Source organism: Paenalcaligenes sp. Me131, assembly GCF_050487225.1.
Lineage (GTDB): Bacteria > Pseudomonadota > Gammaproteobacteria > Burkholderiales > Burkholderiaceae_B > Paenalcaligenes.
In genome coordinates, this window is sequence record NZ_JBKQGY010000001.1 from 978182 (window position 1) to 1035852 (window position 57671).

A 57671-nucleotide genomic window follows, 5' to 3' on the forward strand; every position below is an offset into this window, starting at 1 on the left:
ACGTGCCGGATCAATGCGGTACAACACATCGCCGTGTTTCACATACTGATCATCTGCCACGGGTACCTCAACCACCGTGCCAGACACCTCGGGAGCAATACGCACCACTTGCGCACTTACCCTGCCATCGCGCGTCCACGGTGCCAACACATAGGCTTGCCACAGCGCCATCACCAACCACACGGCTACCGCCACCACACTCAACGTGAGCAACACCTTGCCCACGGGTTTCAATAAAGACATTGCATTAGACATAGAGAATCAACAGAGACACTACACAAAGAGAAATCGCAAACTCAAACAATGCGGGATGCCACACACAACGCAACACGCCCGTACGTACCAACACTGCTCTCACCCCCAAAAAAATAGCTAAGGCGATGCCGGCATACACAAAAAACGGCGGGAAGTAGATTCCCAATACCGCTACCTCACTAAGCATTCACGTGGTCCTTGGTTTCAATACAGAATACAAATCACTATAAATTTCTCGACACATGCAGAACAGTGCATTTATCCAATGCTATGCATGCAGCAAACGCAACCATATTGCTAGGTGCAACGCATAGCCTCAGAACGCCTCAGCCTCTACTGACTCAACGAGGATAAACTAGGCTTCCAATAGCTCCGCAAGATCCAACAACGCCGCGATACCTCGTTGCTGTTCTACGTTCTGTTCTGCTGTCACTATCACGACACGCTGCAAACAATATGCTGCTCGACGCGCATGCCTTGCTGCTAAGCGTGGCTCATCAGCGCGATGCGCCATTCTTTTCAGAGCGGTTTTTATGATGGGCGAAATGGGAGAATCAGTAGCGGCATGTTGCAACCAACGGCGCAGGCGAAACCACTCACGCCCCTTATGCAAGCCTGTTAGCGCTTCCGCTATCGCTTGATCCATTAACTCTGGTTGGGTTTTCAGCATGGCACCTAGCTGGGCAATACGGTGCTGCTGCCGCATTTGCCACAAGGCACCATTCGCCACTTTGCCCTTTAACACTGCCGTACTTTCAGTACGAATACGTGTACGCAACCGCGCTGCATCTCTCGCGACGTTTCTAGGAAATAACAGCTTGAAACCCAACAACGTAAATAAGGTAGCCAGCACCCACGCTAATGACCAGTTCAAGAACAAATCCAAGTGGTAATGCATGGGGTTTTCTACGGCGGCTAAGGTGTTAAAACCCACTAAGTACGCCAACCCCGCCAACCCATACTTGGGCAGACTCGTGGCATAAATACCAGGTAACCAAAATAGGGCCAACACCACCAGCAAAAGGGGTAAGCCATTAACATGCGGCAAGACCACAAACGAGCATAAAAAAGCCATAGGCACAGCCACCACTGTACCTTTCACAAACTCCACGGCACCTGCAGCGGGGTTGCCGGCTGTGGCCAATAATGCGCAATACGGTGCTAAGACCAACAACATCATGTCGCCATGCGGCCAACCGGTAATAAACCAAAACGCCCCCGCCAACACCAAGGTCAACATGGCACGCAAACCATTTTGTACCGCTGCCGTTGTATCGCGGTGAAAACGTACCGCTACCATGCGAGGATGCGACTGGCTGCGCGGTTGATGCAGCGCCGCCATACCCTCTAGCGCGAGCACATAATCATCCAATTGCTCAATCAGACGTTCACCGTTAATCCGCACGTTAACGGCCTCGTTGCCATCAACAAAATTGCTTTGTTCTAGCAATGCCAATAACTGTTCACGCCCCTGTTTCAATAGCTGTAGCGCTGGCTCTACGCCTTGCGGGCCTTGTGCCAACAAACGTGCTGCCTGACTCCACACATTTTCTATCACGGACTGCACGCTACGCCATGCCAGAGTGCCAGCACTATGCTTGTGTAACGTTGGTACGCCCCCAACCAGCGCAGCAAACAACGACACCATTGCCTGACGCACCTTATGCGCACGCTGTGCAAGCTCGGCTGACTCGGCTTTGCCCAACGCCAACAAGTCGTCTACACCATAGACCTCTGAGATCAAGGCACGCCGCTTGGCGGGCACACGTTCTGGTGCCGCCCCCTCGTGGGCGGATGCTACCTGATGCTGAGATGCTAAGGACTCAGCCACATCACTGGCTAACCGTCGCAGTACGCCTTCTAAACGTTGATGAATACCGCGCTGACTGCATAGCGCAGATACTAGCCCCAGGCACGCCACCCCTAACAACACGGTGGAACCTCGCCCCACCACATGATCAAAGGTAAGATGCGGATGCTGCATCGCCCCAAACGTGGCTAATCCAACGGTATAGCCGGCCACCACCGAACCTGAGGCGCGAAAATGGCGCAGTAACGTCATACCCGCGACGCTGACTCCCAGCCATAGCCCAAAACCCAGCAAAAACAACCACGGCATCTGCGCAAAAGCCCCCATAAGCAAGATAGCGACCACCATGCCCACTACTGTGCCCAGCACCCGCCAAACGCCTTTGCCTATCACAGCACCTTGTATGGGGTTAATCACCAGTAATACCGTGGATGCCGCCGAGTACGGCATCTCCAAATCCAGCCAATACGCGACCACCAGCGCTAAGCTTGCCGCCAGAATAGAACGCAGAATGTAGGTGGCTCTGGGGGAGGTAAAACTCACCCCATTCAGCACACCAAAGAAAGCGGTGATGAACTTAGCCACTTGAGACACAAGCCATGCGCCTAAGGATGCCGGTGCTGCTGCAAAACGCACGGTAAAACCTTTATAACGTGAAGATCTGCTTCACTATAGGTTTGCAGCCATGACTCAGAAAAGTGACTTTAGTTGAATACTGAAGTGCGTAGTACGCACGTATCAAGACACCACGTATTCTTAGATTTTGATGGGTGTGTCGTTACCGCATAAAGCTCGTATGGTTCGTCGCAACCACTGGTGCGCTGGGTCGCTCTGTAACCGTGGGTGCCATGCCTGTGTGAACACCACCGTTTCCAATGCCACCGGAATATCAAACAACTTAATACGTAACCCTGCACGTACAGCACTGCGCGCCAAGGACTCAGGTAACAGCAAGAGCAGATCCGAATCCTGCAGCGCAAAAAATGCAGTATAGGGCGTAGGCACTACCAGCGACACATGCCGGCTTAAGCCCAACTCTTCCAGTGCCGTATCGATAGGACCAAAAAATTTACCGCGTCGTGACACGCCAATATGCCCCCAACGTATAAAACGCTCAGGCGTGATGTCGTCCTCAAAAATAGGATGATCCTCACGCGCAATACCAACGAAGGTACTGGTAAACAACGGCTGAACGCGTATTTCGGGCCCTAATTTACGTGAGGCACTAATGAACAAATCGATACGCCCACTGCGTAATGCTTCGTCATCTACATCGTCTTCTTCTGGCGAGAAACGCAACATGGCACGAGGCATATCTACCGCCATTGCTTCTAACAAACGCCCCGAATGAAGCCCCACAAACATATCATTGGCACGCACGTTAAAGCGCCTATCCAGCGTTTTCAAATCGACGTCGGTAGCAGAGGAAAGCAACTGGCTAGCTTGCTTCACTGCTGCACTCACCTGTTCACGCAACTCCAATGCGCGTGGTGTAGGAACTAGCTTGCGTCCTGCCTGCACAAACACGGGATCACCCAACGTGTCACGAATACGGCCTAGCGTACGGCTCATAGCCGGAGGGCTTAAGTTCATACGTCGTGCTGCGCCTATAACGCTGCCTTCCTCTAGCAACGCATCTAACGCGTGCAATAAATTCAAATCAGGGCGTGCCATGCTATTACCTACTAAGTAGTGCAAAAAACTGAACCATTATTATTTATAGATAACACAAAGAGCATCAATGAAGAGGGATGGCGTAGATGTAAATAAGGTTTTTTACCCACCACACACAAACGCCCTCGGTATCAACCGAAGGCGTTTGCTCGCTCGCTGCTAACTTATTCTTTGAATCGCTGGCAAGGCCCCCAGTGCTGCATCAGCACGTAGTACACCACTCCCGCCGGTATCAAACTTGCATACCAAGATATCGTAGAGAAGTACAAGGCAATCACCGCGCCCACTGCCGAAGCAATAAAGCCTGCGTAATTCACCCCTTTATAGGCCCCGTTTTCATCGTAGTATTTTTCCAGATTCAAACGACGTTTACGGATGATGTAATAGTCCACCACCATCACAGCAAATATAGGGCCCAAGAAGGCCGAATACGTTTGTACAAAAACCTGCAAACCAGCCGCAGACTCATCTTTCACCAGCTCCCACGGGAACGTTAAAAAGGCGGCTAAACCCACAATAATGGTGGCGGCTTTAAAGGGAATCTTAAAGACATCCATCAATACATACGTAGGCGGCACCACGTTATTCAAGACGTTAGTGGTCACTTGAGCAAAGGTGATGAAGAGCAGCGTCGCAATCAACAAAGGTTTGTTATCGACGGCGCTAGAAAATACGGCGATAGGATCTGCATGGCCTGTTGCACCTGACACCATCAAACCGATAAGCCCCATGAATAATGTGCAAGGCAAGATAGACATGGCATACAGCGTAGTCAGTGGCCCACGTTTCATACCTGTTTGCAGCTCGCGGGAATAATCGCTGACGTTCAACATCATGGTGCTGTAAATACCCAGGAACAACATTGTCGCCCCCCAGAATTCCAGGCCCCATGTACCCTCAATACCCACTAGATTGGCATTAATTTCGTCACCGTATTTATTGATGACGCTAAAGAACATATAGACCAACGACACCAAAATAAAGACGCTACCTATGTTTTCCAGCCACTTAATCCCTTGAAAACCTAAGGTAGACAAGGCAATCTGCAAGAATTGAAAGACCACAAACCAAAACACAATGCTTTCAAAACCAAACAGTGATGCCGACACGGCATTCAATGCCCCTGCTCCAACCCAACTTTGAAAGCCGTACCACACGATAGCGGGTATAGCGCGCACTAGCCCCGGAAACTTTGTCCCGGAAAAACCGAATGCCCCACGTGCTTGCACCACAAACGGAATGCCGTATTTGTAGCCTGCTGCACCGTTCAACGTTAAGGCAATCCCAATGACAAAACACCCAATGGCAATCGCCAACGTCGCTTGTAAAAGATTAAGTGTTCCTACAATGCTGGACCCCATAGCAAACGTCCCTATGGAGACACATCCCCCAAACCAAGCCAGCAAATACGACCACTTTCCCATGATTCGTACACCCTGCGGGGCTAGCGACTCTTCTCCTGCGGCTTTAGTTTGTGCTTCTTGCTGCTGGGTCGTCTGCCCCGTTTTTTCTATTGATTGAGTCATGTCTCTCTCCTTTTTGATGGTCTTACGCCATGTCTATATCGCTCAAATATGCATACTTGCCTGTAAACTTTTTACGTAATGGAAAATTCAAATCACCAAACTTGCTGGTGTGTACACCTAGACCTACTAATGCCTCAGCCAACTTAACTGCGGCAGTTACTCCTTCAATGACTGGCATTTGCACGGCTTCACTGATGCGGTGCCGTAAGTCCGCCATACCACCGCAGCCCAACACCACCGCACCAATCCCATCCTCGGCCTTAGCCCGCAAACACTCTTCTACGATTAAGCGAAATGCGGCATCGCCTTCCTCCTCTAATGCCAGCACAGGGATCTCGGCAGCACGCACTTTTCTACAGTGCTCTTTAAAGCCGTACTGCTCTAACAAATGCTCGGCAATGATTCCGGTACGGCTTAAGGTAGTCACGATGGAAAAGCGAGTACTCACCATCGCCGCCACGTGGAAAGCCGCTTCAGCAATACCAATAACAGGAGCGCGTGTCATTTCACGTGCCGCCAATAAACCGGGATCACCAAAACACGCAATGATGTAAGCATCCACCCCCTCTTGTTCACCTTTGCGTATTTCTTCCAGCACCCCTACCGCCGCAATCGCCTCGTCGTAATGAGACTCTATGGACACTGGCCCATCGGCGGGATTTGTGGCTGAAATAATCGTGCCTGCACTGGCTACCTCCTTTCCTGCCTCCCCAATTTTGGAAGTCATGGGAGCTGTAGTGTTAGGGTTAATCAAACGAATATGCATGCTTACGTCCTTACAATAAGTGCTAAGAATCTCGCTGACCGACTCGGCTGAGAATAGCTTTCAAATCCAGACTGCCTGTATCGCTACGTTCCAAAATCACACTGCGCTCAATATCGCGTAAATGTGAATCCATCCATTGCTGAGCGGCTTCCATATCCTTCTCACGCAATAACTTCAAAATCTCTTTGTGCTGACTAGGCGGGCAACTGCATGACTGTGAGCCGCCAAAGGTAGCAATCACTAGCGATGTTCTGGCTACCAAGTCTTCCAAAATATCGGCCACCACATCATTGCCAGACAAACGCGCTAACCGTATGTGGAATTGGCCCGATAGAAAAATAGATTGACGCCTATCTTGGATCTGCACGGCTTCGTCTTCTTGATGAGCAATGTCCTCGATCTCTTGCCAGCTTTCTTCTGTGGCATTTTTCAGTACACACGGCAGCGCCCCCACTTCAATCATGCGTCGCGCCGCAAACAGATCTCTGGCTTCTTTGATGCTGGGTTGAGCCACTGAGGCACCGTGATGCATACGTATATCCACCAATTTGTCATGCGCTAACGACTGAAACACCTTGCGTATGCTGGTTCTACTCACCCCATAACTTTCGGCCAATACATCTTCTGGCAGCCTAGTACCTGGCTCTAGATGGTGTTCAACAATGGCCTGATACAGGTGCTCGTAGATAGCTTCATCTTTGCTTTCACGTCGTTTCAAACTTGAGGGTTTGATCACTGACGACACCTTACGTTTGGCGTCACTCATAGCCGTCCTTCATATGCTTTCAGTTATGCAGGTCATTCACACAACCACCTGTACAAACTGATATTTTCATGATTTCCATAACTGCTAGTTTATAGTTGTATACGATGTTGTATACAAAAATATCTTGAGTATTTACCCTAGAAAAAAATAAAATCGTTATATTTCAATGAATTAACAAAAACCCAATAACTCACAAACGTAGAAATAGACGCAAAACCACGAAAATAACCACCATTTCATGTACAACATCAAAAACAATATCAATGCCCTAACGCACAACACCTGATTGAACGAGCTGCTATAGATGCCATTCCTATAGCCGCAAAAAAGCCCGCATTATGCGGGCTCCCTTATCCATAATCGCTGCAATCTACCACCATCACAACTAACTACGATTGCGTTTAACGCACTGCTGGATTGCATCCAAGAGCATTTACGCTCTACCCACCCAACTCGAAAATGATAGTCATTCCCATTTAAAACACATTTGCGCCAGACATATTGAGAAAACCATGCCGTCTGTGTGTCGCAATCAAAAGGATTGACTCATGTTTTTGAACTCTGCTCCTGCGCAACGCTCGGAGCGATATGCTCACACTATACGTAGCCTCTTTTACCTGTTGGTAGGCTTATGTTTTTGCAGTCTAGTCCGAGCCAATGAGCCGCCACCCACAGCCTCACAGGCACCGTGGCCCGTTGTACAAGCCTATATAGATGGCTGGAATGCACACGATATCACTCAAGCCCTTGATGCCACCGCACCAAACCTCCATTACTTCAACACCAGCATAGGTGTGGCCGAACAAGGCCACGAAACCCTACGCAAAGTACTCACTGGATTGGTAGGCCTACTACCGGATTTACAGTGGAAAGTCATTGACGTCCCAACCATTGAAAGTAACACCGTAGCCTTTGAGTGGGAGGTCTCTGGCACAGCGTCCTTATCAGCCCCACATAACGCCACAGTCATTCGACCTATTTCTCTACGTGGCGCCAGTGTTATCAAAGTAGCGCAAGACCGTATCGTCTATATAGCTGACTACTACAACGCCCAAGACATGCAGCAACAACTCGCTCATTAAACCTTTCTCTACAAGGCCGTTCAGGATGTATGTATCCAGCCATCACTCGCGCGTAAAGCCCACCCTCGCGCTTTCTTTACGCCACAAAACCCCAGCTCTTGCCACCTTGGCCATGTTGTTTTCCGCGTCGGTATTAGCACAACAGCAACCCCACACCACAGACGCAGAGCAAAACACCCCCACACTATTACCTGCTGTCACCATCAATGCCAATACGCCCGACACGGTCACAGAAGGGTCTGAGTCTTACACCATCACACGTACTCAGGCTGCCACACGCTTACCACTAGCACTACAAGAAACACCGCAATCGGTCAGTGTCATGACACGGCAACTCATGGATGACCAAGCCTTGAACTCCGTACAAGACGTACTAGAAGCCAGTACGGGCATCTCATCGGCCACGCTAGATAGTGAGCGGGTAAGTTTCTATGCTCGCGGCTTTGCTATAGACAGTTTTCAATACGATGGAATCCCTACCTCCTTTCAAGACGGGACCAGTTTTCTGGACTCCGCGTTCTACGACCGTATAGAGGTAGTTAGAGGGGCTACAGGGCTGCTAACAGGTGCTGGTAACCCTAGCGCCTCTGTCAATTTGGTACGTAAGCGTCCTGGTAAAGAATTGTCTGTATTAGGAACGGTGAATGCAGGTTCGTGGGATAACTACAGGGCGATGGCTGATGTCTCTACTCCCTTAACGGAAAACGGTACGATTCGTGCCAGAGTAGTAGGCGTGTATCAAGATCGAAAATCCTATATGGATTTCTACCAGCAAAAGAAAAAAGCTTTTTATGGTGTACTGGAGGCAGATCTCGGCCCTAATACCACCTTAAGCCTAGGAATAGACTATCAAAGCATTACCCCCACAGGCACGACATGGGGCGGTGTGCCTCTATGGTTTAGTGATGGTTCACGTACTGATTGGTCTCGCTCAGAATCACTTGCTGCGCGTTGGAGCTATTGGGACAACACCCTGAAAAGCCTATTCGCTGATCTAGAGCATCATTTTGAGAATGGTTGGACACTACGCGCCGCCCTCAAACAGCAACGCACCGACTCCGATGCTAGGCTTTTCTCTGGTCTAGGTTATCCAGACAAAACCACCGGCCAAGGCTTGCTGCCTGTGAGCTTAGCCAATTATGGCGACACCCGCCAAAACAGTTTTGATGCTATGGCATCAGGCCCGTTTTCACTCTTTGGACGCCAACACGAACTGGTTGTCGGAGTAATGGGCTCACGTCGCACAGCAAACGACTACAGCACAGGTTTTATCTTTCCCTCTACACCCATTGGCAACATATACGACTGGGATGGCCGCTACCCAGAACCTGACTTTGATAGTGCTGGCTATAACCTGACTCACACCACCACAACCCAAGGCGGACTATACGGCCTTGCCAGGCTATCACTAAGCGACTCACTAAAACTCATCATGGGTGGGCGGTTCAGCTATTACAAAATCAACCAGCGCGCTCCTAATACCGCATTTTCTTATAAGAAAGACAGCAAATTCACACCCTACATTGGCATAGTCTACGACCTCACTGACAGCTATGCCCTCTATGCTAGCCACACACAAATTTTTAACCCGCAGAACTATAAAGATCGCAATAACCATGTATTGCCTCCTACCACAGGGAAAAACACAGAAATAGGGATCAAGGCCGAATATTTAGATGGGCAACTCAATGCCTCTATCGCCTTATTTGAAACACGCTTACAGAACGTCGCCCAAATTGATACTGGTCACATGTTGCCGGATGGTACGCAAGCCTACTATGCAGCGAATGGCACTAAGTCGCGCGGTATAGATGTAGAGCTGCAAGGCGAAGTCACTGAAGGTTGGCATCTGTATGCAGGGCTTTCCCACTTTACAGCCAGTGATGCCAATGGTGAACGCTTAAGCAGCCAATTGCCTCGTACCACCGCTCGTCTGTTCACCAGCTATCGCTTACCTGGGGAATGGAGCAGCCTCACTCTCGGTGGTGGTGTGACATGGCAAAGTCGTTTCTATCAATCAGCCACCGGCCCACAAGGTAGCACTGTCGTAGAGCAGTCATCCTATCCTCTGGCTTCTCTGATGGCTAAGCTTCAGATTAACAAACAGCTTTCTATGGCATTACACATAGACAATCTATTTGATAAAAAATATGCCGCCATGACTGGCTTCTATAACCAAATACTCTATGGCGAACCACGACGCTTTATGTTTAGTTTGAATTATCAAATGTAGACAAAGACTAGATCACTTCCTTTTTGCTCCTGTGTTTAGCAGGAGCTTTTTTTTACCGCCTCACAGCGCTATCCATGTCTGAATCGCTGACGTAGGATGCTGTCACCAACTGCCCCTGATCCGCTAACAGTGGCAAACGCTCATGTAGCACCTCCACAAACGCTTGGGCTGCAGCACTTAAGGGCTGGCGACGTAATTGCAGCACACCCAATAAGCGTCGCAAACTGCTACCCGCTACCGGCCTATATTCCAGCCCTTCGCAAGACGCTGCCTGCAATGTAGATAACGGCAAGACGGCTACTCCTAGCCCTGCCCGCACCATACTGATGGCCGTAGACAAATACGCCACTTCACAGGCGATCTCTATATCCACGGCCTCGGCCTCTAAGGCTCGGTGCACCGATTGCCGTACGCTAGATCCTCTGGAAGTCAGCACGTGCGGGTACTGCGTCAGTTGTTTCCAGCTTGGACAAGCCTCCTGCTGCAATGGATGCTCTGGCGGGAAAAACACCACCATCTGGTCTTCCATTAACGGCGTAAATTGCAGCGTTCTATCCCGGTTTCCCCACGGGCCTAAGCCTATGTCCACGTGCTCTTCTCGCACCAACGTAATGATGCTGTCAGCAGACACGTCATCAATTTGTATATCGATGCCCGGATAACGCTGTCTGTACGTACGCATCACCTCAGGCAACCACGCTGCCGCAATTGACGGTAACGACGCAATGGCTAACCTACCGCTTTTGAGATCAGCAATATCTTGCCCCTGCTGCACCGCCCCATCAAACTCATCCAGAATGCGCTGCATGGCGGGTAATAACCGACGCCCTGACTCGGTTAACGAGACTTGTCGCCTGTCCCTATCAAACAACCGAGTACCTAACTCGTCTTCCAACTGCTTGATTTGCACCGTTAACGCAGGCTGAGACACATGCAACTGATTCGCCGCTTGCGTAAAACTTGCATGCTTTGCCACGGCTAAAAACGCCCGTATATGCCTAAAACCTTGTTTCATTTGAAAAACAAATCACAGAGATAATAAAAATTCAATTTTCTAATAATAGCGCCAATCGTATGCTTGGGATACGTCCGCTTAACGCCTTGCGAGCCAGAAAGCGGTCTTAATCAAGAAGCCTGCTGGTAGTCAGGCCATTATTTTCAGGAGAGACATCCTATGCTCGCTTTACTTGGGCTATTAACTGTACTGGTGCTGCTCGCCGGTATTATGAGTAACCGCCTTTCCCCCTTGGTGGCATTAATTGCTATCCCGGTAGTGGCCGCATTAATTGGTGGTTTCGCCCCGGAAGTGGGCGGCTTCATGGTCAATGGCGTCAAAAACATTGCCCCCGTAGCAGGCATGTTTGTGTTTGCTATTCTGTTTTTTGGCATTCTGACGGATGCTGGCACCTTAGACCCCATCATTAACCGCATCCTGAAAGTCGTCGGCACTAACCCCGTGCGTATTGTGATGGGTACTGCGGTATTGGCCGCCATTGTGCATTTGGATGGCTCGGGCGCCGTCACCTTTATGGTGACTATTCCTGCCCTACTTCCTTTATACGAACGCTTAAACATAGACCGACGCATCTTGGCATGCGTGGTCGCGATGGCTGCTGGTGTAGGAAATATGCTGCCGTGGGGTGGCCCCGTATTGCGCGCTGCCGCCGCGCTGGAAGTACCTGTGATGGACTTGTACCTACCTTTGCTTCCTGTACAGTTAACCGGCTTTGCCTTTGTACTGCTGTGCGCATGGTGGTTGGGTAAACGGGCCGGTGCTTCGGTAGATTTCCAAAGCGTGGCGTCTGGCCATGCCACAGTGATCCCTACCCCTGACAGCAAAGCTATCGCCCCGGAAAATGATGTACGTCGTCCTCATTTATTTTGGATCAATATTGCACTGATCATTGTGGTGATTGGCACCATGATCTCTAGCCTGCTCGCACCAGTTGCGTGTTTTATGCTGGGTACCATCATTGCTTTGTTGATTAACTACCCTAACTCCAAACAACAGCGCGAACGCATTGATGCGCACGCCAAAGCCGCGTTATTAATGGCTAGCGTGCTGTTTGCAGCCGGTGTATTTACCGGCATCATGAACGGCACAGGCATGCTTAATGCTATGGCTACCTTTGCTGCTGACCACATTCCCTCTAGCGCTGCTACTCACCTGCCTTTCTTGTTAGGCTTGGTCTCCACCCCCTTAAGTCTGCTGTTTGACCCTGACTCTTTCTATTTCGGTGTCATGCCTGTGCTGGGTCAAGTGGTGCAAGCGCATGGTGGCTCGGCAATAGAAGTCGCCTACGCTGCAGCAATGGGACAAATGACAGTGGGCTTCCCTATCAGCCCCCTCACACCAGCCACGTTCTTACTGGTAGGTTTGTGCAAAATTGAATTGGGCGCGCATCAACGCTTTACCATTCCCTTCCTCATGGCTACCTCTATTTTGATGACCTTTGTTGCCGTGGCCTTGGGTTTGTTCCCCCTTTAACGTGCGAGAGTATTTGTCATGACTAACGCTCACCCTTCTTTCCTACGCTTGGGCTCTGGTGCCGGTTACTCGGGTGACCGTATCGACCCAGCAGTAGAATTGGCCCGCGATGGGCAGATTGATTATTTGATTTTTGAATGCTTGGCGGAACGTACCATCGCCTTAGCACAGCAAGAGCGCTTGCATCATCCAGACAAAGGCTATGACCCTTTGCTAACCGATCGCATGCAAAGTGTGCTGCCGTTAATGTTTGATGCCGATGGGCAGCGACGCTTTAGAATTATCAGCAACATGGGGGCAGCAAACCCCATTGCTGCCGCTAAACACGTGAGCCACATAGCGACCACACTAGGCTTACATGGCCTACACGTTGCCGCCGTTGTAGGCGACGATGTACTGGAGCAAATACGCAGCAGCAACGACTTGCTGGATAACGGCCAAACCCCAGCACAACTAGGTGACAAGCTGGTATCGGCCAACGCATACTTGGGTGCAGCAGGCATGGTAGAAGCCATAGAAGCTGGCGCTGACATTATCCTGACGGGTCGTGTTGCCGACCCCGCCCTTTTCCTTGCCCCGTTAATCGCGGAATTTAAATGGTCATGGAATGACTGGGAGAAACTGGGTACCGGCACCTTGGTAGGCCATTTACTAGAATGCGCCGGTCAAGTAAGTGGTGGCTACTTTGCAGACCCTGGCGTCAAAGACGTGAGTAACTTGGCAAGACTGGGCTTCCCCATCGCCCAAGTCTCTGCCGACGGTGAGGTACTCATCACCAAAGTCAAAGGCTCAGGCGGTCAAATCACCGTGCAAACCTGCACCGAACAACTGCTATACGAAATTCACGACCCCAGTCGCTACCTCACCCCTGATGTCATCGCCGATTTTTCCAAGGTGCGCTTTACCGAACAAGCGGTAGATGCCATCCACGCTGAAGGTGCGAGCGGCCAAGAAAAATCTGGCTTATTCAAAGTAAGCGTAGGCTACTTAGACGGCTACTTAGGTGAAGGCCAGATTTCCTACGGCGGCCCTAATGCCTTGGCACGTGCCACGCTCGCTAGAGACATCGTGCTAGAACGCATCGCCATGCTGGGGTTAGAGGTAGAAGACTTACGCGCCGATCTTATCGGTATGAACTCACTTTACGGCAATGCGCAACCACCTGCCACAACAGAGCCACAAGAGCTACGCTTACGCATTGCCGGTCGCTGTGCCAACCCCGCCCACGCCAAACAATTGGGCAATGAAGTCGAAGCCCTATACACCAATGGCCCAGCCGGCGGGGGAGGCGCGAGCAAGTCTACTCGTCAAGTGGTCGCTGTGGCCTCGTTATTATGGCCATCCGACCGTATTCCTCACGCCGTACACATGGAGACTGTGGCATGAAACTACACCAACTCGCCCACTCCCGTACGGGCGACAAAGGCGACACCTCTAACATTTCGATCATCGCCTACTCGGCTGACGACTACGGCTATCTATGCCAACAACTTAGCCCCGAACGTGTGCAAACACACTTACAAGGCTTAATGCCCGAAGTACCGCCAGCAGAGTGGCGCATCACACGCTACGAACTGCCACAACTGCAGGCACTAAACTTTGTGATTTCAGGCGTACTACGAGGCGGTGTAACCCGGTCTACCGCTTTGGATGCGCACGGAAAGAGCTTAAGTAGCTTGATGTTGGATCTAGAACTTGAGGCTCGGTAAATAAAAGGTGGCGTAACGCCACCTTTTTTATTGCGCTACCCTACGCACTTCGCTGGCCTTCGCTTAAAAGTTACCGCATATTACTCCTGAAGAACGATGCTATTTTTACCGCTACTATAAAAGGCAGGCCACACGCCTTTAGCGAACAATAACAACGCAGGAGCAACACAGCATGACAGCAGACATTGCGGTAGTTTTAGGTTTAGCTTTCATAGCCATTATTTTGTTTGCCACGGAAAAGCTCAGAATAGATGCAATTGCCTTATTGGTGTTAGGCATTCTGGCCATTCTAGGATTAATCTCCCCTGAACAGGCCGTAGCAGGGTTTAGCAATGCGGCCACCATTACCGTCGCAGCCATGTTCGTACTCGCAGCCGGTCTGCAAAACAGTGGCGCGCTCTCTGGCATTGGTGATTTGTTAAGTAAGGCCAAATCTCCCTTTCAGTTTCTGCTTGTTCTCTTTCTGGTTCTGGCTGTCATTGCCCCTTTCGTAAACAATACCGCCGTAGTTGCCGTCTTTATCCCCATTGTGATGACGGCTACCGCGCGCATAGGCATGTCGGCCTCTAAAGCCCTGATTCCACTCTCGTATGTGTCACAAATGGCGGGGGTATGTACGCTGGTAGGTACCTCAACCAACCTGCTAGTGAACGCCATTGCCCGCGACATGGGACACCCTGGCTTTAGCATGTTTGAATTCACCTCCTTAGGGGTCATTTGTATGGCCGTAGGGTGTGTGTACTTACTAACTATAGGACGCTGGCTATTACCCGACACGCGCGGCAGTGAGCTTGTTGAAGAGTACGAACTGGGCAAATACATCACCGAATTACGCGTCATGCCTGACTCCTCGTTAATAGGACAATCGGTTGGCGACGCCAAACTGGGTGAGGAATACGGTGTGTTTGTACTAGAGCTACTACGCGATGGCCGCAAAGTGTGGGGACCTCGTGAGCAAAAACTGGAACAAGACGACATCTTGCTCGCCCGAGGTGACTGGACACAGCTAGACGAGCTACGTAAACAAACTGGCTTAGAAGTGGACCCTCAGTTCAAACTAGAACAAAAATCCTTTGAACAAGTAGAGCAGGTACTCACCGAGGTGATGATTGCGCCACGCTCCCGCATTAGTGGCGGCACACTGAGCGCCTTAGGCCACGTTGGTTGGTACAAAAACGTAACCGTACTCGGCATTCATAGACGCGGGCAAGTGCTGCGTGAGCAGCTGAAAACCGTACGTTTACGGGTGGGTGACATACTACTGCTACTCATCCCTGAATCTGAAAAATCCGACTTACGCGCCGACAAAAACCTCATCGTCTTGTCTGAGCGTGAAGCTGAGAAAAAAATGGGCTGGCGTGCGCCCTTTGCCTTGCTGACCATGGCGTTAGTTATTGCCCTGCCAGCCCTAGGCTGGGTGCCCATTAGCATTACCTCATTGCTGGGTGCTGTTGCCATGGCACTGGCGGGTTGCTTACAAGCTGATGAGGTGTATGACGCTATAGACTGGCGCATTATCATCCTCATGGCGGGTTTATTACCGTTAGGGATGGCCATGAGCGAAACTGGTGCAGCTGCATTTTTAGTCGAAAATACCGTGGGCTTAGTGCAATCTTACGGGCCATTAACCGTGTTGGCGGTGGTGTACTTAATGGCACTCTTACTCACCGAGTTCATGAGTAACGCGGCGGCGGCCGTGCTGCTTACCCCCCTCGGCATGTCCACCGCACACATGCTGGATGTAGACGCCACCCCTTTCCTTATTGCGGTCACCTTTGCGGCCTCTACCAGCTTTGCTACGCCCGTAGGCTATCAAACCAACACCATGGTGTATGGTGCGGGTGGTTATAAATTCACGGACTTCATTAAGGTAGGCTTACCACTCAACCTGCTGTTCTGGGTGCTAGGCGTCGTGTTTATTCCGATATTTTGGCCTTTTTAGTCCAGTTTTCACTGCAACAAGTGTGTAGCGGGCACCGTCACTCGCTGGCCATTTTCCACTATCACTATTGCTGTCGAGGTTTGTATAGCAATCTGTTTAGCGGACTCTGCCGCACGCTGCAACGCTATGAAAGAGGCTGATAAATCTGGGTTGCTGGCCTCGACTAGGTTGCTCGTACTGATATGCCCTGCTTCCCCCCACTCCAACAGCCTAGGCGGATGGACGGAATTATCATAAAGCACCCAATCATCCACATGATGACGGTATTGCTGCGTTAGATTTTTCATACCCGCCTCAAAGCGCCTGCGTATTACCGCTTCTGGAATATGATGACCACCTTGACGCACGCGTTGCGCAACGCGCTCTACCGCCATATCTGCGTGGGGCAAGCTTAAAAAATACAAACTGACGCGATAGCCTTGCGCTCGCCACTGTGGGATATGGCGAATATAACCCTGACCTGACAACGTAGTTTCTACAGCAAAGCTCTGGTTTTGTTCTACCGCCTGCCTTACCTCGTCAAGCATCAAGCGCCCTGCTTTGATCGCCATCGTCTCTGGCGCAAAAGGTGATAAACCCGCCGCGATTAAGTCCGCATTAATAAAACGTACAACCTTCGCTTCCGCAGGTAAAAAAGCACGGGCAAACGTGGTTTTCCCTGCTCCATTTGGCCCTGCCAAGATAAGGATTTTTTTGTTGCTCGTTGTCATAACTGCATCCACATGACTAGTAGAACAAAATTTATACCATGCCTCTGCACAAGAGGCTCAGCAACGAGCCACCAACACAAAAAAGCCAGAACCCAGGCAATACTGGATTCTGGCTTTAGACCGTAGCATCCCCCACTCATGTCGTTGGGGAAACGTTACTACGCAGACTTCTCTACAACGATTACTTACCCGCCAATTCTTTACGAATAATCTCTGCACCGGCGCTTAGCGCATGCATTTTGCCGCGTGCTACATTGCGTGGCAGTGGAGCCATACCGCAGTTGGTAGACGGGTACAGGTTTTCAGCATCCACAAACTGCAGAGCTTTACGCAAGGTGTTGGCAACGTCTTCTGGCGTTTCAATGTTGTTAGTGGCCACATCAATCGCCCCTACCATCACTTTCTTGCCACGAATCAGTTCAATCAAATCCATTGGCACGTGCGAGTTCTGGCACTCCAGCGACACGATATCAATCTTAGATTGCTGCAGTTTAGGGAAAGACTCTTCGTACTGGCGCCACTCGGAACCCAGCGTTTTCTTCCAATCCGTGTTGGCTTTAATGCCGTAGCCATAACAAATGTGTACGGCTGTTTCACATTTCAGACCTTCGATAGCGCGTTCCAGAGTGGCAATACCCCATTCATTCACTTCATCAAAGAACACGTTAAAAGCAGGCTCATCAAACTGGATGATATCTACACCAGCCGCTTCCAGCTCTTTAGCTTCTTGGTTCAGAATCTTGGCAAATTCCCATGCCAGTTTTTCACGGCTTTTGTAGTGGTTATCGTAAAGCGTGTCGATCATGGTCATAGGACCAGGCAACGCCCATTTGATAGGCTGCTTGGTCAACTGACGCAAAAACTTAGCATCTTCCACAAACACAGGTTTAGTGCGTGATACCGCACTTACCACGGTAGGAACGCTAGCATCGTAACGGTCGCGGATTCTTACGGTTTCGCGTTTCTCGAAATCCACACCAGCCAAGTGCTCAATAAAGGTGGTCACAAAGTGCTGACGTGTTTGCTCACCATCACTAATAATGTCGATGCCCGCATGCTCTTGCTCTTTGAGTGCCAAACGCAGCGCATCTTGTTTACCTTCAACCAGCCCTTCACCCTCTAGTTTCCAAGGGGACCACAGTTTCTCTGGCTCAGCCAGCCAAGACGGTTTAGGCAGGCTGCCTGCGGTAGACGTGGGTAACAGTTTTTTCATAATAGGTGTCGTAATTTTTGTCGTTAATCAAAGAGCGTAATTCGTCGCCCATTGTTCAAGAATGGCTTTATAAGGCTTGATGAACTTTTCTTCAGTGAACTTACCTTGCTCTACTGCCAATTGGCTACGCTCTTCCCTATCGTAGACAATTTGCGTGAAGGAGTGGTCCTGATTCGTCAAGCGCGGCTGGTAAACCTTTCCTGCTACAGAGTTCGCATTGTAAATTTCAGGGCGGTAAATTCGCTGGAAGGTTTCCATCGTACTGATAGTACTAATAAGCTCAAGATTTGTGTAATCGTTCAGCAAATCGCCACTGAAGTAAAAGGCAAACGGTGCTGCACTATTTTTAGGCATAAAGTACCTAACTCGCAAGCCCATTTTCTCAAAGTACTGATCGGTAGAAGAAAACTCATCCTGCCTGTACTCCACACCCAGTATAGGATGTGTGTTTTCAGTGCGGTAGTAAGTCTTGCTACTGGATACGCTTAAGCAAATAACCGGAGGTTTGCTGAAGTTTTCTTTATAGGTATTGGAGTTCACGAAGTACTGGAACAGTTTCCCGTGCAAATCGCCAAAGCCCTCAGGCATGCTAAAACCATTTTTGTTTTTATTGTGCTCTAGCAACACGACGCTGAAGTCATAGTCACGTACGTAAGACGAGAAGTTGTTCCCCACGATCCCTTCAATGCGTTGATTCGTTTTGTGATCAACCACATTGGTTTTCAGTATTTCGATGACAGGGAAAGCAGAACCGTTGCCTTCAACATCCAGATCAACCGAAACAATATCCAACTCAATGGAGTAACGGTCACCAGTTGGGTTATCCCACTCCGCTAAGCTATTGAAACGGTTATTCATCATTGTCAGTGTGTTGAGCAAATTCTGTTTTCTGCTCTCGCCTCTGGCCAAGTTTGCGAAGTTGGTGGTGATGCGCGTATTTTCAGAAGGATGGTAGTTCTCATCAAATCTGAGCGTCTTGATACTAAAGGCAAACTCTTTACTCATTTTCTTCTTAAACCCTAAATTTATTAGCCAAACCCTAATTGGGTTTTATGCTTATCCGGCGATTGAGTTAATGTGATTACTCTCATTGAACGTGTAGGTGTACTCATTTCGTGATGTACAGCCAGAAAACACTAGGCGACTACGCCAAAGTTTTCTGCGAAAACGACTCCTTATTTGTCTATACCCTGCGCGTAACGCTGCAACGGCGACATGCTCTGACTTCACAGGCAAGAACAAGGAGAGACATGCATTGTAGGAAAGCCAACCAATGAAGTAAAATGGCTTTATCTCAACAATCCATGAGTATTTTTCATAGCATGTTAGAACGCATCCATTTAGCCATTGTGCAGCAGGTAGAACAACAAGGTTCCTTAACCGCCGCCGCAGGCGTACTGCATGTGACCCAATCAGCGCTGAGCCACAGCATGCGCAAGCTAGAGCAACAATTGGGGACCGAGATTTGGCGACGCGAGGGGCGCAGCCTACAACTCACACAAGCCGGGCAATACCTACTCGCTGTCGCTAATCGTGTGCTACCACAGTTAGATCTCGCTGAAGAACGCTTGCAGCAGTTTGCACAAGGCGAACGGGGGTCTTTGCGTATAGGTATGGAATGCCACCCTTGCTACCAATGGCTACTCAAGATCGTGGCACCGTACCTCAGTGCGTGGCCCGATGTGGATGTGGACGTAAAACAGAAATTCCAATTTAGTGGCATCGGTGCGCTCTATGGTTATGAGGTAGACCTACTTGTCACCCCCGACCCTATCTACAAACCCGGTTTGACCTTTGAGCCAGTGTTCGATTACGAACAAGTACTGGTGGTTGCCAAAGGGCACGCACTCGCCAACGAGACCTATGTCAAGCCGCACCACATCACCAAAGAGGTGCTAATCACCTATCCCGTAGATGTTGATCGCCTAGATATTTATAACCACTTTTTGCTACCCGCTGGCGTCACCCCTAAGCGTCATAAAACCATCGAAACCACCGACATCATGCTGCAGATGGTGGCAAGTGGGCGTGGTGTTGCCGCCCTGCCGCGCTGGCTGGTGGAAGAGTATGCAGAAAAACTCGCTATAGTACCGGTGCGCTTAGGGGCTAAAGGCATTGCCAAGCATATTTACTTAGGCGCACGAGAGACGGATACCTCCATTGATTATGTACGGGCGTTTATAGAATTAGCGCGTGGGCCCTCCACCACTGCTTCTAACTAGCCTAAACCCATTGATTAATGGTACAAAACTGCCCATCTCACTCTAACCGCACATTACCTAAACTCTGGCCCTCTTATGCACATTAGCACCCAAGAATTTCCTCGCGTCTGGTTCTCAAACATTGCCCCCGCTAACTGGCAACAAGAACTGGAGGCCTTACTCGCTAAAGGCCAACGTTTTGTACTACTCACGCGTGAGTTGCCTGGTGCCGATAAGGAACAGGCCAAAGCTCAAGAAGAATTCGGACAATGGGTAAAAGAGAATCACCGCAATTTTCGTAAAACCTGTGCAGGCTGTGTAGTCGTCGTCAATAACGCGTTACTCGCTTTTTCTATAGGCTTTTTTGTAGCGCCCTTAAGTAAAAAGCTAGGGATTCCCGTGCTGGTCGCACAGGAAGATAATCTGGACGAACAGGTTGCCACTTGTATGGCGGCTAACACGACCATAGAAAACAGCTAAAAAAAAGCACTGATGTTGCAGCACAATGTAGGCGGTATGCCTGCTACGTCTACGGCGCTGCGTACAGGTCTCCGCTTCCTCACGCCCTACTGATCTATTTTTACATATCAAAATAAGATAAATATATGTAATAGCTAATCAAACCATTGTTTTGATCTTCTATGATATATTTAATTAAGGTACTGATATATAAGAACAGATCAATTATGGACTATAACCTCGCCCACTTCGCTGACCGTCTGCGGGAAGCCCGCATCGCTAAAAACGTAAGCCAACGCGAGCTGAGTAAGTTGGCTGGCGTCCCACAGTCACATATCTCCAAAATTGAAAGCAATCAGGTGGACCTACGGCTTTCCAGCTTAATTGCTCTTGCCAATGCGCTAGACCTAGAAGTCGCGCTGATACCGCGCAAAGCCATGCCTGCGGTACAGTCCCTCTCACGACAAGCTGTCCAAGGCGCTGCCTCTCGCGTAGCGACAACGGAAGAGATGCGTAACCTACAAGACACACTACGCACCTTACAAACCACCCTACCCGCTAGGCCTGAACTGGATGCCATACGCAAAGCCTACTCTGCCCTCAAGTCGCTACCACTGGACAACAGCGCCCTGCGGCACATTCGTCAAATCACCCAAACACTAGGGCGCGATACAGAGCAATGGGCAGCCATCACTGCAGCTGCACAGAAAATGACGTTACTACGCAATCGTCTCGCCCAGTCCTCAGCAACACACCATACGCTTGCCGAAGCTCAGCCGGCTTACTCTCTGGATGAGGATGACGACTAATGGCAGACATTTCCACCCTGACGGTCAGGCTTCATAACACAGCCATCGGCACGATTACCCATGTTGGTGGTGAGCGTTCGCTATTTGCCTTCAATGATGCCTATATCAATGACCCGAACAGGGCTACCTTGAGCCTAAGCGTTAAAGACACGTTGGGCCAATTACTCACCGACTTCAAACCGTATCGCAACAAGCTCATGCCCTTCTTTTCCAATCTGCTACCAGAAGGGCATTTGCGACAATATCTAGCCGACACGGCACACGTACACCCAGAGCGAGAGTTCTTCTTGTTATGGGCTCTAGGCCGTGACCTGCCTGGTGCTATTACCATTACAGCCGAAGATGATCAGCCCTGGCCTGAGTTCAGCGCTGCGTTTGACGACAATCAGGAAGCGGCATCAGCACTCAGCAAACATGCTCTGCGGTTCTCATTGGCTGGGGTACAACTCAAGTTCTCTGCGGTCATGAATGCGCAAGGCGGCCTTACCATCCCCACCCGAGGAATAGGCGGGCACTGGATAGCCAAACTGCCGTCTCGGGATTTTAAGCATGTGCCGGAGAACGAATTCTCCATGATGGCACTGGCCAAGATGATAGGTATCGATGTGCCAGCGATAGAGCTAGTTGATCTATCCGCTATTCACAATTTGCCCGAAGGAGTCAGCCAAGTAGGCAACAAGGCTTTCATCATTGAACGCTTTGACCGAACCGACGACGGCCACAAACTGCACATTGAAGACTTTGCGCAGGTGTTTGGCGTGTACCCACAGGCAAAATACGAAAAAGCCAGCTATCGCAATCTAGCCCAAGTGATTGCAGCCGAGTCGGGTGACGACGACATTGCCGAATTTATACGCAGAGCCACCTTTAATGTGCTCATTGGCAACGGAGATATGCACCTCAAAAACTGGTCATTAATCTATAGAGACCAACGCCACGCCGAGCTATCGCCAGCCTACGATTTTGTGTCTACCATCGCCTATATCCCAGACGATAATTCCGCCTTGAAATTCAGTCGTAGCAAGGCCTTCTCGGACTATAACGCCGATGAGCTAGAGCATTTGGCCGCTAAAGCGGCTTTACCACGCCAACTGATCATGGACACAGCCAAGGAAACCGTTGCGCTATTCATGCAACGCTGGGCCACTGAGAAGCATCATCTTCCCATGGATCAAGAGATCATGATTGCCATCGACAAGCACCTGCAAACGCTACCCATCTTGAAGGTGTAAGACGCAATGTTGCTCTATGCTTCTAGCAGCGCTTGATCTTCAAACGCACATAAAAATGGCCTGAGCTCGATGCACTACCGAACTCAGGCCTAGACTCATTAACCTACATTAACCAACCAACTTCTCGTGCACCATGCTGTGTTCTAGCACATTGCCTGCGGCATCCATCACGCGCATGGCATCGGCAGAAATTTCGTCAATCACAACAACAACACCATCTACCAGACCCAGCTCAATCTTCATATCGATCAGCGTTAGGCCTTTGCTAGCCAAGTCGGCTTCAACAATACGGCATACACGACGTGTAATGTCTTTAGCCTGAACCAAGTGCTCGGTGCTTACCAAACCAATTGCTACGATAGCGTCATCGTTGATGAGGGGATCGCCACGCTCATCGTCTTTAACGGTGATTTCTACTAGGTAGTCTAGTTTTTGCTCGGTGTTGCGAATGTACTGTTTGTAGCGACGGATAAAGCTGCCCCACGGTCTAGTACGGCATACAAACTCTAGGCCACCTGCACCGTTCAGATCTTTACCCAACGGCTCAGCACGACGCACTTCCATGGTGCCTTTTTCAAGATCAAGGTCCACCAAGTGTGTGGCGATGTCAGCAGCGTGCAAACGCTTAAAGAAGTAATCAGTCATAGCCAGAGACTTACGACCCTTACCTTCTACCTGACCAATCACGGTGTTGGCACCAGGGTCAATCACACCGTTCTCGCCGGTTACGTCATCCTTGAAAACAAGGAGAACATTATTGTTTGGCAAGAGGTATAAGTCTTTAGTTTTGCCGGAATAGATTTTTTCGTTGCTGCTCATCAATTTACTCGCTGGTGATCCCGCTATCGTGTTACTAGGCAATCTTGCTGCGCCCGTTGCAGTGGCCTGGACTCTGTCACGTACTCTAGATGCCCTATAGTTTAACAAAAATCCATAACAGCATGAGCGTTACGCTTCCCCCTGCTAGCGATTTTTCACAGAAAAATTTTGATCCAATATTCATCAACACCAAAAATTACAGATCTTACTGATTAATCACTACTTTTATCTTTAGATATCAGAGAGCGCTAGACGGTTGATCCCATCAATCGTATGATTACCCCCATTTCATCAGAACCATCCATTTTATTTAAGACTAAACTAAAAACTCAAAATAACAATCAATCATGCATATAAAAAACAAACTATCAATAAGAAAAATAACATTATTAACAAAAATAGTATTCGGTAGTTTGTTATTTTTCCTTATAGCCACACCCAGCCATGCTACCTGCTGGGCTCCAAATTGTTACGGTGCCGTAGGGTTTGATCAGAACACAGGCCAAACATCCTATGCCACTGACTATCCAACAGAACATCAAGCTAAAGAAGTTCTACAAAAGGATTGTCCTAGCTGCACATATCTCACCTTTAATAACGCTTGCGGTGCAATCGTTTTTTCAGAGAAGCACAATTTCAGTTTGAGATTCTACGGATCCTACGAGAGGGATCTAACCGCTCATGCCTTAGGTGAATGCAGAACAAAAATTAACGAGATAGGATTAAACGAATCCAGAAATGATAGACGCAGATCTAGAGTTCGTAGCGGCGTAGAATCAGACTGCAAAATGGCCGTTTTAGCTTGCACATATAGAATGTACTAAATATAAAAACCCATTAAAAATTTTCGATTATTTAAAATGCTTAAAAAACTTAAACCAAAAATATTACTTTTTATACTCCCCATTGCCATAACCGGGTGTGCTACCACTGACTTTACCGATCTGCTGGGTATCTCTAGCACACCACAAAGCTCACCGTTTGAACCCGCTGACTACACTCAGTACGGTAAGCCAATAACGTGCTCTGAGATAGGCAATGCCATATCAAAAGCTTACCAACTTAAAACCAAGGGTAAAAACAAAGAAGAAATCTATTGGGAAATCACCCCTGAAGACAGCTCTTATGTTCAACAGGATGTTTATACCATTATGATTGAAACAGGCATGTCAGCCGATGCGAAGACACACAAATTATTCACGCAGGCTTGCCAACAAAACGTCGAAACTTATCAATCTATATTTGATGAAACATCTAAAGATTTATACACCCGCGTCGATCTACTTTACTCCACTGCCTATGACATTGAGTTAAAAGCTTACCGCGCCAGTTTATCCACGAGTTTTAGAGCCTCCAGATACCACTACGGCCGATCAAAAATGGATATAAAGCGAAATTTCGTCAATGCTGAAAGTCGCGGAGGTCTAGATAATGTAAGTGATGAAATCAATAAATTGGTGTATGAAGAATTAATAGAAATTCTATACAAACCTGAATACATGGACGCTTCAAGTCATCCAAACAAAATCATGCCATCACTAGATAGCGTTAGAATGCAAATGGCACCTGAACTTATATTGAAAGTCGTCAGATAAAAATCAACCATAGGGAGTCCATATTGATATATGAAACCATTTAAATGAAATTTCATATATCAAATTACGTATTGCCTAGTACCTGAACCTTTTCTTCCTGAGCCGCCCTGTGAGACGGCTCAGGCTGCCAACCTCCTCCTAACGCACGATAAAGGCTCACTACCGCCAATAAGCGCTCAGCCTGACGCCGTGCCATAGCATCTTGTGCTGCATACAGGGAACGCTGCGCATCTAGCAATGTAAGCACGGTTTCCGCGCCCTCTTTGTAGCGTGCTTGAGCCAAAGAAAAAGCACGGTTCGCCTGACTCAACACATCGTTTTGCGCATCCCATTGCTGCTGAGTACCCGCAACAGCATCCAACGACATCTGCACATCGGCAAACCCATGAAGAATGGCTTGCCTATACTGCGCCAGCACTTGCTGACGTTGCGCCTGAGCAAGGTCGTGTCCCGCTGCCAAACGCCCAGCGTTAAAAATAGGTGCAAGCAAACCACCCGCCACCGAATAAACTGGATTAGCAAGCACATGTGATAGCTCGTCATCCACACCGCCCACTTTCGCCGAGAGCCTCAAGCTAGGCAGCATCGCCGCACGCGCGACAGCCACATTGCCATCTGCTGCCAATAATCGTGCTTCGGCTGCTTTGATGTCAGGACGTTGCACTAACAGCTCGGACGGCACTCCTACTTCCAGAGTTGGTACGCTCATCGCCATCAGATCTATAGCAGTGGAATCAGGCTTCGTGCTTGTTCCCAACCACAGCGCCAGCAGCGCCTCTGCCTGCGCTGCCTGCTGGCGTAGCAACGCGATGCTCACGCGCTGATTCGCCACCAGCGTTTCTTGTTGTGCCAACGCCAGTGGCGACTCTACCCCCTCCTGTACACGTGCACGTACCAACGCGGACACACGCTGCGCGCTATCCAAATCAGACACGGCAATCGCAAGCTGCTGCCGCAAACTCTGCATCGTTACCCATGCCGTTGCAGTCTCGGCACTCACCGTCAACGCCACCGTCGTAGCATCCAACTCACTGGCTAGTGCGCTAAATACCGCCGACTCGCGTTCGGCCTGTAGACCACCCCACAGATCCACTTCGTAGCTGGCCGTCAAACCCAGTGCAAAATTTGTTCCCACCGTTTCAGCCAGCCCGCCCACACGATCCTGACGGGAGGCGTCTAGGCTAGCAGATACGGTAGGCCAACGTGACGCCCCCACCATACGCGCCATTGCCCACGCCTGTTCTAGCCGTGCCGCAGACGCCGCCATATCTTGATTATTTGCCAATGCTTGTTCTACCACCGCCGATAACTCTGGGCTACCGAATTGCTCCCACCAATGCTGGGAAACCGATGGGCGTATAGGCGCGCTATGTTGAGGCGTCGGCACCCTATGCCATTGTTCCGGTAACGCAGGTAGTGTGTGGTCTGCCGCCGGAGGAACGGCACACCCCACCACCAAGACAGAAGCTGCGATAAGCGGATACCAGAAAAAAAAGGCCTGCATGTTATTCCCCCGCCAATGCCACAACGGGATCTAGCTTCGCCGCCTGACGTGCAGGCATGATGCCAAAGATCACACCTGTTCCCAGCGCGCAGAAAAATGCCACCAACATAGCTCGCACAGAAAAAATCACCGGCACGTTCCACAACATTAATAAAGCACCTATAGCCAGCCCAATGACGACGCCCGCCACACCGCCAGTACAAGACACCACCACTGCCTCGCTCAAAAACTGCAGACGTATGTCACGCTGACGTCCGCCTGTCGCCATACGAATACCAATTTCCCGCGTGCGCTCTTTCACCGACATCAACATGATATTCATCACCCCAAGCCCACCCACTACTAGCGATATACCAGCGATCAAGGCAAGCAGCATCGTTTGCTGTCGCATAACTTCTTTTTTGCCCTGAACCACTGCCGCACTATTACTCACCCGAAAATCATCGGCCCGCCTGGTCTGACGCATCACATGCTCTATGTCTTTCACCGTCTGATCCAATGCATCTAAATCATCCACCACCACAGAAACATAGCTCAACTGAGGCTTACCAAAAATACGCTGACTGGCAGTGGAATACGGCACCAGCACCAAATCGTCGTCATGACTGCTACCACTGACCAAGCCCTTTTCGGCTAGCTCGCCAATCACCCGCAACGGCGTGTTATTCAGCAAAAGGTACTGACCGATGACATCTTGCGGAAGCACATCGGGAAACAATCGCTCTCTCGCCACTTTGCCCAATACCACCACTGGTGCAAGAGCATCATCGTCCTCGGGTGTAAAGAACACCCCATACTGAACGTCCCAATTCAATACCACGGGGGCATCGGCGGTGACGCTCCACACGTCTGTAGCAAAGGTTTCCCCGCCCGCTCGCAGCAACGCCGACTCGGCTAGATAAGGCATCGCAATGCGTACGTTAGCGACCTGCTCCAATACATTCGCATCCCGTTCGTAAAACTCCCCGCGCAAGCCCGTTGTCGCATCCACATCGGGGCCTACGTACATACGGTGTGTTCCCCAGAGAGCAATCTGCTGCAGTAGTTTCTCGTTATTGCCTTGCCCCACAGCAACCAACACGATCACCGAGGCCACGCCGATAATGAAGCTCAACAACGTCAAGAAGGTACGAAAACGACTCACCCAAAGGGCTCGCCATGCGCTAGATAAGGTAGTACCTATATCTTGCAGCCACGATGCAGACAGTGCAGATGCTTCTGTTCCTATACTGCCAAATGGCACACAAGATAAAGAACCGCCAGCAGCCACACTCGCAGTAGTAGGCATCGTAGTTCCCGCTGTGGCCAAACTGGGTTGCTCTTGGCTCGTTGGCTGTACGGCATCCTCAACAATCTCACCATCGCTAATACGCACAATACGATGCGCCTGCGCTGCCACCTTGTCATCGTGAGTGATCAGGATTACGGTATGGCCCGCAGCGGCCAACTCATTGAGCAACACCATGACTTGCGCACCGCTACGGCTGTCTAAAGCCCCCGTGGGTTCATCGGCCAGTATGACCTGACCACCATTCATCAAGGCCCGCGCAATCGATACACGTTGCTGCTGTCCGCCCGAAAGCTGTTGGGGTCTATAGGCGGTTTTATCGCCCAACCCCAGTAAGGTCAGTAGCCCCGTCGCTCGTTCTTCTCGTGCTTGCGCTGGCATGCCGGCATACACAGCAGGCATCTGTACATTGTGCAGTACATCCAACGTAGGAATCAGGTGATAACCTTGGAACACAAAACCAAAGGCCTCACGCCGCAGTCCAGCCAGCTCATCAGCCGACATCTGCGACACATCACGGCCCAGAAAACGGTAGCTACCTGAGGTGGGTTTATCCAAGCAGCCCAAAATATTCATGAGGGTGGATTTGCCTGAACCCGATGCCCCTACAATCGCTACGAACTCTCCGGCCTGTATGGTCAACGAAATCCCGTGTAAAACCTCCACCGCTGGTGAGCCCTCTTTGCCACCATACTGCTTGCGAATGTCAGTCAGTGCTATGAGTGCAACCCTAGCTTCTGTATCACTCACCATCGCAACCTCTTAGCGCCGCTCTCCTCGGTGATACGCATCACCAGCTCATCACCCTCTTCCAAGCCGGAAACAATCTCAGCATACAAGCGGTCTTTCATACCAATGTTGACCAAGCGGGTTTGCAGGTTATCGCCCCCCGTCCACACTTGGGTAGTAAACACACCGTGATCTGCGGTAGGCCGTAGCGCCGCTAAAGGGGCAAGCACTACATTCTGCGCACTGGCTTCAACGAAAAACACACGAGCACTCATCTGCGGCATCAAACTGCCGTCGGCATTGTCCACATCAAACAAGGCGGTATAGCTCACTGCCTTACTGGCAGACGCCCCCTCCGCTGCGTTTTCCCCACTTTTTACAGGCGGCGCAGGCAGCACCTGACGCAGTTCACTTTCCCAACGGCGAGGCTCTCCCTGTGCATCCAGCAAACCTAGTGTCATGAAATACACAGGCATAGTAGGCTTCAACCTGCCCACATCGGCCTCTGAGGCCTCTGTCCAGACGGTCATGCTGGTTAAGTCTGCCAAGCGCAATAGATTGGGGGTTTGATACGTAGCATTGAGCGTCTGGCCTTCGCGTGCTTCTAGCGTAATGATTGTGCCGTCCATGGGGGCATAAATACGGGTATAACCCAACAACGCCTCATTACCTTCTAGCGTGGACTGCGCACCCGCAAGCTGCGCTGTTAAGCTGGCCACACGCGCTTGGGTGATACGTACATGGGCTTGCGCTTCTTGTAGCAACTCAATGCTGGTGGCCTCTTGCCGCTGCAACCGCTGTTGACGAGCCGATTTAAAGGTAGCCAACTCTAGCTCAGCCTCCTGCTCTGCTAACTGGGCACGCAGGCTTTCCAATGTGGCGCGGTTGGCGTTGACCGTCGCCATCTGCACAGTAGGATCAATTTCTAACAATAAATCGCCTTTGGAGACGATATCACCCACTTCCACAGCAATATGCTTAATCTGGCCAGACACTTGCGCGCCCACATCCACGTAACGGTGTGGCTGTATTGTCCCTAAAGCCGTGACAGATAACTCTAAGCTGCCACGACGTACCGGCTCGGTTTCAATAGTCAGCTCGGTGCGCCACAACGTTCGCCAGAACAACAGCAACAACAAGCCCAGGGCAAGCGCCGTCAGCAGGCGACGCGCCATGCGACGAGAAGGTATACCCATTTACATCATGCTCCATCAAATATCGTGTAAAGCTCAGGCAGGTGCTAACGCAGACCATCGCCCGCTTGCCGCGCAGTCGGTCTAACAGAAATACGCAGCACCCACTAAACGGGCGACAGTAACACTGCCGCCCTGTTGGCTACCTCATCACTATTGCGTAGAAGGGTTACTGCCCCACTACGGTCACAGCGCGTTTAGATCTACACGAACTACCTGCTCCAGACCTTCTGGCTGCTTCACACTGACATACAGTCGTTGACCATCAGGCGCCACAGCGATGCTATTGGGGTACACAGGCAGCGCGATATTGTGTTTGATGGCGTAGCTTGTCGCATCAATCACACTTAACGTGCCGCTTTCTCGGCTTGCCACATACACTTCATCACGAATGGGGTTATAGCGAATCCCTACCGGTGTTTCCCCTGTAGGAATGGTGTGCAAGATAGCCCCCGTTTTCATATCAAACACCAACGTGCCTTCGCCATTATTCAACTGGTTAGCAAACAGTCGCTCACCCTTGCTATCCAAGGCGGTGTTGACCAGAAAGCGACGTTTGCCATCGGTAGGCAGCAGTTTTTCAGGAATACGGTTTTCGCCCACTTGCTCCCAACTCTGTGTGTCAAACACGGCATACGCGGCGGTACCACTGACCAGCAACTTATGATTCGCCGCATCCAAGGTCAAACCTGCCGTCGGCGCATCCATACCGTGAAGAATGCGGCTGGTTGAAAAGTTCTTGCCGTCTATCACCCAGATAAAACCACCATCGGTCACACCACTCACGATGATTTCATTGGCGGCTTCGTCCACCACGATCTGACGTGTATGTACGGCCTTGCCTTTAGCATTGTTCACGCCATGACGCAGGGTTCCCTTCACCTCACCCGTAGTGGCATTGATAGCTGTCACCGCACCATCCAACGTATGACCGGCGTAAAGCGTATTGCTGCGTGTGTCCAGTGCCAGCGCAAAGGGTTTTAGTGGCAAGTCGATTTGTCTCTGTACAGCCAGTGTGTTGGGGTCAAGCTGATAAATTGAACCCCCACCGTTACTGACAAACTCAGCGCTGCTCGCCACAAAAACAGCATTAGACACGGGGCTATACACCAACTCGTAAATCCCCTTTGCAATATCTTGTCGCAAGATAGGCCCTGACACCGGCGCAGACACAACCGAAGGCGACGCATTCTGGCTGTCTGACGGTTGCGATGTGCAGCCTAGAACAAACAACGGGAAAAGCGCCACAGGGAGGTAACGCATACCACGCGTTAACAGCGTAAATTTCTTAGACATATAAACCTTTTATTAAACGTAGCTCTGATCTGAACAATCATGAAAAAAGAAGACACCTGTAGTGTGGCAGCAGAGTTACTGCTGCCACACTACGCAGCCCTCACGGGCCATTTGGAGCAACATCGTGGTGCTTAATACTTCCAACGCAGATTCAACATGGCATTACGAGGCGCGCCATAGAAGTTGCTGAAACCTGCTGACCCCACTTGACGTAAATAGGTACGGTTGAACACGTTATTGACCAGCAGATCCACATTCCAGTGTGAATTGATCTGATACCCTACTTTGGCGGCTACAGTGGCGTAACCCCCTTGGGTATAGATGCCGTTATAGGTATCACTTTGCAGATTCAGGCCTGCACCCACGGTCCATCCTTGCAGCGCACCGTCCAGCACTTTGTTGTTGAAACGATATTGGGTCCACAGCTTGACCATATGCACAGGCACCCCAGTGTTCAGTGGCGTACCAACCCTAGCAGGATTAGAGTCTTTGAGAATTTTCGACCTATTCCATGTATAGCTAGCACTAATATCCCAACCCGGAGTGGGGCTGCCCATGACTTCTAGCTCCACACCCTGGCTTCTCACCTTACCTGTACTGAGATAGCAAGTACCTGTGCTCGTACCACCGCACCCTATATGGTCATCGTCAACCATCGCGCGGTTCTTATCCTCCAGATAGAAAAACGCTATGGTGGCGTTCAGCTTGCCATCCATAAACTCGCCTTTCAGACCTGTCTCAGCCTGCCAGCCCACGCGAGGGTCCAGTATGTTGCCCGAATAGTCAAAATTCGTTTGGGGTACAAAGCTATCCGCATAACTGGCGTACCACGTCATATCGGGATGGAAGTCCCACACCAAACCACCATAAGGGGTGAACTCATTACTGGCTTTGGCATTACTGGCTTTCCAGCTAGTCTGGGTAGGCCACGTGGTTCTACTTTTGCTGGAGTAGTCCGTCCAGCGACTACCCAGTATCAGTCTTAAATCATCCGTAAGACTAAAACGAGTTGCCACATACAAACCCGACTGCTTGGTGATGGTTTGGCTACGGCTAGTAGGCGTACCAAACTCGTAATCACTGTGCTCATCAAGCACATAATGCGGAGCAGGCGTGGTATAGGCTTGGCCTGATCTATAGTCACGCTGAGAAATGTTGTACCCAAGGGTCAACTCGTGCCGCTGTCCAAACAAGTTAAACGGACCCGTTGCGCTCAGATCCCCACCTTGAAAAATACGGGATTCGTCTAGATAACCTAAGCGCCCTCCCGTTGATAAGCCTGTGAGCTTATCAATTTGTGCATTGTAAAAAGAGTACTGCTCGACATTCACTCTGCCGTAGTTATAGATTAATTTGGCTTCCCAACCATTATCAAAACGGTGGGTCAAATCGGCTGATAACTCTGGACTCTCTCTGGTCGACGGCTTGTCTGACCCTACGAAAGAATTGCGACCGGGTAGTTCGCCATTCGTGTAGCGAGGTAACCCCCAATTCACGATGTTTTTTTGATAACCATACGTCCCTGTAATACCCAGCGTCGTATTAGGCGTCAGGTCATACTCAACTGCCCCATAGAGCAAGGTATAACGGTCGTACCACGTGTTATAGAAAGTGTGTCGGTCATCATGAGACAGCACGCCACGTGCTCGTAAGCGCCCATCTTCCGTCAACGGACCGCTCACATCCAGCTCAACACCCTTATTTCGCCACGAACCAGCGCGGACTGCACCTGAAAAAGCAAACTCTTTCAGCGGTCGTTTACGTACGTAATTGACGGTACCACCAGGTTCTCCACTACCTGACAATAAAGCTGAAGGCCCACGCAACACTTCTAGGCGATCATACTGTGCGATTGTGCTATTGCCCGGCGCGCCAGTGTAACTAGTCTGTATAGGCACACCATCCGCTTGAACGTTAGCCGCAAAGCCACGAATGCTGGCCGCTTCTTGGCCTTCATAGCCCGACAGCGTCACCCCTGTGACTTGCCTAAGAGCATCAGCCGAGGTGGTCCACCCTCTGTCTTCAATCTGCTGGCGAGTCATCACGGACACCGACTGAGGGATCTCGCGCAGAGAAGTCACGCCTCTAAACATCGTGACGGCATCCGTCGCATACGAGCCGCTACCGTCAGTCTCCGCCCCTCGATTTCCAATCACAGACACTGGTGCTAATTGAGCGGCTTCTGCTAACGGCGACAAGATGACATTTTTGCCTTCTCGTTTATATTGCACTGGCACCCCTTGCAGCAAACGCTGTAGCGCCTGCTCTGGCGTCATCACCCCCTGTACGGGTGGAGCCTGTATACCTGCCACCACTTGCTGCATATAGAAAAACTGCAGATCAGTTTGTCGCCCTAGCTGAATCAGCGAATCCTCCAGCGGCTGCGCGGGAAGATTAATTTGTACGACCTCCCCTTGTGCATGCACACTCATGGGCATACTCAAAGAAAAAGTGCCCATTACGGCCATGGCTGTCAGGTTAAGACACAATGCAGAACGGGAAGCCAGCCGTCTGCTAGCAGAGTGAAATGGACGGTTGTCCATGGTCGGTTCATCCTTCAAGAAAAAAGACTGCTAAAAAGCGTCTAACCCTTTGGCCAAAGGTAGATTGCATGAATACATAAAGTGCTCGCCAACGAAGCGGCATTTTCATGAGTAAAGCGCTTTGGCCACCTCAGCTCCTGAATGGATTTCTAAATATAAATTGTAACTATTTGCAATAACAAAAAGACGAGCCCAACCCTAAAGGCACGAGTCTGCCTCGCCTAACGACAACAAGAAGGAGTAGAAAAAGGAAGTACCCTATAGCTTGAAGCAGTAAGGATAGAAGCAGCTAGCGCGCTAGGATATCCACCGCACTACCGTCAGGCCGTCGCTGCACGGTAACGGGTGCAAATTGTGGCAGCGCTGCCAGAAAAGACTCTGGATCGTCGATGTTAAACACGCCCGACACACGCAACTCACCAATCCGGGCATCACGCACCAGCATACGTTGGTCACTGTAACGATTCAGCTCCTGAATGGCCTTGGCCAATGGTGTCCCTCTAAAGACCACCTTGCCCTCACGCCAGGCCACAGCGCTTTCAACATCGGCACCTTTGCCCGACGTCAACTCACCAGATGGCGAGACACGTGCAATATCGTTTGATCGCAGCATCGCTGTTTGCCGACTCCACCACGGGCCAGCACTGACTTCTACCGAGCCCTGCAACACGTCCACTGCAAACGCCTGTTCACTACGGCGCACATTAAATTGCGTACCCGTTACGCGTACATTGCCGTTTTCTAACTCAACGATAAATGGCGTACCTTGCTTACCATCCACATGGAAAAACACTTCGCCCTGCCCTAGGCGAACCGTACGCTGATTAGCGTAAAGCTGTACCGAAACTGTAGTATCCGTATTCAGTAACAGCGTGGAACCATCTGGCAAAGTAACCTCAGTACGCTCACCATGTGCTGTCGCAAATTGCGCTTGATAGTCAGGGGTAGCACGCCATTGCAGAGGATCAACAATGGCAAACGTGACTGCTGCGGCACAAACCATTCCTAACCCATAACCCCAAAATGCACGTCGTGATGGCTTATGAACCACATCCTGCTTAAGTAGTGCACCTAGCTTTTTCACTTCACTTTTTGGCAGAGCAGCCGCCATGCTCCAGATATGCTGGACCTGCTGGTAGCGCTCTTCGTTTTTGGGATCAGCCTGATACCACTGCTCAAACGCTGCACGGTCTGCTTCGGTCACATCGTCTGAGCTCATACGCTCGTACCAGTAGGCCGCCAGATCGCACGGATCAGTCACCGTCGCAGGATCTATACGGTCAGTCATGATCGCCCGTCCTCCAGAACCAAGGCACGAAAAAAACATGCCCTCTCATAAGACAAGACGCTTGGCGACACTGCACTCCTGAACAACTAGTGAGCATTTTTCTGTAACTGAACTTGTAAATGGCGCAACGTTCGCATCATATAACGTTCGACCATATTGCGAGAAACGCCCATCTTATCGGCTATTTCAGCGTTTGATAAGCCCTCTACTTGGCGCAGTTGAAAGGCAATCTGACATGCTTGTGGGAGGTCGTTCAACGCGGCCAACATAATACGGGCGGTTTCATCGGCCTCATACAACTCATGGGAACTTGGTTCCATCGGATGGCTTTCCTCAGGTAAGGCATCCAGCGACTGTGTTTGTCGCACCTGTTCGGCACGATAAATGCTAATGGCACGATTTGAAGCGGCACGCTGAAAATAATACGGCTCATAATCCCGCAACACCGCCGTGTCCTGCTCCAACATTTTCAATGCCACATCTTGCAGCGCATCTTCGGCATCCTGCCGGTTATTCCATTTGCGAGCCCATGAGCCCACCAGCTCGCTGTAGTGAGCGAGCCAATTTTTCTTGGGCATAGATGAGCGAGACATGGCAAATACAAAAAGACCAAATTGCGGCAACTCGTAATAATAACAATAATTCTCATTTGTATATAGAGAAATGAAACATTGCCCTCTGATCGTCGTAGATTGGTATCTTGAGCTTGTTGATCACCCACCAACATGGAGAATACCGGTAGCTAGCCCAACCTCAAATCAGTCTGGTATGTCTGTCTCTTTTTGTGATCAAACACCATGTTGTAGAAACCCCTGCCGCAGACTAACTAGGCAGATAGCCGTTTGTGACTATACTAGGCACTATCTTAATAAAACCCTGTTGTAAGCCCCTCTGCTGCTCACAGTAGCTCAGCAAAAGAAACAGACTGGCGTGCGTGTTTTCGACGGTCTTTTATTACGCGTCATTATGTTGTGTTGATCTCTTATGATTCCTTTCACCCCATTTCCTGTCTTTCTCTTACTGCTTCTGACGCTAGGCCAGCTGGCGGTGGCTGTAGTGCTGATCTGGGCTGTTTTGCTCGTCATACAACCAAAACGCCGCGCTAACTTTAAAAACAGACCATGGCCACGAATACTGTTTTTAGTACTCTTGATAGCACTGGCTGGCTACTACGGTTCGTTTCAATGGGATCTCTATCAATACAAAAAAAGCTATCAAGAAGAAATCCGTAGTCGACAACATGTTTTAAAAGAGCCAGGCCGCTATGCTGGCATAGACATGCCCACAGGAACAGAATTAGAACTAGAGGTTTGGGGCGACCCGGATAGCGTCTCTTGGGCCCGTTTTCCAGAGCCTGTGCTGGTAGGCAATGCCCCTGTGTTGTCTTTCGAGCGCCCCCGCCCTGACCTACAGGACTCCAGTTGGAGACTGCATCTGGCACACGACACTGAGCTAGAAGGCTGGCAGTGCGATGGCAGCAAACTGCTGGAAATGGAACAAGACCATATGTCTGAGAGCGGCTTTAGGTTTGTAAGCTGCTTTTTAGCCGAAGGAAACCAGATCTCCGGTTGGAGCCCGTTGGCTGCTGCTTCTAATAGGAGTACAGCGCCGGATTTTGTGCTGGATCTACCTGTAGGTACGTTGGTGCAATCTAGACCCGAAGGGACCCTTTACGTCAACGGAGAGCGAGACCAAGATCGTTGGATGGTACGCGTTGAAGAGGATGGTTTGCAGGTTAATGCGTGGGGTTTGCCTTTGGAGCGTGCTTATTTTTCCGTCGATGATAATAAAGCGCTGCTTTATCTATCGCATGCTGACTTGGCTCAAGAAACGAAGTTGGGTGGGGTTAACTATGCAGCGGGGACTCGTGTGTCTACGCCCAACTATAGGTTTTACCCGCAATGGCCACTGCTAGTGAGCATGACGTTGCCTGCTAGCGATGATTCAGATCGAAGTAAAAAGCAGTTGCATGAACTGGAAAGTGGGGAGATTTGGACAGAGGGACAGGAGGACTGATCACTCGCTGTAAGCCCGCAGCCTAAGTCAAAAATATGATACGCGTTATCAGGCAGTGATTAGATTGATCCAATACTCGATATAGCCCTAGCCCTCTCAGGTAAACACCCACCTTTTGATGACATTCATAGCAATCTAGGAAAGAAAAAAGCCCGCTTGAATGCGGGCTTTTTTGTTCCTACAACGAGCCGTCTAGCTATGCCAGACGTGGGATCACTCCCACTCAATCGTCGCTGGCGGCTTACTGCTTACATCGTAAGTCACACGGTTGATACCGCGTACCTCGTTGATGATGCGGCCAGACACGCGCTTCAACAGTGAGTATGGCAATTCTGCCCAATCAGCTGTCATGAAGTCGGTGGTTTCTACGGCACGCAGTGCAACTACGTATTCGTAGGTACGGGCATCGCCCATCACACCCACGCTTTTCACTGGCAAGAATACTGTGAAAGCTTGGGAAGTCAGGTCGTACCAGTTTTTACCGGTGGCTTCGTCTACGGTGTTACGCAGTTCTTCAATGAAGATCGCATCGGCTTGGCGCAGCAAATCAGCGTATTCACGTTTGATTTCGCCCAAGATACGCACGCCTAGGCCTGGGCCTGGGAATGGGTGGCGGTACACCATTTGTGGTGGCAAGCCCAATGCTACGCCCAGTTTGCGTACTTCGTCTTTGAACAGTTCACGCAGGGGCTCTAGCAGCTTCAGGTTCAGGGTTTCTGGCAGGCCGCCTACGTTGTGATGCGATTTAATGCCGGTTGCTTTGCCTGATTTGGCGGCAGCGGATTCGATCACGTCTGGGTAGATAGTGCCTTGTGCCAACCAACGGGCGTTGCTGAGTTTCGCTGCTTCTTCTTGGAAGATTTCTACGAACTCACGGCCGATGATTTTACGTTTAGCTTCTGGGTCAGTAACACCAGCCAGTTTGCCCAAGAATCGATCTGAGGCATCAATATGGATGATTTTCAGACCCATATTGTCAGCGAAGGTGCTCATTACCTGTGTGGCTTCGTTCAAGCGCAGCAGACCGTGGTCTACAAATACACAAGTCAGTTTTTCACCTATAGCACGGTGAATCAATGCCGCCGCTACCGAGGAGTCCACACCGCCAGACAAGGCCAAAATAACTTCTTCGTCACCCACTTGTTCGCGGATGTTAGCAATAGCTTCTTCTACGTAGTCAGGCATGTTCCAGTCACCTACGCAACCGCAGATGTCACGCACAAAACGTTGGAACAAGGCACCGCCTTGTACAGTATGGGTAACTTCTGGGTGGAACTGTACGGCGTAAAAATTACGTTCTTCGTCTGCCATACCAGCGATTGCGCAGGTAGGTGTGGAAGCCATCAATTTGAAGCCTGGAGGCAATGCAGTCACTTTGTCGCCGTGGCTCATCCATACTTTCAGCATGCCATGCCCTTCTGGGGTGGCGAAGTCTTGGATGCCATCCAGTAATTTGGTGTGACCGTGGGCACGTACTTCGGCATAACCGAATTCACGTTTGTCTGCACCTTCGGTAGTCCCACCCAATTGGCGCGCCATGGCTTGCATACCGTAGCAAATACCCAGTACAGGTATGTTCATCTCGAATACGGCGGCAGGCACTTGCAAGGCGTCGTCGGCGTACACGGAAGCGTGGCTGCCAGACAGAATAATCCCTTTCAGGCCTTCTTGCGAACGGATGAATTCGTCGCTCACGTCGCCAGGGTGGATTTCGCAGTAAGCGCCCACTTCGCGCACACGGCGTGCGATCAATTGGGTAACTTGTGAACCGTAATCAAGAATAAGTATGCGTTGATGCATGATGACTGATAGATAAATGGTGCTTGCTGTTAAGGGGTAACTCTACAGCCAGCGATAGAACGAATACGGCCACGTTGCACTGTGCAACGCGGCCGTCTGAATTATAAACCGCAGCAGAATACTAAATTAGTCTGCACGGTAATTCGGTGCTTCTTTGGTGATCTGCACATCGTGTACGTGAGATTCGCGTACACCTGCTGCCGTGATTTCCACGAACTCAGCTTTTTCATGCAGTTCGTCAATGGAAGCACAACCGCAGTAACCCAACGAGGCACGTACACCACCAACCAACTGATGGATAATGGCGATCACGCTACCTTTGTAAGGCACACGACCTTCAATACCTTCAGGCACCAGTTTGTCGGAGTTGCTGGAGGCATCTTGGAAGTAACGGTCAGCGGAGCCTTCCACCATCGCACCCAAGCTACCCATACCGCGGTAAGACTTGTAGGAACGACCTTGGAACAATACCACTTCGCCTGGTGCTTCTTCTGTACCTGCGAACATACCGCCCATCATGCAAGTGGATGCACCTGCTGCCAAGGCTTTAGATACGTCACCCGAGAAGCGTATACCACCGTCAGCGATCAGCGGTACGCCTGTACCTTCCAATGCTTTAGCCACATCAGCAATCGCGCTGATTTGCGGCACACCCACACCAGCCACAATACGTGTGGTGCAGATAGAGCCTGGGCCAATACCTACTTTCACACCGTCAGCACCAGCTTCAACCAACGCTCTAGCCGCTGCAGCTGTAGCGATGTTGCCACCAATCACTTGGATGTGAGGGAAGTTCTGTTTCACCCAACGTACGCGATCAATTACACCTTTGGTGTGACCGTGAGCCGTATCCACAATGATGGCATCTACGCCAGCGCGGGACAGTTTTTCTACACGCTCGTCCGTATCGCCACCCACACCTACCGCAGCACCTACGCGCAACTGACCGTGTTGGTCTTTAGCAGCCAGAGGGTGAGTGGTGTTTTTAACGATATCCTTAACGGTAGCCAAACCACGCAACTCGAACTGGTCGTTCACGATCAGCACGCGCTCTAGGCGGTGTTTGTGCATCAATGCTTGGGCTTCATCCAGTGTAGCGCCCTCTTTCATGGTTACCAGACGCTCTTGAGGCGTCATGATTTCACGAATAGGCAGCTCGAAACGGTCTTCAAAGCGCAAGTCTCGGTTGGTGACTATACCAACCAACTTACCTTCTTTAACCACTGGCAAACCGGACACACCGTGCTGGCGTTGCAAATTGATTGCATCACGCACCGTCATTTCTGGTGTCACGGTAACAGGGTCGATCACAATACCGAACTCGTGACGTTTTACACGGGATACTTCACGTGCTTGTACATCAGCGGTCAGGTTTTTGTGGATGATCCCCATACCGCCCTCTTGTGCCATAGCAATGGCCAAGCCGGATTCGGTCACGGTGTCCATTGCGGCGGACACCAGTGGGATGTTCAGGGAAATGTCGCGGCTGAATCGTGCTGTCAACGATGCATCGCGAGGAAGAATTTCTGAATATGCAGGCACTAACAATACATCATCGAATGTTAGTGCTCGTTTGATAAGACGCATGCTTTTTACTCCGTCCAAAGCAAGATTATACGCTGTTGCCCTTAACCAATCCAGACCCTAGCGTTCTGGAAGAAACGCATCCAAGGACTAAACCCACCATTTGTTGCCTGTGCGCCACCCTGATCTTGCTCGCCCCAGCTTTCTGGTGCCCACGACAACATGACGTTGCGTGTTACACGCTCTGGGTGAGGCATCAATACAGTGAAACGACCGTCAGCAGTGGTAGCACCCGCCAAACCGTTGGGGCTGCCGTTAGGGTTGAACGGGTATTGCTCTGTAGGCTTACCGTAGTTATCTGCATAATTGGCCACGGCCAATACGCTGCTGGCATCACCTTGTGAAGCAAAGTTAGCAAAGCCTTCACCGTGTGCTACAGCGATAGGCAAACGTGCACCTTCCATACCTTTAAAGAAGATAGAAGGCGAATCAGCCACGCTCAATGTTGCCAAACGGGCTTCGTATTTCTCGGACAAGTTGCGGGTAAATCTAGGCCATGCTTCCGCACCTGGAATCATAGGAGCCAAGGCAGCCATCATCTGGCAACCGTTACATACGCCCAGTGCAAAGGTGTCTTCTCTACCGAAGAAGCCAGCGAACTGGTCATTCAACATGGCATTGAAACGGATAGTACGTGCCCAGCCTTCACCTGCACCCAATACGTCACCGTAGCTGAAACCACCGGCAGCGACTATACCTTTGAATTGCTCCAAGGTTACGCGACCGCTCAGCAGATCAGTCATGTGTACGTCGGTCACATCAAAGCCGGCAGTGTCAAAGGCCCATGCCATTTCTACTTGGCTGTTACACCCTTGCTCACGCATCACCGCGATACGTGGACGTGCACCGGTGTTAATGAAGGGTGCTGCAACGTTTTCTTGTGGGTTGAATGGCACCACAGGGCTAATACCTGGGTCTTTTACATCGCTCCACAGCGCGAATTCTGCTTCAGCACTGGCGGGGTTATCACGCAAGTTCATGATGCGGCGTGTAACTTCGCTCCACTCTTTACCCAACTCGGCACGCGGTGCTTGGTATACGCAAGCGCCATCGCGGAAGATTTCCACTTGATCGCGGTCGTTCAAGCTACCCACTACGTGTGCGTAAGGGGACAGACCTGCTTCACGCAAACGCTGCAACACGTTGTCGCGGTCAGCTTGTTTCACCTGAATCACAGCACCAATTTCTTCGTTGAACAGCGCTTTCAGTGTGAGCTCTTCGCGTTGAACCGCTACTTGTTCTGGACGGATTTTGTAGTCACCCCAGTCAGCCGCATGCGGATCAATCGTCAGCATGTCTACGTTCAAGGACACACCTACGTGACCTGCAAACGCCATTTCGGCTACGGTTGCCAACAAACCGCCATCAGAACGGTCGTGGTACGCGTGTACCAAACCGTCGTTGTACAAGGAACGTACAGCATGGAAGAACGCCAACATCAGTTCAGCGTTGTCCATATCAGGAGCTTCGTCGCCCACTTGGTTAAAGGCTTGCGCCAGTACGGATGTACCCATGCGCTGTTTACCCAAGCCCATATCCAACAAGATCAAGCAGCTTTCGCCGATGTCGGTACGCAACTGAGGAGTCAGTGTTTTACGTACATCACCCACTTGCGCAAAGGCTGTCACGATCAGGGAAACTGGCGATACCACGTTGATGGACTCACCGTCTTGTTCCCACGAGGTACGCATAGACAAGGAATCTTTACCTACAGGGATAGACAAGCCCAGTTTCTGACACCAGTGGCTTACGGCTTCTACGGTGTCAAACAAGGCAGCGTCTTGACCGGCTGTACCGCAAGCGGCCATCCAGTTCGCGGACAACTTAACGTCTTTCATGCTGCTGACATCGGCAGCGGCCAAGTTAGACAAGGCTTCTGCTACAGCCATACGACCAGAAGCGGCAGCATCTAGCACCGCCAATGGGGTACGTTCACCCATGGACATGGCTTCACCACGTACGCCTTCAAAGTCAGCCAATGTAACCGCACAATCGGCTACAGGGATTTGCCATGGGCCAACCATCTGGTCTCGACTGCACAGCCCGCCTACCGTACGGTCACCAATGGTGATCAGGAAGTTTTTGTTTGCGACGGTTGGGTGACGCAATACGCGCGTTACGGCTTCTGCCAAGGGGATCAATGGCAAATCCACAGGCTCGGTAGGCAGCTCTACGTGCTCTACATCACGCAACATGCGTGGTGCTTTACCCAGAATCACGCTCATCGGTACATCAACAGGGCGTTCTGCTGCAGGTTTGATGTCGGCATCTACACCTGGCAGGCCTTCGCCCACGACTACGCGCAACTGACGCTCTGCAGTTGCCACACCTACGACGGCCCATGGGCAACGTTCGCGGTCAGCAATGGCAGTAAAGCGTTGCAAATCGGCTGGCGAAATCGCCAACACATAACGTTCTTGAGATTCGTTACTCCAGATCTCGGCTGGAGACAAACCGGATTCTTCCAACTGTACGTGGGTCAGATCAAAAATCGCACCACGTTCGGCATCGTTTACCAACTCGGGGAAAGCGTTAGACAAACCACCTGCGCCCACGTCGTGGATGGCGATAATGGGGTTTTCAGCGCCTTGCTGCCAGCAACGATCAATCACTTCTTGTGCACGGCGTTCCATTTCTGGGTTGCCACGTTGCACAGAGTCGAAATCCAATTCGGCTAAGTTCACACCGGAGCTCATACTGGACGCAGCGCCACCGCCCATACCAATACGCATACCTGGACCACCAATTTGCACCAACAAGGCGCCTACTGGCAGTGGGTCTTTGTGTGTTTGGCTAGCGTCTATAGAACCCAAACCACCGGCGATCATGATGGGTTTGTGGTAACCCCAACGTACGCCACCCGCGCTTTGTTCAAAGGTACGGAAGTAACCCAGCAGGTTAGGACGACCAAATTCGTTGTTGAATGCAGCGCCCCCAATAGGGCCTTCGATCATGATGTCCAAAGGCGAGGCAATGCGGCTGCAATCACCGTGAGAGTCTTGCTCCCAAGGCTCTGGGAAATCCGCAAATTTCAGGTTAGAAACGGTAAAGCCAGTCAAACCCGCTTTAGGTTTAGAACCACGACCGGTTGCACCTTCGTCACGGATCTCACCACCAGACCCTGTGGATGCGCCGGGGAACGGTGCAATCGCTGTAGGGTGGTTGTGTGTTTCCACTTTCATCAAGGTGTGCAGCGTGGTGTCCATACGCTGGTATGTGCCCTTGCCTTCTGAGTCAGGCAAGGTAGCGCGAAACACTTGTGCTGGACCGCCTTCCATAATGGCGGCGTTATCCGAGTACGCCACAACGGTTTTTTCTGGCTGCGCCGCGTGTGTGTCGCGGATCATGCCAAACAGTGTCTTGTCTTGTGGTTTGCCATCAATCACCCACTGGGCGTTGAAGATTTTGTGACGGCAATGTTCACTGTTTGCTTGCGCAAACATCATGAGCTCTACATCGGTAGGATTGCGTTTCAAGCCTACGAAGGCTTCCAGCAAGTACTCTACTTCGTCTTCAGACAGCGCCAAACCCATCGTACGGTTGGCCTCTTCCAGTGCAGCTTGGCCATTGGCCATCACATCTACGTATTGCATGGCTTTGCCTTGCAACTCTACGAACAACTGCTCTGGTGCAAAATTGACGTCTACAACAGTTTCCGTCATTTTGTCGTGCAACATGGCCGAGATTTGGGCCAACTGCGCTTCATTAATGTTCTTGCTACCCAACAAACCGCGCTCTGGTGTGATCACATAACGCACCCCACGCTCTATACGGCGAATCCCTTGGATGCCACAGTTACGGGCGATATCAGTGGCTTTACTTGCCCACGGAGAAATCGTGCCTATACGCGGAATCACTCGCAATACTAAGGCATTTTTGGCGTGATCCTGTGCATCAAAACATGGACGGGAATCATCCAGCAACGCTTTCAACTGGCTCAGGTTTTGCTCATTTTGCGCACTGTCATCTGCCCAGACGTAGTGCTCATAAAAACCCTGTACATCAGCAACAGGGAGATCCAATGCCTTCAAGCGTTGTAACAAGCGCTCGCGGCGGAAATCGGAAAGGAAAGAGGAGCCGGGATAATGCAAGAAAGAGTTCACGGTTCTGGGGGGAGAAGTAAAAAGAAGACAAGAAATGTGACTATTTTAACCACAAGCGCGGGAAGAATCCCGCGCTTGTGGTTTTACGGTTAATGTCCTAGCTCGTCATCTGGCGGGGCTGGTTCGGTGGGATAGTGCACTTCCAAAATATCCAATTCTTCCTTGCCACCCGGTGTACGCAAAGTAATGGTGTCTCCCTCGCGCGCTTTGAGCAAGGCACGAGCCACTGGCGATATCCAACTAATTTTGCCGTTTAGTGGTTCGGCTTCATCTATACCCACAATGGTAATGGTGGTTTCTTCACCACTAAGGTTGGCATATACCACGGTTGCCCCAAAAAAGATTTGATCTTTATTGGGCTGCAAAGCGGGGTCTACTACTTCAGCAATTTGGATGCGCTTGGTTAAAAAACGAATGCGGCGGTCAATTTCGCGCAGACGCTTTTTACCGTATAAGTAGTCGCCGTTTTCAGAGCGGTCACCATTAGACGCCGCCCACGACACTACCTGCACCACTTCAGGGCGCTCTACATTCATCAAGTGATTAAATTCGCGGCGCAAGGCACGGTAACCTTCTACCGTAATGTAGTTCTTGGTGCCCGCCGGTATGCTAACAGCGGGGGCTTCCAAGTCATCATCAAGATCTTCTGTGTCTTCTTTAACAAATGCTTTATTCATAACGCTGTACTCCACTCCAGCCCACTAGGCCAACCACTCATCCCACACGGTGGGCAGCCCTGCAGGCGAAGGCGGCAATGTCCCTAAGTCTAAACGCCCCTCACCGGGTGCATGAAAATCAGATCCACACGAAATCTCAAAACCATAGTGCTTAGCCACTTGTGCATACTCGGCATACTGATCCGGCCGGTGACTACCCGTTACCACTTCTATCCCTATACCGCCCAGGGCTTTGAACTCGTCAAATAATGCCCCGAATTGTACAGGCGTAAACTCGTAACGCCCGGGGTGCGCAATAATGGCTTTACCACCCGCCTCACGTATCCAATTGACAGATTGCGCCAAGGTGGCCCACTGCATGGGCACAAAAGCCGCTTTGTGATCCCCTAAGTAGCGTTTAAAGACCTCGCCCATGTTGGCGCAGTAGCCTTCTTCTACCAAAAAACGTGCGAAATGCGTACGGCTAATTAGTGACGGGTTGGACACATAACGCAACGCACCTTCGTACGCGTTTTTAATACCTAAGCCCGTTAATTTATCGCCTATTTCTTTGGCGCGCTGTTCGCGCCCTGCCCGTATGTAGGCAAGCTCGTCATTAATTTGGGATTGCTTATCATCAACATTCAACCCTACGATGTGCACGGTTCTACCCGCCCATGTGACAGAGATTTCCACGCCAGAAATAAACTGCATACCCAGCTTATGGGCTTCAGCACGCGCCTCCTCTAAGCCACTCAATTCATCGTGGTCAGTTAATGCCCATAACTGCACACCATTGGCGGCAGCACGCTGCGCCACTTCTTTAGGGGGCAATAATCCGTCTGAGGCTGTGGAATGGCAATGCAAATCCACATTAAGAGTTTGAGTACGCATGCCTGACTACCCTATCAAAAACTGTTTTACTATCGCGATTTGATCTGCATGACGCAACGTAGGCGCATGGCCTACGCCTGCGATCTCTACACTACGTGCTGCATGATGCTTCGCAACCATTTCTTGCACCGTATCGGCGCTTAATAAATCAGACTGCTGCCCACGCATAATCAGCAGCTCATTAGGCCAATGCTGATACGACTGCCACAATAACTGCTCAGCCATCTGCATGGCCGCTTCGGTTTGTGTCGCAAACGGCAAAGCAATGCGCAAATCGTAATGCTTTACCCAGGCCCCTTCTTCTGTTTGCACAAAGGCAATGCGCGTCATATCGGCCCATTCAGCGTCTGAATGCGGGCCAAAACCCGCCAAGGTTTGGCGTACATAGTTCTGTGCCTCGTCAAAGCTTGCAAACTGCATGGGAATACCTACGTAATCACCAATACGTTGTAAGCCTTCCCAGCTTAACGCTGGCCCCACATCGTTTAATACTAGCTTGCCTAGCGGCAACTGTTGTGACGCCGGCATACTTAACGGATGCGGCATACGCAGTTGGGATGACAACGCCACATTGCCCGCCAACCCCATCGCAATCAAACCGCCCATCGACGTGCCCACCCAATCCAAGGTAGTAGGCTGCAACCGCGCAATTAAGGTCAGCATATCAGCCACATACTGCGGAACCGCGTAATAACTAGGGTCCAACAACCAATCCGACTCGCCACGCCCCACCACATCCGGACAAACCACCCGATAATGACTGGATAAGGCTTGCGCTAAGGCATCGAAATCTCTGCCGCTACGGGTCAAACCGTGTACACACAGCAGAATATGGTGATTAGTAGGATCGCCCCATTCCCAATACGCCATACGATGCGTACCGGCAGGTGATGCGCACATCACATAATCCAAACGAGGTTCAGAGCTCATAGCAGAATGGCTGTTCATGGGCAGGCTGCGCCAAAGTAGGAAAAGAGTACTGTCCATTCTACACGCATCATTGGCTCTCTTTAAGCGTCTGATCACAGGATGCTTGTAGCGCAAAAATGGGGTGCTGCCAATAACGCGCCCGCACTTGGCGTTGGCACTGCACTTGCATACCTGAACCCTGCGTCAGGATACGCACGGCTCCCGCATAATCAGTACGAACAAACGCCGTTTTAAATCGCTGCCAACGCCTAACCACGTCGGTATGCGGGTGCCCAAAACGGTTCTCCCAACCTGCTTGTGCGATAGCCCACGTTGCCTGCATAGACTGCACCCACTGCACTGACGACGAGGTACGAGAGCCATGATGCCCCACGACCACCACATCATGCGGCGCTATGCACCGCTTTAACAATGCTGCCTCTTGAGCAACGCCTATATCCCCTGTTAGTAGCAGGCTCTTCCCGTGCGCACTACGTATGCTCAACACGCAACTACGCGCATTGCTGTCTTTATTCCTTAACGCCGATGCATCTGGCCACTCGAAGCTAAACTGCACGCCATCCACCTGCCATGACATACCTTGTTGGCAGATCTGTTGCGAGGTTGTAGGTAACAACGGGGACGCTACCCCTAATAGTGCTGCTTCACGCCCAAAATACGCTCGCGCAGAAAAGCTCGTATACAGAGCACGCACCGGTACAGCTTGCAGCACATTCAATGCACCACCAGTATGGTCCAAATCGTCGTGGGACAATACCAACCAATCTAGCGCAGTAATACCCTTGGCCCGCAAGAACGGCACAATTACCCTGTCGCCCACATCGTTCTGATGACTTAAGCGCAGACCCGTATCAAAGAGCAAGGCATGATGGCGCGTTTGTACCAACACCGCACCACCTTGCCCTATATCCAAGACATCAGCACGCCACTCACCTTCAGCGATAGGTTCGCGCCCCCATAGCAAACACGGCAGCAATCCTACCCAACCCCAATGCCTGCCTGGTAGCCCTTTAGGCAAGAAGGCATACCCCATGCCTAACGCCGCTATCCCATACGTCCACCACGGCGCCCACGCTACAGCCACACTGGCTGCAGGAAGTTCGCACAACCATTCGGTGGGCCGCATCATGAACTCCAACAGCGTATGAGCTAACCACGCCACGCCTTGTGTCACTGCAGAAAATGCTGCTATGGGCGCAACCAACATCAACAACAAAGACAAAGGAGTAATGACCATCCCTATCAGTGGAATGGCGTAGGCATTACTAAGTGGTGAGATAAGCGAGACTTCATGAAACTGCCAGCCCAATGCGGGAAATAGCGCCACGCTAATCACTACCTGCCAAGCCGACACCTGCAGTACATAACTAACAAGGGCCGACCACCCTTGTTTGAGTTGCATCGCATGTCCCTGCCAGTGATAGCACAATAGCAGTACGGTCACAGCCCCAAACGATAACCAAAACCCACTAGCGACTACCGCCCACGGGTCTAACCAGACCACCAATGCTGCCGCTAAGGCTAAGGTTTGCGACGGCTGCCACGACACACCGGCTAAACGCGTACCCACCACCACTGCCAACATTAAAAAAGTACGTTGAGCAGGTACACCCCAACCCGCTACCGTGCAATACAAGGCGGCCACCAACAACGCCACACACGCTGCTATTTTTTGAGCCGGCCAATACTCCGCCAAGGCCACCTGTTTATAGCGTAACCGCCGCCAACACCATGACATGACCGTAGCGACAAACACAGCCATTAATGTGACATGCGAGCCGCTAATAGACACTAAGTGCGTAAGCCCCGCCCGGTTAAACACCAACCAATCTTGGCTGGCTATGCTATTTTGATCACCCACGCTTAACGCTAACAGCACTCCGCCGTAACGAGAGGATTGCACATAGGGGAGCATGGCCTTGCGTAGTTCATAACGCAGACTTTGCGCCATCACCGACCACGATCGCTGCCACCATGGCAGCGTGAATAGCAGTTTGGGCTCACCGCGTACGCTACCTAAGGCCCGAATCCCATGACTAAAACTGTATTGCTCGTAATCGAAACCCTGTTCGTTCTGATAACCATGCGGTGTTTTCACCAACATATTGCTTTGCCACACTTGCCCAGGTGATACCGTAGGGAAATCAGCTTTTACAGGCTGGCTATAAGGCCCCACCCACGTAGCGGCCGACCAACTTACCTGTATGGTGCTAGGTAAACCCTCTGGTTTGCTCTGACGTACTCGTGCGGTGAAATGTAGGCTACTTGGCGTTTGCTGCGGTAAACCTATCACCTCAAACTCCACACGCGATACCCTATTCTCATCCGCAGTTGGTAAGGCTTGTACTAAACGCTGCTCGGCAGCTACGCCCACCCACCACACAGTCAGCGTCGCGGCCATCACAGGCACCAGCACATAAGCAAATACTGGTATGCGCCAACACAGCACGCATCCCAGCACCACCCACAACCATAGGCTGTACCACAGCCAACCTGCCGGTAACTCAGAAAATGTGTGCACCCATACGGCGGCGGCCACCATAGCGAGCGCCGTGATTCGTCCAGAGAATTGTCGTTGTAGCAATCGCATAGACGCTATGCAAAAGCCTTAGGCTACTGCCAAGCAGTAGCAACTAGGCTCCAGCACACACCGTTATGTCTGTGCGATTCTTTACGTAGGTAACGAGAACAGCGCGGCGCGTTACTAGGCTAATCGCGGCAAGACTTCAAGCGCATTGCTTCCTGTCTGCTGGATAACAGTCTCTAGCGGTACACCGCGTAACTCTGCCAGCACTTGGGCCATACGTACTAAATGCACTGGTTCATTACGTCTCGCCAAGGGGGAATCATCCTCTTCCCCCGCTTTACCCAACCATGCGGGTGGAATATCGGGCGCATCCGTTTCCAGCACAATTGCCGTGAGCGGTAAATCGCTGGCTAAACGGCGTATTTGTTTGGCGCGCTCAAATGTCATGGCACCACCAAAACCTAACTTAAAGCCCAAATCCAGCAAAATTTCGGCCTGTTGCTGGCTGCCATTAAATGCATGGGCAATACCACGTAGCGTAGGATGCTGACGCAAGTATTTTGTGATGACGTCCACAGAACGGCGTACATGCAAGATCACAGGCAAGTGATAACGCGCAGCCAATTTGACTTGGTGTTCGTAGAACTCCAACTGGCGCTCGCGCATCTCTGGTGTACAGAGTTCCGGCACAAAGAAATCAAGCCCTATTTCACCCACACCCACAAAACGCGGGTCGCTCAACGCCTGCTGCACCGTTGTTTCTAATAGTTCTAGATCACCGTCTTGCGCGCGTGGTACGTATAAAGGGTGAATACCTAGGGCGTAGTAAACACCCTCATGTTGATGAGCCAAATCACGCACAGTCTGGAAGTTACTTGCCTCAACCGCAGGCACCACTACCTTTTGCACACCAGCCGCTTGCGCACGCGCCCACACTTCGTTGCGATCCGCATCAAACTCTGGGGCATCCAAATGGCAATGGCTGTCTATCAACATGGCTACATCCTTGATGATTCGGGCGCTTGCCACCGTTCCAGCAATCAGCGGATAGCAATGCGCCACGCCCTCACATTATTGTAGGTTGCCGTCCACCATGTGCAACTGCCTATGCGCGAGCGACGCCAAGGCCACATCATGCGTCACAATCACAAAGGCGGTGCCCAGCTCCCTATTCACTTCCTGCAACAAGGCAAACATCTCATCAGCGGTGTGGCGATCCAAGTTACCCGTGGGCTCATCAGCCAACACACATGCTGGGTTAGAGACCAATGAACGCGCCAAGGCTACTCGCTGACGCTCCCCCCCTGACAATTGCCCAGGGAAGTGATCCAAGCGCTCACCCAAACCCACACGCTCTAACAGCTTCTGAGCTTGTACTCGTGCTTCGTCGCGTTTTAAGCCACGCACAATCAACGGCATGGCGGCATTGTCCAGCGCATGAAACTCAGGCAATAGATGGTGAAACTGGTATACAAACCCCAAGGCCTGATTACGCAAGCGACTGCGCTGTTTTTCACCCATGCTGTCAGTTTCTTGACCTTGCACCCACACCTTACCAGTTGTGGGTTTATCCAGCAGTCCCAGTATGTGCAACAACGTGCTTTTACCCGAACCGGACGCCCCCACAATAGCGACCATCTCACCTGCCTGCACTTGCAACGACACATCATGCAAAATGCTGATATCGCGGCCCGCTTCGCTATAACGCACCCCTAAGTCACGGGCTTCAATCACGGGGGTAGAAGACATTACAGAATCAGTCATGACGCAGTACCTGTGCAGGTTGCAAACGCGAGGCACGCCAACTGGGGTACAGCGTTGCCAAGAACGACAAAATTAACGAAGTCACCGCAATGATGACGATATCGGTCACTTGCGGGTTAGACGGTAAAGAGCTGATGAAATAGATTTGCTCGGGCAAGAATTGCAAGCCAATCAGGTTTTCAATAAACGGCACAATAACGTCTACGTTATAGGCGATCAACACCCCTAACAGCACGCCTAGACCTGTTCCCAAGAAACCAATCAAGCTGCCTTGCACCAAGAAGATCCGTGCAATCTCAGCGGGCGTTGCCCCTAGCGTACGCAAAATAGCAATATCACTGCGTTTGTCTTTGACCGCCATCACCAATGAAGACAGCAAGTTAAAGGCAGCCACAGCAACAATCAGTGTCAGGATCAAGAACATCATGCGCTTTTCTGTTTGCACAGCAGCAAACCAGGTACGGTTGTTGCGTGTCCAGTCGCTAGCGATCACGCCACTGGGCAATTGGCCTTGCAGCTCTACCGCTACTTCAGGGGCTTTTTGCATATCCTTAATACGCAACCGCACACCACTTACACCGCTGTCACGGAAAATACGCGCGGCATCTTGCACATTCACAAACGCCAGCGACGCATCGTATTCATAATGGCCAGACGAAAACAGCCCCACTACCGTGAACTGTCGCATACGCGGTGAAAAACCAGCCGGAGAAATCGTGCCTTGAGGCGCCATCACCATTAAGGTATCGCCCTGACCCACCCCTAGCGTCTTCGCCAACTTTTGCCCTAGCACAACGCCAAAGCTGCCATCTTTTAAGGCATCCAAACTACCGGCATACAGTTGATCTGCCAGCTCTGAAACTTGCGTTTCCACACTAGGGTCAATACCGCGAATTTGTGCACCGCTCAACACGTTATTGCGCACCAACATACCTTGCGCGCCCACAAATGGTGCAGCCCCTTGCACGGCTGAATTCTGTTTTGCATCGTTGGCAATATCGGGCCACATTTCCAGTACACGCTGATGCGGCTGCCCAGGATAAAACAACTCTATATGCGGCAAAACCGACAACATTCGGTCACGCACCTGTGTTTGAAAGCCATTCATGACTGAAAGCACTACAATAAGAGCCGCAACCCCTAAAGCGATACCCGCCATGGAACTTCCAGCGATGAACGAGACAAACCTGTCCCCTCGCTGTCCTGCTTTACGCTTAGATCGGGTCAATCCCGCATAGCGCGCTCCAACCCACCATTCAAACGACATAAATTTTGCCACCGCACGTGTATTAGACAGAAAACTTCTATGCAAATAGTACTCTCAGGCGCCCTGCCTGAACCACCCTACGCATCAAAACTTTTGCCTGAGCTGGAAAAAGCTGCCCCCACCCTCGTTCGTTGGCTTAACCAAAGCCAAAGCACATTGCAAGTTCTGGATAGCAATCAAGAACGCTGTACTGCGCTGGAGTACTGGCAACTGCAACAGGCAGGATTCCAACCCAAACCCGCTCAGCATAGTAGCGCAGGTCTGGGGGTTTTGTGGATGCAATCGCAACAAAACCTAACGTTAGCCCCTGAGGCTGCCGTTTGGTTAGGTGAGTTGGTGCATATCTCGCCGTCACGCGATGGCGCTGCGCTAATACCCGCTGCTGATCTGGATATCTCATCAGAAGATAGCGAAGCATTGTTCAACAGTAGTGTGGCCTGGTTCGAGGGCACAGGTTTTTCTGCAGAATACGTGAGTGCTCAGTGTTGGCGCATTCATCCCCCTGAGGACTTCCACGCACGTACGGTAAGCTCTGCCTTAGTGAGCCAAAGCGCTGTAAACCACTGGTGGGAACAAGATACCGAAACACGCCCATGGCGCAGGCTCGTAAATGAATTGCAAATGTTCTGGTTCAACCACCCCGTTAACCAGCAACGTTCTGCCGAAGGCAAACTCCCCATCAATAGTTTGTGGCTACAAGGCGGGGGCTGTGCAGCGCAATTCCAGAGCGCGCATGCCGCCCCCTATCAGCTCTTTACAGACTTAGAAGACTCGTTACAGCAACAAGATTGGTCGCGTTGGCTAGAAGCGTGGCAGCTTTTGGAAAAAAACTGCTTTGCACCACTGCAACAGCAGCCACCTTCTGTGGTGTTATGCGGCCAAAGCCGCCTACTGAGCGTCAACCCACAGCCTGCTGGCTTTCTGCGTAAGCTTTTTGCCTCCAAGAAAAACGATTGGAAGAAACAATGGTCATCCCTGTAATACAAGATCGTACAGTCAACCCCGACTACGTCAACACACTTACCAGCGCAGGCACACACCCATTGCTAGCCAAGCTGATGGCAGCCAGAGGGGTGTCTAGCACAGAAGAGCTCGCTACCGACTGGGCGCAAATGCTCCCGCCTGCCCTGCTGCGCGACCTGCAACATGCGGCGCGCTTTTTGGCCGATGCCATTGCCGCCAACAAGCGACTGCTAGTCGTAGCAGATTACGACTGTGATGGCGCTACGGCATGCGCCGTAGCCGTACGCGCATTACGCATGATGGGAGCTACAGTTAGCTTCCTAGTACCCAATCGTTTTGAAACAGGTTACGGCCTATCGCCGGCCATTGTTGATCTGGCCTTAGTACACGAAGATGGCAAACCTGACGTACTGATCACCGTAGATAACGGTATTGCCAGCGTAAGCGGTGTGGAAGCAGCCAAAGCCGCAGGTATGGAAGTTATCATTACCGACCACCACTTACCCGGCGATGAACTGCCTGATGCATCTGCCATCGTGAACCCCAACCACCCCGACTGCAACTTTGCCTCTAAAAATCTGGCCGGTGTGGGTGTAGTGTTTTATCTGATGTTGGGCTTGCGCGCCGAATTACGACAACGCGGTGTATTTGATGCCAAGACTCAGCCTCGCCTGAATCGCCTCAGCGATCTCGTCGCCTTGGGTACGGTCGCCGACGTGGTGCGTTTAGACAGCAATAACCGCTTGCTGGTGAATCAAGGCTTGCAGCAAATACGCTCTGGCATCATGCAACCCGGCATTGAAGCACTATTTCGCGTTGCCGCGCGCCATCCTGGGTTAGCCAGCACCTTTGACTTAGGCTTTGCGTTAGGCCCTCGCATTAATGCCGCTGGTCGCTTGGCTGACATGGCCTTAGGTATACGCTGCCTGCTTAGCGATGATCCAACTGAGGCCATGTCGTTGGCACAAGAGTTGGAGGACATGAATCAAGATCGTCGCCAGATCGAACAGCACATGCGTCAAGAAGCGCTGGTGGCGGTAGAACAGCATGTGAGCCACAACCCTGAACAACGCGCCAGCCTGTGCGTGTATCACCCAGACTGGCACCAAGGTGTAGTGGGTTTGGTGGCATCCAGACTCAAAGAACAATTCTGGCGCCCTGTGCTGGCTTTTGCTCGTAGTGACGATGGCATCATGCTGAAAGGCTCGGGTCGCTCTGTGCCTGATGTACACCTGCGTGATGTATTGGACTTAGTCTCTAAACGCCAGCCCGGCATCATTGCCCAATTTGGTGGCCACGCGATGGCTGCCGGCTTAAGCATCAAAGAAGAAAACTACGCCGACTTCATGCTGCTCTTTGATGAGGCTGTGCGCACCCTAAGCGGGCGCGAGTACTTTGAGCCCATTATTGAAACCGATGGCAGCCTGTCGTTGGAGCACTACAGCGTAGAGACCGCCTACTTGCTGCAGTCACAGGTCTGGGGAGCTGGTTTCCCTGCCCCCTTATTCCGTGACCGCTTTATTATTCGTCAGCAGCGCTTACTGAAAGACCGCCATCTGAAATTACAAGTAGAGCGTGGCACCCAAGTGCTGGATGCCATCTGGTTTAATCACAACCAATTGTTAGATGGCGTTGTTGAAGTAGTGTATAGCTTGGCCCCCAACACGTGGAACGGCCAAACCTCATTGCAACTGATTGTGGAGTACGCCGCTAGCGTCAATGCTTAAGCGACGTTGCGTTTGCGGGATGCCAACATAATCCCGCCCACAATCAAAGCAAATGCAATAGCGTGGAAGGTTTTTGGCAGCTCATTCAAGAACACCGTGGACAGCAACGCCGCAAACAAGGGAATAAAGTTCGTAAAGAAGCCCGCTGTAGCTGGCCCAGCACGCTGCACCCCTTCCCCCCAACAGTACAGAGCCACAATGGCCGGGCCTATCGCCACATAGGCCATCGCCCAATACAGCTCAGTCCCCCAGTGAATGTGCACATCAAAGACCGCCCACTCGCCCCACGCAAAGAGGCCGGACCACACCGTACCAAACGCCACTTGTGATATCAGCAAGGTGGCCCAGTTACGTCGCACATCGTCAGGGTGCTTTTTAGCCAACAATAGCCAGCTATAAAAGGCCCATGCGATGGTGGATAGAATCATATAGAAATCCCCTATCACTAAGCGCATAGACATAATCTGCGTCAGATCGCCACGGGTCAGAATAATTACCACCCCACACAACGAGACGACACCGCCCAGCAACTGCCAGCGGTTCATCAGTGAACCAAAAAACACGCGCCCAATCAGCAGCATCCATATAGGCATGCTGGCCCCAACGAGAGTCACGTTAATGGGGGTAGAACTTTGCAATGCCATGTACTGCAAAGTGTTGTAAAGACCAATACTCAGCAGCCCTAAAATGGAATAACGCTTCCACTCTTTCCATAATTGGCTACTGGGTCGCAAAACCGAATAACCAAACGGCAACAAAATAAGTAGCGCAATAATCCAACGCACAAAATTCAGCGTCACCGGCGGAATCATGTCGCTCACGATACGCCCTACGATGGCATTGCCCGCCCAAAGCATGGTTGGAATAACAAGAAAAGCCACCGTGGCTGGGGTAAGTTTTGACTGACTCATTACGACATATGTGCCCCATTATGTCTCCGTAACAGGGCTAATTTCTTATGGTTAAAAACTTAGTATAGTGAAAGCCACTTTTAAAAACGAATGATAATAATTCCTTAAAATCAGCTGAATGCACACAAAAAGCCGCACTCACCCTGCCCTTATATGATCTAACAGGTTAAAATTATTCCTTTTGACCGAATTTTGGGCATAGCACTAATCATGGCTATGCCACCACACAGGAAGTACATCGCTATGGAAGCCGAACGTCAAAACGCCATTGAATCGCACCTGGAAGATTACATCAGGCGCGAGGCTGAACTACGGAGGTATCTTTGACTACGATGAAAAAGCACACCGCTTAATCGTAGTTAATGCTGAGCTAGAAAGCCCAGACGTCTGGAACGATCCTCAACACGCCCAAGAGCTTGGCCGTGAAAAGAAAAGCCTAGAAGGCGTAGTGACCGAACTGGACGAAATCCGTAGTGCGTTGCACGACAGCAAAGAGCTGTTCGACTTGGCTGCCATCGATGATGACGATGACACCCTGCAAGCCGTAGAAGAAGACATTGCCAAAGCATGTGAACGTATAGAAGAACTCGAGTTCCGTCGCATGTTCTCTAACCCCGCTGACCCATCCAACTGTTTTATGGATATTCAAGCTGGTGCTGGCGGTACAGAAGCCCAAGACTGGGCTTCTATTTTGCTGCGCCAATACTTGCGTTATGCCGAACATAAAGGTTTCAAAGCTGAAGTGCTAGAAATCTCAGACGGTGAGGTAGCGGGCATTAAATCAGCCACCATTAAAGTCGAAGGCGAATACGCCTACGGTTTGCTGCGCACTGAAACTGGCGTGCACCGCTTGGTACGTAAAAGCCCGTTTGACTCCAACAATGGCCGTCACACCTCGTTTAGCAGCGTGTTTGTCTACCCCGAAGTAGACGACTCCTTTGAAATCGAAGTGAACCCTGCCGACTTGCGTGTGGATACTTACCGTGCCAGTGGCGCAGGTGGTCAGCACGTGAACAAGACCGACTCTGCGGTACGTTTGACTCACTTGCCTTCCGGTATTGTGGTGCAGTGTCAAAACGACCGCTCCCAGCACCGTAACCGTGCAGAAGCCATGCAAATGCTGCGCTCTAAACTGTACGAAAAAGAGCTGCGTGAACGTATGGCTGACCAGCAAAAACTGGAAGATGCCAAGAGCGATGTGGGTTGGGGTCACCAGATTCGCTCCTACGTGCTGGATCAAAGCCGTATTAAAGATTTACGTACTAACCTAGAAGTATCCAACACCCAAAAAGTGCTGGATGGCGACCTAGACCCCTTTATTCAGGCCAGCCTGAAGCAAGGGCTATAACACCATGAGCACACAGCGCGTAGTGATTATCACAGGCACGTCAAAAGGCTT

The 57671-nt window shown here is 50.9% G+C and carries 46 protein-coding genes and 1 pseudogene (2 of these 47 running past the window's edge); 17 read left to right on the forward strand and 30 right to left on the reverse strand.

Annotation, left to right across the window (positions count from 1 at the left end; all coding sequences use genetic code 11):
* The 7 genes from ACLPHM_RS04700 to ACLPHM_RS04730 all read right to left on the reverse strand — a co-directional run.
* A protein-coding gene (locus tag ACLPHM_RS04700; protein WP_430220105.1) for an efflux RND transporter periplasmic adaptor subunit crosses the window boundary here: on the reverse strand, positions 1 to 255 show its start. It extends 675 nt beyond the left edge of the window; the window shows 255 of its 930 coding nt (coding positions 1-255); it begins with the start codon at positions 253 to 255; its stop codon lies beyond the left edge, outside the window.
* On the reverse strand, positions 248 to 442 hold the full coding sequence (locus tag ACLPHM_RS04705; RefSeq protein WP_430220106.1) for a DUF1656 domain-containing protein: 195 nt from the start codon (positions 440 to 442) through the stop codon (positions 248 to 250). Before ACLPHM_RS04705 ends, ACLPHM_RS04700 begins: the two co-directional genes overlap by 8 nt.
* A gap of 168 nt (positions 443 to 610) precedes the next feature.
* Positions 611 to 2701: an FUSC family protein gene (locus ACLPHM_RS04710; protein ID WP_430220107.1), complete on the reverse strand. Its 2091-nt coding sequence runs from the start codon at positions 2699 to 2701 to the stop codon at positions 611 to 613.
* 120 nt (positions 2702 to 2821) lie between these two features.
* The gene (locus ACLPHM_RS04715; protein ID WP_430220108.1) at positions 2822 to 3739 is read right to left on the reverse strand and encodes a LysR family transcriptional regulator; all 918 of its coding nucleotides are present in this window, start codon (positions 3737 to 3739) and stop codon (positions 2822 to 2824) included.
* A 164-nt stretch (positions 3740 to 3903) separates the two neighbouring features.
* Positions 3904 to 5265: an NCS1 family transporter gene (locus ACLPHM_RS04720; RefSeq protein ID WP_430220109.1), complete on the reverse strand. Its 1362-nt coding sequence runs from the start codon at positions 5263 to 5265 to the stop codon at positions 3904 to 3906.
* Positions 5266 to 5287: 22 nt separating this feature from the next.
* Positions 5288 to 6031 carry an aspartate/glutamate racemase family protein gene (locus tag ACLPHM_RS04725; RefSeq protein WP_430220110.1) on the reverse strand — a complete coding sequence of 248 codons (744 nt, stop codon included), beginning with the start codon at positions 6029 to 6031 and terminating at the stop codon, positions 5288 to 5290.
* Between the two features lie 22 nt (positions 6032 to 6053).
* The gene (locus ACLPHM_RS04730) at positions 6054 to 6797 is read right to left on the reverse strand and encodes a GntR family transcriptional regulator (RefSeq protein ID WP_430220111.1); all 744 of its coding nucleotides are present in this window, start codon (positions 6795 to 6797) and stop codon (positions 6054 to 6056) included.
* A gap of 548 nt (positions 6798 to 7345) precedes the next feature.
* Here ACLPHM_RS04730 and ACLPHM_RS04735 point away from each other — a divergent pair.
* Both ACLPHM_RS04735 and ACLPHM_RS04740 read left to right on the forward strand, forming a co-directional pair.
* Complete coding sequence (locus ACLPHM_RS04735) at positions 7346 to 7879, forward strand: ester cyclase (RefSeq protein WP_430220112.1); 534 nt, start codon at positions 7346 to 7348, stop codon at positions 7877 to 7879.
* Between the two features lie 25 nt (positions 7880 to 7904).
* On the forward strand, positions 7905 to 10112 hold the full coding sequence (locus ACLPHM_RS04740; protein WP_430220113.1) for a TonB-dependent siderophore receptor: 2208 nt from the start codon (positions 7905 to 7907) through the stop codon (positions 10110 to 10112).
* A 52-nt stretch (positions 10113 to 10164) separates the two neighbouring features.
* Here the strand turns inward: ACLPHM_RS04740 and ACLPHM_RS04745 are convergent, their stop codons facing one another.
* Entirely contained in the window at positions 10165 to 11127 is a 963-nt protein-coding gene (locus tag ACLPHM_RS04745) for a LysR family transcriptional regulator (RefSeq protein ID WP_430220114.1), read from the reverse strand.
* 159 nt (positions 11128 to 11286) lie between these two features.
* Here ACLPHM_RS04745 and ACLPHM_RS04750 point away from each other — a divergent pair, with 159 nt between their 5' ends.
* The 4 genes from ACLPHM_RS04750 to ACLPHM_RS04765 all read left to right on the forward strand — a co-directional run bounded on the left by ACLPHM_RS04750 (position 11287) and on the right by ACLPHM_RS04765 (position 16251).
* A complete protein-coding gene (locus tag ACLPHM_RS04750) occupies positions 11287 to 12600 on the forward strand; it encodes a CitMHS family transporter (protein ID WP_430220115.1) in 1314 nt (437 codons plus the stop codon).
* Positions 12601 to 12618: 18 nt separating this feature from the next.
* Positions 12619 to 13986 carry an acyclic terpene utilization AtuA family protein gene (locus ACLPHM_RS04755; protein ID WP_430220116.1) on the forward strand — a complete coding sequence of 456 codons (1368 nt, stop codon included), beginning with the start codon at positions 12619 to 12621 and terminating at the stop codon, positions 13984 to 13986.
* A complete protein-coding gene (locus tag ACLPHM_RS04760; protein WP_430220117.1) occupies positions 13983 to 14309 on the forward strand; it encodes an AtuA-related protein in 327 nt (108 codons plus the stop codon). Before ACLPHM_RS04755 ends, ACLPHM_RS04760 begins: the two co-directional genes overlap by 4 nt.
* A 172-nt stretch (positions 14310 to 14481) precedes the next feature.
* On the forward strand, positions 14482 to 16251 hold the full coding sequence (locus ACLPHM_RS04765; protein ID WP_430220118.1) for an SLC13 family permease: 1770 nt from the start codon (positions 14482 to 14484) through the stop codon (positions 16249 to 16251).
* Between the two features lie 191 nt (positions 16252 to 16442).
* Here ACLPHM_RS04765 and ACLPHM_RS04770 read toward each other — a convergent pair.
* From ACLPHM_RS04770 to ACLPHM_RS04780, 3 genes and pseudogenes are all read right to left on the reverse strand, one after another.
* Positions 16443 to 16961 (reverse strand): annotated as a pseudogene (locus tag ACLPHM_RS04770) (zeta toxin family protein); the annotation flags it as partial.
* 181 nt (positions 16962 to 17142) lie between these two features.
* Positions 17143 to 18174 carry a methionine synthase gene (locus ACLPHM_RS04775; protein WP_430220119.1) on the reverse strand — a complete coding sequence of 344 codons (1032 nt, stop codon included), beginning with the start codon at positions 18172 to 18174 and terminating at the stop codon, positions 17143 to 17145.
* 27 nt (positions 18175 to 18201) lie between these two features.
* Positions 18202 to 19179 (reverse strand): DUF1852 domain-containing protein, encoded by a 978-nt coding sequence (locus ACLPHM_RS04780; protein ID WP_430220120.1) that lies wholly within the window; start codon positions 19177 to 19179, stop codon positions 18202 to 18204.
* Between the two features lie 317 nt (positions 19180 to 19496).
* On the opposite strand from ACLPHM_RS04780, the gene ACLPHM_RS04785 reads away from it, so the two are divergent.
* From ACLPHM_RS04785 to ACLPHM_RS04800, 4 genes are all read left to right on the forward strand, one after another.
* On the forward strand, positions 19497 to 20396 hold the full coding sequence (locus tag ACLPHM_RS04785; RefSeq protein ID WP_430220750.1) for a LysR family transcriptional regulator: 900 nt from the start codon (positions 19497 to 19499) through the stop codon (positions 20394 to 20396).
* Between the two features lie 75 nt (positions 20397 to 20471).
* Entirely contained in the window at positions 20472 to 20855 is a 384-nt protein-coding gene (locus ACLPHM_RS04790) for a hypothetical protein (RefSeq protein ID WP_430220121.1), read from the forward strand.
* 206 nt (positions 20856 to 21061) lie between these two features.
* Entirely contained in the window at positions 21062 to 21643 is a 582-nt protein-coding gene (locus ACLPHM_RS04795; RefSeq protein ID WP_430220122.1) for a helix-turn-helix domain-containing protein, read from the forward strand.
* Positions 21643 to 22875 carry a type II toxin-antitoxin system HipA family toxin gene (locus ACLPHM_RS04800; RefSeq protein ID WP_430220123.1) on the forward strand — a complete coding sequence of 411 codons (1233 nt, stop codon included), beginning with the start codon at positions 21643 to 21645 and terminating at the stop codon, positions 22873 to 22875. The genes ACLPHM_RS04795 and ACLPHM_RS04800 overlap by 1 nt, the downstream gene beginning before the upstream one ends.
* A 108-nt stretch (positions 22876 to 22983) precedes the next feature.
* Here the strand turns inward: ACLPHM_RS04800 and ACLPHM_RS04805 are convergent, their stop codons facing one another.
* On the reverse strand, positions 22984 to 23694 hold the full coding sequence (locus ACLPHM_RS04805; RefSeq protein WP_430220124.1) for a phosphoribosylaminoimidazolesuccinocarboxamide synthase: 711 nt from the start codon (positions 23692 to 23694) through the stop codon (positions 22984 to 22986).
* Between the two features lie 347 nt (positions 23695 to 24041).
* Here ACLPHM_RS04805 and ACLPHM_RS04810 point away from each other — a divergent pair, with 347 nt between their 5' ends.
* Together ACLPHM_RS04810 and ACLPHM_RS04815 are read left to right on the forward strand one after the other, a co-directional pair.
* A complete protein-coding gene (locus ACLPHM_RS04810) occupies positions 24042 to 24518 on the forward strand; it encodes a DUF4189 domain-containing protein (RefSeq protein WP_430220125.1) in 477 nt (158 codons plus the stop codon).
* A 36-nt stretch (positions 24519 to 24554) separates the two neighbouring features.
* Positions 24555 to 25289, forward strand: coding sequence for a hypothetical protein (locus tag ACLPHM_RS04815; protein WP_430220126.1), 735 nt, complete (start codon positions 24555 to 24557; stop codon positions 25287 to 25289).
* A 64-nt stretch (positions 25290 to 25353) separates the two neighbouring features.
* Here the strand turns inward: ACLPHM_RS04815 and ACLPHM_RS04820 are convergent, their stop codons facing one another.
* The 7 genes from ACLPHM_RS04820 to ACLPHM_RS04850 form a co-directional block, all read right to left on the reverse strand.
* Positions 25354 to 26793 carry an efflux transporter outer membrane subunit gene (locus tag ACLPHM_RS04820; RefSeq protein WP_430220127.1) on the reverse strand — a complete coding sequence of 480 codons (1440 nt, stop codon included), beginning with the start codon at positions 26791 to 26793 and terminating at the stop codon, positions 25354 to 25356.
* Position 26794: 1 nt separating this feature from the next.
* The gene (locus ACLPHM_RS04825) at positions 26795 to 28834 is read right to left on the reverse strand and encodes an ABC transporter permease (RefSeq protein WP_430220128.1); all 2040 of its coding nucleotides are present in this window, start codon (positions 28832 to 28834) and stop codon (positions 26795 to 26797) included.
* On the reverse strand, positions 28828 to 30006 hold the full coding sequence (locus ACLPHM_RS04830; RefSeq protein ID WP_430220129.1) for an efflux RND transporter periplasmic adaptor subunit: 1179 nt from the start codon (positions 30004 to 30006) through the stop codon (positions 28828 to 28830). The genes ACLPHM_RS04825 and ACLPHM_RS04830 overlap by 7 nt, the downstream gene beginning before the upstream one ends.
* Positions 30007 to 30189: 183 nt before the next feature.
* On the reverse strand, positions 30190 to 31299 hold the full coding sequence (locus ACLPHM_RS04835; protein ID WP_430220130.1) for a YncE family protein: 1110 nt from the start codon (positions 31297 to 31299) through the stop codon (positions 30190 to 30192).
* A gap of 131 nt (positions 31300 to 31430) precedes the next feature.
* Positions 31431 to 33731 (reverse strand): TonB-dependent siderophore receptor, encoded by a 2301-nt coding sequence (locus tag ACLPHM_RS04840; RefSeq protein WP_430220131.1) that lies wholly within the window; start codon positions 33729 to 33731, stop codon positions 31431 to 31433.
* A gap of 400 nt (positions 33732 to 34131) precedes the next feature.
* On the reverse strand, positions 34132 to 35130 hold the full coding sequence (locus tag ACLPHM_RS04845; protein ID WP_430220132.1) for a FecR family protein: 999 nt from the start codon (positions 35128 to 35130) through the stop codon (positions 34132 to 34134).
* Positions 35131 to 35216: 86 nt separating this feature from the next.
* Positions 35217 to 35723: a sigma-70 family RNA polymerase sigma factor gene (locus ACLPHM_RS04850; RefSeq protein WP_430220133.1), complete on the reverse strand. Its 507-nt coding sequence runs from the start codon at positions 35721 to 35723 to the stop codon at positions 35217 to 35219.
* Between the two features lie 391 nt (positions 35724 to 36114).
* Here ACLPHM_RS04850 and ACLPHM_RS04855 point away from each other — a divergent pair, with 391 nt between their 5' ends.
* Positions 36115 to 37146 carry a hypothetical protein gene (locus ACLPHM_RS04855; RefSeq protein WP_430220134.1) on the forward strand — a complete coding sequence of 344 codons (1032 nt, stop codon included), beginning with the start codon at positions 36115 to 36117 and terminating at the stop codon, positions 37144 to 37146.
* A 213-nt stretch (positions 37147 to 37359) separates the two neighbouring features.
* Here ACLPHM_RS04855 and guaA read toward each other — a convergent pair whose 3' ends face one another.
* The 10 genes from guaA to ACLPHM_RS04905 all read right to left on the reverse strand — a co-directional run bounded on the left by guaA (position 37360) and on the right by ACLPHM_RS04905 (position 52671).
* The gene (guaA, locus tag ACLPHM_RS04860; RefSeq protein ID WP_166407518.1) at positions 37360 to 38946 is read right to left on the reverse strand and encodes a glutamine-hydrolyzing GMP synthase; all 1587 of its coding nucleotides are present in this window, start codon (positions 38944 to 38946) and stop codon (positions 37360 to 37362) included.
* A gap of 126 nt (positions 38947 to 39072) precedes the next feature.
* Positions 39073 to 40533 (reverse strand): IMP dehydrogenase, encoded by a 1461-nt coding sequence (gene guaB / locus ACLPHM_RS04865; protein WP_430220135.1) that lies wholly within the window; start codon positions 40531 to 40533, stop codon positions 39073 to 39075.
* Between the two features lie 41 nt (positions 40534 to 40574).
* Entirely contained in the window at positions 40575 to 44633 is a 4059-nt protein-coding gene (gene purL / locus ACLPHM_RS04870) for a phosphoribosylformylglycinamidine synthase (protein WP_430220136.1), read from the reverse strand.
* A gap of 89 nt (positions 44634 to 44722) precedes the next feature.
* On the reverse strand, positions 44723 to 45310 hold the full coding sequence (greB, locus tag ACLPHM_RS04875; RefSeq protein ID WP_135864832.1) for a transcription elongation factor GreB: 588 nt from the start codon (positions 45308 to 45310) through the stop codon (positions 44723 to 44725).
* 24 nt (positions 45311 to 45334) lie between these two features.
* A complete protein-coding gene (locus tag ACLPHM_RS04880) occupies positions 45335 to 46183 on the reverse strand; it encodes a PHP domain-containing protein (RefSeq protein ID WP_430220137.1) in 849 nt (282 codons plus the stop codon).
* 6 nt (positions 46184 to 46189) lie between these two features.
* The gene (locus tag ACLPHM_RS04885) at positions 46190 to 47131 is read right to left on the reverse strand and encodes an alpha/beta fold hydrolase (RefSeq protein ID WP_430220138.1); all 942 of its coding nucleotides are present in this window, start codon (positions 47129 to 47131) and stop codon (positions 46190 to 46192) included.
* 49 nt (positions 47132 to 47180) lie between these two features.
* Positions 47181 to 49703 carry a DNA internalization-related competence protein ComEC/Rec2 gene (locus tag ACLPHM_RS04890; protein ID WP_430220139.1) on the reverse strand — a complete coding sequence of 841 codons (2523 nt, stop codon included), beginning with the start codon at positions 49701 to 49703 and terminating at the stop codon, positions 47181 to 47183.
* A gap of 114 nt (positions 49704 to 49817) precedes the next feature.
* Positions 49818 to 50636 (reverse strand): TatD family hydrolase, encoded by an 819-nt coding sequence (locus ACLPHM_RS04895; RefSeq protein WP_430220140.1) that lies wholly within the window; start codon positions 50634 to 50636, stop codon positions 49818 to 49820.
* Positions 50637 to 50711: 75 nt separating this feature from the next.
* Positions 50712 to 51404: an ABC transporter ATP-binding protein gene (locus tag ACLPHM_RS04900; RefSeq protein ID WP_430220141.1), complete on the reverse strand. Its 693-nt coding sequence runs from the start codon at positions 51402 to 51404 to the stop codon at positions 50712 to 50714.
* Positions 51397 to 52671, reverse strand: coding sequence for a lipoprotein-releasing ABC transporter permease subunit (locus ACLPHM_RS04905; RefSeq protein WP_430220142.1), 1275 nt, complete (start codon positions 52669 to 52671; stop codon positions 51397 to 51399). Before ACLPHM_RS04905 ends, ACLPHM_RS04900 begins: the two co-directional genes overlap by 8 nt.
* A gap of 39 nt (positions 52672 to 52710) precedes the next feature.
* Here ACLPHM_RS04905 and ACLPHM_RS04910 point away from each other — a divergent pair, with 39 nt between their 5' ends.
* Positions 52711 to 53652 carry a hypothetical protein gene (locus tag ACLPHM_RS04910; RefSeq protein ID WP_430220143.1) on the forward strand — a complete coding sequence of 314 codons (942 nt, stop codon included), beginning with the start codon at positions 52711 to 52713 and terminating at the stop codon, positions 53650 to 53652.
* Entirely contained in the window at positions 53637 to 55361 is a 1725-nt protein-coding gene (gene recJ / locus ACLPHM_RS04915) for a single-stranded-DNA-specific exonuclease RecJ (RefSeq protein WP_430220144.1), read from the forward strand. Before ACLPHM_RS04910 ends, recJ begins: the two co-directional genes overlap by 16 nt.
* On the opposite strand, the gene ACLPHM_RS04920 is transcribed toward recJ, so the two are convergent.
* Positions 55358 to 56272, reverse strand: coding sequence for a DMT family transporter (locus ACLPHM_RS04920; protein ID WP_430220145.1), 915 nt, complete (start codon positions 56270 to 56272; stop codon positions 55358 to 55360). The genes recJ and ACLPHM_RS04920 overlap by 4 nt on opposite strands.
* 243 nt (positions 56273 to 56515) lie before the next feature.
* On the opposite strand from ACLPHM_RS04920, the gene prfB reads away from it, so the two are divergent.
* Both prfB and ACLPHM_RS04930 read left to right on the forward strand, forming a co-directional pair.
* A protein-coding gene (prfB, locus tag ACLPHM_RS04925; RefSeq protein ID WP_430220146.1) for a peptide chain release factor 2 occupies positions 56516 to 57620 on the forward strand; the annotation gives its coding sequence in 2 pieces (ribosomal slippage) (positions 56516 to 56596 and positions 56598 to 57620; 1104 coding nt in all).
* A 4-nt stretch (positions 57621 to 57624) separates the two neighbouring features.
* Positions 57625 to 57671: the start of an SDR family NAD(P)-dependent oxidoreductase gene (locus ACLPHM_RS04930; RefSeq protein WP_430220147.1), read on the forward strand. 709 nt of this gene lie beyond the right edge of the window; only the first 47 of its 756 coding nucleotides appear in the window; the start codon lies at positions 57625 to 57627; its stop codon lies beyond the right edge, outside the window.

Excerpts from the sequence above, each read along its gene's own strand:
- ACLPHM_RS04705 (WP_430220106.1), bottom strand. The coding sequence starts at position 442 with ATGCTTAGTGAGGTAGCGGTATTGGGAATCTACTTCCCGCCGTTTTTT.
- ACLPHM_RS04715 (WP_430220108.1), bottom strand. The coding sequence starts at position 3,739 with ATGGCACGCCCTGATTTGAATTTATTGCACGCGTTAGATGCGTTGCTA.
- ACLPHM_RS04720 (WP_430220109.1), bottom strand. The coding sequence starts at position 5,265 with ATGACTCAATCAATAGAAAAAACGGGGCAGACGACCCAGCAGCAAGAA.
- ACLPHM_RS04725 (WP_430220110.1), bottom strand. The coding sequence starts at position 6,031 with ATGCATATTCGTTTGATTAACCCTAACACTACAGCTCCCATGACTTCC.
- ACLPHM_RS04730 (WP_430220111.1), bottom strand. The coding sequence starts at position 6,797 with ATGAGTGACGCCAAACGTAAGGTGTCGTCAGTGATCAAACCCTCAAGT.
- ACLPHM_RS04735 (WP_430220112.1), top strand. The coding sequence starts at position 7,346 with ATGTTTTTGAACTCTGCTCCTGCGCAACGCTCGGAGCGATATGCTCAC.
- ACLPHM_RS04740 (WP_430220113.1), top strand. The coding sequence starts at position 7,905 with ATGTATGTATCCAGCCATCACTCGCGCGTAAAGCCCACCCTCGCGCTT.
- ACLPHM_RS04745 (WP_430220114.1), bottom strand. The coding sequence starts at position 11,127 with ATGAAACAAGGTTTTAGGCATATACGGGCGTTTTTAGCCGTGGCAAAG.
- ACLPHM_RS04750 (WP_430220115.1), top strand. The coding sequence starts at position 11,287 with ATGCTCGCTTTACTTGGGCTATTAACTGTACTGGTGCTGCTCGCCGGT.
- ACLPHM_RS04755 (WP_430220116.1), top strand. The coding sequence starts at position 12,619 with ATGACTAACGCTCACCCTTCTTTCCTACGCTTGGGCTCTGGTGCCGGT.
- ACLPHM_RS04760 (WP_430220117.1), top strand. The coding sequence starts at position 13,983 with ATGAAACTACACCAACTCGCCCACTCCCGTACGGGCGACAAAGGCGAC.
- ACLPHM_RS04765 (WP_430220118.1), top strand. The coding sequence starts at position 14,482 with ATGACAGCAGACATTGCGGTAGTTTTAGGTTTAGCTTTCATAGCCATT.
- ACLPHM_RS04775 (WP_430220119.1), bottom strand. The coding sequence starts at position 18,174 with ATGAAAAAACTGTTACCCACGTCTACCGCAGGCAGCCTGCCTAAACCG.
- ACLPHM_RS04780 (WP_430220120.1), bottom strand. The coding sequence starts at position 19,179 with ATGAGTAAAGAGTTTGCCTTTAGTATCAAGACGCTCAGATTTGATGAG.
- ACLPHM_RS04785 (WP_430220750.1), top strand. The coding sequence starts at position 19,497 with ATGTTAGAACGCATCCATTTAGCCATTGTGCAGCAGGTAGAACAACAA.
- ACLPHM_RS04790 (WP_430220121.1), top strand. The coding sequence starts at position 20,472 with ATGCACATTAGCACCCAAGAATTTCCTCGCGTCTGGTTCTCAAACATT.
- ACLPHM_RS04795 (WP_430220122.1), top strand. The coding sequence starts at position 21,062 with ATGGACTATAACCTCGCCCACTTCGCTGACCGTCTGCGGGAAGCCCGC.
- ACLPHM_RS04800 (WP_430220123.1), top strand. The coding sequence starts at position 21,643 with ATGGCAGACATTTCCACCCTGACGGTCAGGCTTCATAACACAGCCATC.
- ACLPHM_RS04805 (WP_430220124.1), bottom strand. The coding sequence starts at position 23,694 with ATGAGCAGCAACGAAAAAATCTATTCCGGCAAAACTAAAGACTTATAC.
- ACLPHM_RS04810 (WP_430220125.1), top strand. The coding sequence starts at position 24,042 with ATGCATATAAAAAACAAACTATCAATAAGAAAAATAACATTATTAACA.
- ACLPHM_RS04815 (WP_430220126.1), top strand. The coding sequence starts at position 24,555 with ATGCTTAAAAAACTTAAACCAAAAATATTACTTTTTATACTCCCCATT.
- ACLPHM_RS04820 (WP_430220127.1), bottom strand. The coding sequence starts at position 26,793 with ATGCAGGCCTTTTTTTTCTGGTATCCGCTTATCGCAGCTTCTGTCTTG.
- ACLPHM_RS04825 (WP_430220128.1), bottom strand. The coding sequence starts at position 28,834 with ATGGTGAGTGATACAGAAGCTAGGGTTGCACTCATAGCACTGACTGAC.
- ACLPHM_RS04830 (WP_430220129.1), bottom strand. The coding sequence starts at position 30,006 with ATGGGTATACCTTCTCGTCGCATGGCGCGTCGCCTGCTGACGGCGCTT.
- ACLPHM_RS04835 (WP_430220130.1), bottom strand. The coding sequence starts at position 31,299 with ATGTCTAAGAAATTTACGCTGTTAACGCGTGGTATGCGTTACCTCCCT.
- ACLPHM_RS04840 (WP_430220131.1), bottom strand. The coding sequence starts at position 33,731 with ATGAGTGTGCATGCACAAGGGGAGGTCGTACAAATTAATCTTCCCGCG.
- ACLPHM_RS04845 (WP_430220132.1), bottom strand. The coding sequence starts at position 35,130 with ATGACTGACCGTATAGATCCTGCGACGGTGACTGATCCGTGCGATCTG.
- ACLPHM_RS04850 (WP_430220133.1), bottom strand. The coding sequence starts at position 35,723 with ATGTCTCGCTCATCTATGCCCAAGAAAAATTGGCTCGCTCACTACAGC.
- ACLPHM_RS04855 (WP_430220134.1), top strand. The coding sequence starts at position 36,115 with ATGATTCCTTTCACCCCATTTCCTGTCTTTCTCTTACTGCTTCTGACG.
- guaA (WP_166407518.1), bottom strand. The coding sequence starts at position 38,946 with ATGCATCAACGCATACTTATTCTTGATTACGGTTCACAAGTTACCCAA.
- guaB (WP_430220135.1), bottom strand. The coding sequence starts at position 40,533 with ATGCGTCTTATCAAACGAGCACTAACATTCGATGATGTATTGTTAGTG.
- greB (WP_135864832.1), bottom strand. The coding sequence starts at position 45,310 with ATGAATAAAGCATTTGTTAAAGAAGACACAGAAGATCTTGATGATGAC.
- ACLPHM_RS04880 (WP_430220137.1), bottom strand. The coding sequence starts at position 46,183 with ATGCGTACTCAAACTCTTAATGTGGATTTGCATTGCCATTCCACAGCC.
- ACLPHM_RS04885 (WP_430220138.1), bottom strand. The coding sequence starts at position 47,131 with ATGAACAGCCATTCTGCTATGAGCTCTGAACCTCGTTTGGATTATGTG.
- ACLPHM_RS04890 (WP_430220139.1), bottom strand. The coding sequence starts at position 49,703 with ATGCGATTGCTACAACGACAATTCTCTGGACGAATCACGGCGCTCGCT.
- ACLPHM_RS04895 (WP_430220140.1), bottom strand. The coding sequence starts at position 50,636 with ATGTTGATAGACAGCCATTGCCATTTGGATGCCCCAGAGTTTGATGCG.
- ACLPHM_RS04900 (WP_430220141.1), bottom strand. The coding sequence starts at position 51,404 with ATGACTGATTCTGTAATGTCTTCTACCCCCGTGATTGAAGCCCGTGAC.
- ACLPHM_RS04905 (WP_430220142.1), bottom strand. The coding sequence starts at position 52,671 with ATGTCGTTTGAATGGTGGGTTGGAGCGCGCTATGCGGGATTGACCCGA.
- ACLPHM_RS04910 (WP_430220143.1), top strand. The coding sequence starts at position 52,711 with ATGCAAATAGTACTCTCAGGCGCCCTGCCTGAACCACCCTACGCATCA.
- recJ (WP_430220144.1), top strand. The coding sequence starts at position 53,637 with ATGGTCATCCCTGTAATACAAGATCGTACAGTCAACCCCGACTACGTC.
- ACLPHM_RS04920 (WP_430220145.1), bottom strand. The coding sequence starts at position 56,272 with ATGAGTCAGTCAAAACTTACCCCAGCCACGGTGGCTTTTCTTGTTATT.